This window comes from Mycobacterium nebraskense, from assembly GCF_002102255.1.
GTDB lineage: Bacteria > Actinomycetota > Actinomycetes > Mycobacteriales > Mycobacteriaceae > Mycobacterium > Mycobacterium nebraskense.
Genome location: NZ_LQPH01000148.1, coordinates 55,679 through 113,349 on the forward strand (window position 1 = coordinate 55,679; position 57,671 = coordinate 113,349).

The following is a 57,671-nucleotide window of genomic DNA, read 5'->3' on the forward strand; positions in this document are numbered from 1 at the left end:
CGCCGATGGCACCAAGGCCGGTTTCGACTTGCCGATGCTGCGGGCGGTGCGCTCGGCGGTCACGGTGCCGGTGATCGCCAGCGGCGGCGCCGGCGCGGCCGAACACTTCGCGCCCGCGGTCGCCGCCGGCGCCGATGCGGTGTTGGCGGCCAGCGTCTTTCACTTCCGGGAGCTGACCATCGCCCAGGTGAAGGCGGCCATGGCCGCAGAAGGGATCACCGTGCGATGACGCTGGACCCGCAGATCGCCGCGCGTCTGAAACGCAACGCCGACGGCCTGTTCACGGCCGTCGTGCAGGAGCGCGGCACCGGCGACGTGCTGATGGTTGCCTGGATGGACGATGCGGCGCTGTCCCGCACGCTGGAAACCCGTGAGGCGACGTATTTTTCGCGCTCCCGCGGCCAGCAGTGGGTCAAGGGCGGGACGTCCGGCAACACCCAATACGTGCACTCGGTGCGGCTGGACTGCGACGGCGATGCCGTGCTATTGACGGTCGACCAGGTGGGCGGCGCCTGCCACACCGGCGACCACAGCTGCTTCGACGCCGACGTGTTGCTGCAACCCGAGACTTAGGTTTGATCCGGCCCGGGCGGCCGCCCCGCGCTACTAGATCGCGGCGCGACGCTGACGCTGGGCGGCGGCCAAGAAGTCGACCCAGGACACCACGTCGGAGTGCTCCCTGAGCAGGACCCGTCGCTGGCGTTCCGTCATCCCGCCCCAGACACCCCACTCGACCCGGTTGTCGAGCGCATCGGCGCCGCACTCCAGCAGAACCGGGCAGTGCCGGCAGATTGCTGCGGCTCTTCTCTGGGCAGCGCCGCGAACGAACAATTCGTCTGGATCGCCGGTACGGCAGAGTGCTTTGGCAACCCAGTCAGCGCGATCCTCGGCCTTCGCACTGCGCAGATGGTTGTGGATTGGACTATTGGTGCCACTTTCTGCGGTGGTCCGGGTAGCTAACACCGCTTCCCCCTTTGCTCCGGCCGCGCTGACAGCTCAGCGTTCGGATATGTCCGTTTTGACTTCCCTCCGGCCGAGCCCGTGTAAACCTGAGGCGAATGTTGCGACGGTATGAAACGCCGTCGGACAAACGTAGAGGCTTTCGTCGCAAGCGTCCGAGGACTTTCGGCTCAGGAACGGTGCAGCATCGCCGTCGCACCGACCGGGAAATCGGGACCGAGGTCCGAAGTCGCCGGATCGGGCGCCGTCGATGAGAATGGCGGTCGATGTTGAGACGGGTGTCGTGGACCGCGGTGGTGCCGCTGCTTGCCGTCGGCGTGCTGGTGGTGATCTGGGGCGAGAAGCTGGGACCGGCGCTGGTCGTGCTGGCGGCGGTATTTCTCATCGGCGCCGTGCTTGCCGCGGTGCATCACGCGGAGGTGGTCGCGGCCCGGGTCGGTGAGCCGTTCGGGTCGCTGGTGCTCGCGGCCGCGGTGACGGTGATCGAGGTGGCCCTCATCGTCTCGCTCATGGCGTCGGGGGGCAACGAGGCCGCGACCCTGGCCAGGGACACCGTTTTCGCCGCGGCGATGATCACCACCAACGGCATCGCGGGGTTGTCGCTGCTGCTCGGCTCCCGGCGCTACGGCGTCACGTTGTTCAACGCCGAGGGCAGCGGCGCCGCACTGGCCACGGTCACCACGCTGGCGACGATGAGCCTCGTGCTGCCCGCGTTCACCACCAGCCAAGTGGGCAGGGAGTTCTCCCCGGCGCAGCTGACGTTCGCGGCGGTCGCGTCATTGCTGGTCTACCTGGTCTTCGTCTTCACGCAGACGGTGCGCCACCGCGACTTCTTCCTGCCGGTCGCGCAGAAAGGTCAGAAGAAGCGGCTGTTCGAGGACGAAAGCCATGCCGAGCCGCCGAGCCGCGGCGCGGCGCTGGGCAGCCTGGGGCTGCTGCTGGTCGCCCTCCTCGCGGTGGTGGGGCTGGCCGAGGAGGAATCGCCGGCCGTCGAGAGCGCGGTGACCGCGGCCGGGTTCCCGCAGTCCTTCGTCGGCGTGGTGATCGCCGCCCTGGTGCTGCTGCCGGAGACCCTGGCGGCCGCGCGCGCGGCGCGCCAGGGCCGCATCCAGACCAGCCTGAACCTGGCGTACGGCTCGGCGATGGCCAGCATCGGGCTCACCATCCCGGTGATCGCGCTGGCGTCCATCTGGCTCAAGGGGCCGCTGGTGCTCGGCCTGGGCCCCATTCAGCTGGTGCTGCTGGCGCTGACCGTCGTGATCAGCATGTTGACGGTCGTTCCCGGTCGCGCTACCCGGCTGCAGGGCGAGCTGCATCTGGTGCTGCTCGCCGCGTACGTGTTCCTGGCGATCAGCCCCTGACGCTCAGCGGGCGCGCAGCGTCTCCAACGCCTTGTCGGCGTGGGTGTTCATGTTGAACTCGCTGGAAATGACGTTCAGCACCGTGCGATCGGTGTCGATGACGAAGGTGGTGCGCTTGACCGGCATCAGCTTGCCCAGCAGGCCGCGCTTGACGCCGAACTGCGCGGCGACGGTGCCTTCGGTGTCCGACAGCAGCGGATAGTCGAACTTCTGCATGTCGGCGAACTTGGCCTGCTTGTGCACGGGATCGGCGCTGATGCCGACCCGGTTGGCCCCCACGGCGGCGAATTCCGCGGCCAGGTCCCGGAAGTGGCAGGCCTCCTTGGTGCACCCCGGCGTCATCGCGGCGGGGTAGAAGAACAGCACCACGGGTCCGCCGGAGAGCAGGTCGCTGAGCTTGCGTGGCGTCCCCGCCTGATCGGGAAGTTCGAAGTCCGCGACGGTGTCACCTGGTTTCATGTCGCGAGCGTAACGCCACTGCGAATCTCGAGGCGCAAAAGCGCAGCCACGTCACGCTCGCGACCCCCGGTAACCCATCTGGGAGGATGGTTCGGTGCACGCCCACCTCGCCGCGACGACCTCACGAGAGGACTTCCGCCAGCTCGCAGCCGAGCACCGCGTGGTTCCGGTGACCCGCAAGGTGCTGGCCGACAGCGAGACGCCGCTGTCGGCCTACCGCAAGCTGGCCGCCAACCGCCCCGGCACGTTCCTGCTGGAATCCGCCGAGCACGGCCGATCCTGGTCGCGGTGGTCGTTCATCGGCGCGGGAGCGCCGTCGGCGCTGACCGTCCGCGACGGCGAAGCGGTCTGGCTGGGGGCCGTGCCGCAGGACGCGCCCACCGGCGGCGACCCGCTGCAGGCGCTCCGGGCCACCCTCGAGCTGCTGGCCACCGGGGCGCTGCCCGGACTGCCGCCGCTGTCCGGCGGCATGGTCGGTTTGTTCGCCTACGACATGGTGCGGCGCCTGGAACGCCTGCCCGAACTGGCCGTCGACGACCTGCACCTGCCGGACATGCTGCTGCTGCTGGCCACCGACGTGGCGGCCGTCGACCACCACGAGGGCACCATCACGCTGATCGCCAACGCGGTGAACTGGAACGGCACCGACGAGCGGGTCGACGAGGCCTACGACGACGCGCTGGCCCGCCTGGACGTGATGACCTCGGCGCTCGGCCAGCCGCTGCCGTCCACGGTCGCCACGTTCGACAGGCCCGAGCCGCGGTACCGCTCGCAGCGCACCATCGAGGAGTACGGGAAGATCGTCGACTACCTCGTCGACCAGATCGCCGCCGGCGAGGCCTTCCAGGTCGTCCCCTCCCAGCGCTTCGAGATGGACACCGACGTCGATCCGATCGACGTGTACCGGATGCTGCGGGTCACCAACCCGAGCCCGTATATGTACCTGCTGCATGTCCCGAATGGCACTGGCGGAACTGACTTTTCGGTCGTCGGGTCCAGTCCGGAGGCGCTGGTCACGGTCCACGACGACTGGGCGACCACGCATCCGATCGCCGGGACCCGGTGGCGCGGGCAGACCGACGAAGAGGATCAGCTGCTGGAGAAGGAACTGCTGGCCGACGAGAAGGAGCGTGCCGAGCACCTGATGCTGGTTGACCTGGGCCGCAACGATCTTGGCCGGGTCTGCGCGCCCGGCACCGTGCGCGTCGAGGATTACAGCCACATCGAGCGGTACAGCCACGTCATGCACCTGGTGTCGACGGTGACGGGGATGCTCGCCGAGGGCCGGACCGCGCTGGACGCGGTGACGGCCTGCTTCCCGGCCGGCACGCTGTCGGGTGCCCCGAAGGTGCGGGCCATGGAGCTGATCGAGGAGGTGGAGAAGACGCGCCGCGGCCTCTACGGCGGCGTGGTCGGCTACCTCGACTTCGCCGGCAACGCCGACTTCGCGATCGCCATCCGCACCGCGCTGATGCGCGACGGCACCGCCTATGTGCAGGCCGGCGGCGGGGTGGTGGCCGACTCCAACGGCCCGTACGAGTACACCGAGGCCTCCAACAAGGCGCGCGCGGTGCTCAACGCGATCGCCGCCGCCGAGACCCTGACCCCGCCGGACTCCGGCCGCCATGACTGAGGGCCGGCCGAATCGGCGGGCCCGGCTGGTCGTCGGGGTGGCCCAGGCGCTCCTGGTGCTGTCCGCGGCGGCCTTGTGGGCGGCATCCCGGCTGCCGTGGGTGGTGATCCGGTCGTTCGACGGGCTGGGGCCGCCACGCGAGGTGACGTTGTCCGGCGCATCGTGGTCGACGGCTCTGGTGCCGTTGGCGGTGCTCATGCTGGCGACGGCCGTAGCGGCGATCGCGGTCCGCGGCTGGCCGCTGCGGGCGCTCGCCGGGCTGCTGGCGGTCGCCAGCCTGGCGGTCGGATACCTCGGGGTCAGTCTGTGGGTGCTCCCGGAGGTCGCCGTGCGCGGGGCCGATCTGGCGCACGTCGCGGTCATGTCGCTGGTGGGCAGCGAGCGGCGCTATTGGGGGGCGGGCATCGCGGTGGCCGCGGCGGTGTGCACCCTGATCGCCGCCGTCCTGTTGCTGCGGTCGGCCGGCGATTCCGGGTCGGCCCGGTTGAGCGTGGAAAAGTATGCGGCGCCTGCGACGCGCCGCTCAAATGCGCTACGCGATGACCCCGATGGCGCGATGCTGGAGAAGGCGGAGACGCCGGAAATGTCGGAGCGGATGATCTGGGACGCGCTTGACGAGGGTCGCGACCCGACCGATCGGTCCCGCGAGTCGGACACCGAGGGTCGGTGACGGGCCGCAAGCCGAGGGCCGCTACCCTTCATTCACGTCGTCGCGATCGGCTGTGGTTTGTCAGGTTGGCCGTGGGGTGACGACGGGTGACAGCACGAAGGGAAGCAACAGGCATGAGTCCGGCTACCGTGCTTGACTCCATCCTCGAGGGAGTCCGGGCCGACGTTGCCGCGCGCGAAGCCCTCATCAGCTTGTCCGAAATCAAAGCCGCCGCTGCAGCCGCGCCGCCACCGCGCGACGTGATGGCCGCCCTGCGCGAGCCCGGCATCGGCGTCATCGCCGAAGTCAAGCGCGCCAGTCCGTCGGCGGGATCCCTGGCGACCATTGCCGATCCGGCAAAACTGGCCCGGGCGTACGAGGACGGCGGAGCCCGAGTCATCAGTGTTTTGACCGAGGAGCGGCGCTTTCACGGCTCACTCGACGACCTCGATGCGGTTCGGGCCGCGGTCTCGATACCGGTATTGCGGAAAGACTTTGTCGTGCAGCCGTATCAGATCCACGAAGCCCGCGCGCACGGCGCCGACATGTTGTTGCTCATCGTTGCCGCGCTGGACCAGTCGGCCCTGGTGTCGATGCTGGACCGTACCGAATCGCTGGGCATGACAGCTCTTGTCGAGGTGCACACCGAGCAGGAGGCCGACCGGGCGCTGAAGGCCGGCGCCAATGTGATCGGTGTCAACGCGCGCGATCTCGCGACGCTGGAGGTCGACCGGGATTGCTTCGCGCGCATCGCTCCCGGGTTGCCCAGCAATGTGATCAGGATCGCCGAGTCCGGTGTCCGTGGCACCGGGGATCTGTTGGCGTATGCCGGTGCCGGTGCGGACGCCGTTTTGGTCGGTGAGGGTCTGGTCAAAAGCGGCGACCCGCGTGCCGCGGTCGCCGACCTGGTCACCGCGGGTACCCACCCGTCCTGTCCGAAACCGTCTCGCTAGTCGTCAAGTGATTTGAAGAGCCCCGGCGCTGAAACGTTGAACCTGATGAGCCGTCCCCGCGTAGAGCCTTGGTGATGGTCAACCTGTCCCGCCCGGACCTTCCCCTTCCGAGTGCAGCCGTCGCCGAACCCACCCGCCACGAACCTGATGCGGGTGGCCATTTCGGCGTATACGGCGGCCGCTACGTCGCGGAGGCGTTGATGGCGGTGATCGAAGAGGTCACTGCCGCCTACGAAAAGGAACGCATCAACCCCGATTTCCTGGACACCCTGGACGACCTGCAGGCCAACTACGCCGGCCGGCCCTCACCGCTGTATGAGGCCACCCGGCTGTCCGAGCATGCCGGCTCGGCGCGCATCTTCCTCAAGCGAGAAGACCTGAACCACACCGGTTCTCACAAGATCAACAACGTCCTCGGCCAAGCGTTGCTGGCCAAGAGGATGGGCAAGACCCGGGTCATCGCCGAGACCGGCGCCGGTCAGCACGGCGTGGCCACGGCCACCGCATGCGCATTGTTCGGCCTGGAATGTGTCATCTACATGGGCGCCGTTGACACCGCGCGCCAGGCGCTCAACGTGGCGCGGATGCGACTGCTGGGCGCCGAGGTCGTGTCGGTCCAGAGCGGCTCGAAAACTCTCAAAGACGCCATCAACGAGGCGTTTCGTGATTGGGTGACCAACGCCGACAACACCTATTACTGCTTCGGCACCGCAGCCGGGCCGCATCCCTTCCCGACGATGGTTCGCGATTTTCAGCGAATCATCGGGTTGGAGGCGCGCGTGCAGATCCAGGCCCAGGCGGGCCGGTTGCCCGACGCGGTCGTGGCCTGTGTCGGCGGCGGATCCAACGCCATCGGTATCTTCCACCCGTTCATCGACGATCCGGGAGTGCGCCTGGTCGGCTTCGAGGCGGCCGGCGACGGCGTCGAAACCGGAAGGCACGCCGCGACTTTCGCCGGCGGTTCACCCGGGGCCTTCCAGGGATCGTTCTCTTACCTGCTGCAAGACGAGGACGGCCAGACCATCGAATCCCATTCGATCTCAGCGGGTCTGGATTATCCCGGGGTGGGCCCCGAACACGCATATCTCAAGGAGACCGGGCGTGCCGAATACCGGCCGATCACCGACGCGGAGGCGATGGATGCGTTTGCCCTGCTGTGCCGCACCGAGGGCATCATCCCGGCCATCGAATCGGCGCACGCGGTCGCCGGCGCGGTCAAGCTGGGCCTCGAGTTGGGGCAGGGCGCGATCATCGTGGTGAACCTGTCGGGCCGGGGCGACAAGGACGTCGAGACGGCCGCGAAATGGTTCGGCTTGCTGGGGCCCAGCGAGCGATGACCGTGGAACAAAGGCAAGCCAGCAGGCTCGGGCCGGTCTTCGACGTGTGCCGCAAAGAAAATCGCGCGGCGCTGATTGGCTACCTGCCCACCGGCTACCCCGACGTGCCGGCCTCGGTGGACGGAATGCTCGCCCTGGTCGAATCCGGTTGCGACATCATCGAAGTCGGTGTGCCCTATTCGGATCCCGGCATGGACGGGCCGACCATTGCCCGGGCCACCGAGGTCGCACTGCACGGGGGAGTGCGGGTCCGGGACACTCTTGGCGCGGTCGAGGCGATCAGTGCGGCCGGCGGGCGCGCGGTGGTGATGACCTACTGGAATCCCGTGTTGCGTTATGGGGTCGACGCGTTCGCGCGGGACCTCGCGGCGGCCGGGGGGCACGGGCTGATCACTCCAGACCTCATCCCCGACGAAGCCGGCCTGTGGCTGGCGGCAGCTGAGGAGCATCGGTTGGATCGCATTTTCCTGGTGGCGCCGTCGTCGACGCCGCAACGGTTGGCGATGACGGTCGAGGCATCGCGGGGATTCGTCTACGCTGCCTCCACGATGGGTGTAACCGGGGCGCGTGACGCGGTGTCGCAGGCCGCGCCCGAACTGGTGCAGCGGATAAAGGCGGTGTCGGACATACCCGTCGGCGTCGGCCTGGGCGTGCGGTCGCGGGAGCAGGCTGCCCAGATTGGCAGCTATGCCGACGGTGTCATCGTCGGTTCCGCGCTGGTATCGGCGCTCGGTGACGGTGGGTTGCCGGCGTTGCGGGCGCTGACCGAGGAACTGGCCGCCGGTGTTCGGCAGAGGGCGTCCGCCTGATGACGATGTTGCCGACGTATTTTCCCAGCCCGCCCCAAGGTGTCTGGCACCTCGGGCCGCTGCCCATTCGTGCCTACGCCCTATTCATCATCACCGGCATCGTGGTGGCGCTGCTGATCGGCGACCGGCGCTGGGAGGCCCGCGGCGGGCAGCGCGGTGTCATCTATGACATCGCGTTGTGGGTGGTGCCGTTCGGACTGGTGGGCGGACGGCTTTATCACCTGGCCACCGACTGGCGGACCTATTGGGGGCCGGGTGGCGCCGGGTTCGGTGCGGCGGTTCGGATTTGGGACGGCGGCCTGGGCATCTGGGGCGCGGTAGCCCTCGGCGGCGTCGGCGCTTGGATCGCTTGCCGGCGGCATGGCATTCCCCTGCCTGCCTTCGGCGACGCGATCGCGCCGGGAATCATCCTGGCGCAGGCCATCGGCCGGCTCGGGAACTACTTCAACCAGGAGCTCTACGGCCGGGAGACCACGTTGCCGTGGGGGCTGGAGATCTTCTACCGTCGAGACCCCTCGGGATACATCGACCCCCACTCGCTGGACGGTGTCTCGACGGGGCAGGTGGCACTCGTCGTTCAGCCGACGTTCCTGTACGAATTGATCTGGAACGTCCTGGTTTTCGCCGCATTGATCTACGCGGACCGACGATTCACGTTGGGCCACGGCCGACTGTTTGCGCTGTACGTGGCCAGCTACTGCATCGGGCGCTTCGCCGTCGAGCTGCTGCGCGACGACACCGCCACCCATATCGCGGGCATCCGGATCAACTCGTTCACATCGACTTTCGTGTTCATCGGGGCCGTGGTGTACATCATGGTCGCGCCGAGGGGCCGTGAGGCCCCCGAGAGCCTGCGCGGCACGGACCACGTCGCCGAGGAATCCGCGGAAGCGGAGCCGGTGGACGAGTCACCGACCGTCGCCTCGGCTGAGGCGGCGACTGCGGCGGTCGCGGTGGGCGCCGGGGAAGACGACGACAAGCGCGACGAGTCAGCGGAAACGGACGAGGCTGCCGAAGTCGACGAGTCCGAGACCGCGGAGCCCGAGACGGCCAAAGCGGAGGCCGCGGAGTCCGGCGAAGCCGAGTCCGACGAGGCTGAAGCCGAAGAGCCGGAGGCGGAAGCCGAAGAGCCCGAAGCCGAAGCGCCCGAAACCGGGGAGTCCGAGTCGGCTGAAGCGGAGGCCGCGGAGCCCGACAAAGCCGAATCCGAAGAGGCTGAAGGAGAAGAGCCGGAGGCGGAAGCCGACGAGGCCGAAGCCGACGAGGCCGAAGCCGAAGCCGAAGAGGCCGAAGCGGAAGAGCCCGAAACCGGCGCCGAGGCGGACGACCAACCCGAGCCGGTTGCAGCCCCGGAGGTGGCCGAAAACGCTTCGGCCGCCGAGCCGGAGAAGGAAACCCGTAGTCGGTGGAGGCTGCGGAGGAACCGGCCGTAGGGCCGCTCGGGGCCGGCACGTCTGGCATGCTGAATACGTGACGCAACCCGATTCCGCTGGACATGCGGTGGAACAGTGTCACGGCCCGCGCCGATACGTCGCGGCCGGTACCGCCTTGGTGCTGGGCGGCGCGCTCGGCTATGTCGGGCTGGTTGACCCGCACAACACGAATTCGCTGTATCCCCAATGCCCGTTCAAATGGCTCACCGGCTGGAACTGCCCCTTCTGCGGCGGCTTGCGGATGACGCACGACCTCCTGCACGGAGACCTCGTCGCCGCCGTCAACGACAATGTTTTCCTGCTGGTCGGAATCCCGATGCTGGCCGGATGGCTGCTGATGCGCCGCGGTAGCGGCAAACCGGCGCTGTCGACGCCGGCTTGGCTGACAATGGTGCTCGCCGTCATCGCGTGGACGGTGCTGCGTAACCTTCCCGGCTTCCCACTGCTCCCGGCGATTAACAGTGGGTAGCCGCCCGCATTGCGACACCCCGTTCCGTCGGACCGGGGTGCACCCACGCGACTATGCTGTGTCGGCGTGAGTAGACGCGGAAAGATCGTCTGCACCCTTGGCCCTGCGACGAATTCGGACGAGCTGATTCTGGCGCTGGTCGAGGCCGGAATGGACGTCGCCCGGTTGAACTTCAGTCACGGCGACTACTCCGACCACAAAGCCGCATACGAGCGGGTGCGGGCCGCTTCTGACACCACCGGTCGAGCGGTCGGTGTCCTCGCCGACCTGCAGGGCCCGAAGATTCGGCTGGGCCGTTTCGCCACCGGATCCACGTACTGGGCCGACGGCGAAACCGTATGCATCACCGTCGCAGATTGCGAAGGCACCCACGATCGCGTGTCGACCACCTACAAGAAGCTGTCCACCGACGCGACGGTCGGGGACCGGGTGCTCGTCGACGACGGCAAGGTCGGCCTGGTCGTCGACCGCATCGACGGCGACGATGTCATCTGCACCGTCGAAGAGGGCGGCCCCGTCAGCAACAACAAGGGCATCTCGCTGCCCGGCATGAACGTGTCCGCACCGGCCTTGTCCGAGAAGGACATCGAGGACCTCACCTTCGCGATGGATCTCGGAGTCGACCTGGTCGCGCTGTCATTCGTGCGGTCGCCGTCCGACGTCGAGTTGGTGCACGAGGTGATGGACCGGATCGGCCGGCGGGTGCCGGTGATCGCCAAGCTGGAAAAGCCGGAAGCCGTCGACAATCTGGAAGCGATCGTGCTGGCCTTCGACGCCATCATGGTGGCCCGCGGCGACCTCGGTGTCGAGCTGCCGCTGGAAGAGGTGCCGCTGGTGCAGAAGCGGGCCATCCAGATGGCCCGGGAGAACGCCAAACCCGTCATCGTGGCGACCCAGATGCTCGACTCCATGATCGAGAACTCCCGCCCGACGCGCGCCGAGGCCTCCGACGTCGCCAATGCCGTGCTCGACGGCGCCGACGCGGTGATGCTGTCCGGCGAAACGTCGGTCGGCAAGTACCCGCTGGCGGCCGTCCGGACCATGGCGCGGATCATCTGCGCCGTCGAGGACAATTCCACCGCCGCGCCGCCGCTGACGCATGTGCCGCGCACCAAGCGCGGGGTGATCTCCTATGCCGCCCGCGACATCGGCGAGCGTCTGGATGCCAAGGCGCTGGTCGCCTTCACCCAGTCCGGTGACACCGTCAAGCGGCTGGCGCGCCTGCATACCCCGCTGCCGCTGCTGGCCTTCACCGCGTGGCCCGAAGTCCGCAGCCAACTCGCCATGACCTGGGGCACCGAGACGTTCATCGTGCCGATGATGACGTCGACCGACGGCATGATCCGCCAGGTCGACAAGTCGCTGCTGGAACTCGGTCGCTACAAGCGCGGTGACCTGGTGGTGATCGTGGCCGGCGCGCCACCTGGCACAGTAGGGTCGACCAACCTCATCCACGTGCACCGGATCGGGGAGGACGACGTTTAGCCCGCCTGGCGACGATGCAAGCCGCAGCGCGGCTTGAAGAGGAGGCGGGCAATTGAGCCAAGGAGAGGCCGCGATCAGCACCGATTCCGATTTCAAGGAACTGCTTGCGACCCTCGACCTCAACCGGATCGCCGACGACCGATTTACCGCGTCTCATCCCAGCAAGAACCCGATGCGGACATTCGGCGGCCAGCTCATGGCCCAATCGTTCGTCGCGAGTAGTCGCACGCTGATCCGGGACGGCCTGCCGCCCAGCGCGCTGTCCGTGCACTTCATCAACGGCGGTGACACCGCCAAGGACATCGAATTCCACGTCACCCGGCTGCGTGATGAGCGGCGCTTCGCCAACCGGCGCGTCGACGCCGTGCAGGACGGCATGCTGTTGTCCTCGGCGCTGATCTCGTACATGTCCGGCGGACGCGGCCTCGAACACGGCGTCGATCCGCCGCAGGTGGGCGAGCCCGAGACGCAGCCGGCGATCAGCGAGCTGCTCCGCGGTTACGAGGAGACCGTTCCGCACTTCGTCAACGCCCTGCAGCCGATCGAGTGGCGCTACACCAACGACCCGGCCTGGGTGATGCGCGAGAAGGGCGACCGGCTTCCGCACAATCGGGTGTGGATGAAGGCCGGCGGCAAGATGCCCGACGACCCGGTGCTGCACACCGCGACCATGGTGTACTCCTCGGACACCACGGTGCTGGACTCGGTCATCACCACCCATGGACTCTCGTGGGGTTTCGACCGCATCTTCGCCGCCTCGGCCAACCATTCCGTGTGGTTTCACCGGCAGGTCAACTTCGACGACTGGGTGCTGTATTCGACCTCGTCGCCGGTGGCCGCGGATTCCCGCGGCCTCGGCACCGGACACTTCTTCGATCGCTCCGGGCAAATCCTCGCGACGGTGGTGCAAGAAGGAGTGCTGAAATACTTTCCGCCCGCCCGCCGATAGACAGGGCGGAATACCCGCAGCACATCGCCGCGGATTCGGCCCAGCATGGCCCGGATCGGGCGTAAGTTCGTAGCAGCCGGGTATTCGGTGCAGAGGCGGCAACCAGCCGCCCAGCTGGAACGTCAGCGCATCGGGAGGTGAGTGTGAGCGGGCCCTTGGTCGACGTCTCAGCGAAGGCACGCGCGCGCGAACGCGTGGTTGTCTCCGTCGATTCGCGGGCGGCCCGGTTGATCGGTGCCCTGGCCCTGTTCATCGCCACCTGCTGGCTGGTGGAAATCCTTTACCGCCACCACTACCAGCCGGCGTGGCATTACGCCGACCGATTGGCCTGGTCGCTGACGGTCCTGGTCGCGGTGGCGTGGATTGCGCGCGGCATCTTCTTGGGCCGTCCCGTGACGACCATGCACGCCGCCGCTGCCGCCGTATCCGTGTTGGTGGGCCTGGGGCTGCACGTGCTGTCCTTCGATCTGCTCGGCGACCTGGTGATCGCCGGCTCCGGCATGGTGCTGATGTGGCCGACGTCCTCGCATCCGCGTCCCGAGGATTTGCCCCGGGTCTGGAAATTGATCGAGGCCACCAAGGACGACCCGCTGGCGCCGTTCGCGATGCAGTCCGGCAAGAGTTACCACTTCACCGCCGATGGCAGTGCGGCGCTGGCCTATCGGACGCGCCTGGGCATCGCCGTGGTCGGCGGCGACCCGATCGGCGACGAGACCCGATTCCCCGAGTTGGTCGCCGACTTCGCCGCCATGTGTCACACCCACGGCTGGCGAATCGCGGTGATGGGGTGCGGCAAGCGGCGGCTCGAATTGTGGAACGACGCCGCGGTGCTCGGACAGTCGCTGCGCGCCGTGCCGATCGGGCGCGACGTGGTCGTCGACGTCACCGGTTTCGACATGGTGGGACGCAAGTTCCGCAACCTGCGCCAGGCGGTACAGCGCTCGCACAACTGCGGCATCACCACCGAGATCGTCGCGGAACAGGAACTCAACGATCAGCAACTGGCCGAGCTGACCGACGTGGTCCGGGAGTCGAGCAAGGCGGCCCACACCGAACGCGGATTCCACATGAACCTGGACGGCGTGCTGGAGGGCCGGTTCCCCGGCATTCAGCTGATCATCGCCAGGGACGCCTCGGGCAAGGTGCAGGGATTTCACCGGTACGCGACGGCCGGCGGCGGCAGCGACATCACCCTCGATGTGCCGTGGCGCCGGCGCGGAGCCCCCAACGGCATCGACGAGCGGCTCAGCATCGACATGATTATGGCCGGTAAAGGAAATGGGGGACAACGGCTTTCGCTTGCATTCGCGGCGTTCCCGGAAATCTTCGACGAGAAGGATCGCAGCCGCGCCCAGCGCGTCTTCTATCGGTTGATCCATATCCTCGACCCGTTGATCGCACTCGAGTCGCTGTACAGATATGTGCGCAAGTTCCACGCGCTGGACGAGCGGCGCTACGCACTGGTCTCGATGACTCAGATCGTCACGTTGTTGATCGTGTTGCTCTCGCTGGAGTTCATGCCGCGCCGGCGACACCTTTGAGCGCATCGATGTGCAGTTTGCGACAGCCAATGTCGTTGGCTAAGTGGTGAGTTGCCACCACCACGGTCCGATCGGCGGACAGCAGCCCGGAATTCGGCCCCAACAGGTCGTAGAGAATTGGTTCGGCGTCGGCCGCGTCCAGGTGTTCGGTGGGCTCGTCGAGCAGCACGATTCGGGCGGGTGAGAGCACAACCCGCGCCAGCAGCAGTCGCCTGCGTTGCCCGCCCGAAAGCGCCTGCGCGCCACCGGTCAACATAGTCGACAGGCCGTCGGGCAAACCGGCGAGCCAGGCGCCGAGCCCGACCGCATCCAGCGCGGCCGCCAATTCGTCGTCTCGGCAGTCTCCGCGGGCGACCAGCAAGTTGTCCCGCACGGTGGTGGCGAAGATATGCGCGTCCTCGGCGAAAAAACTGACAGCGCCCCGCAATTCCTCTTCGTCGACGGCGGTCAGGTCGGTGCCATCGAGCGTTACCCGTCCCTCCAACGGGGGCAACAGCCCGGCGAGTGTCATCAACAGCGTGGTCTTGCCGGAACCACTGGCGCCGGTGACGGCCAGCCGGGCACCCGGCGGTAGCTCCAGCGCGATGCGGCTGGACCGGGATCCCTCGGCGTGGCCGGAGCGGATGTCGGCGGACAACACGGCGGTGCCGGCGGGTATCGGCGGGGCCACCGAGGACTGCTCGGGCCGGCGCGGGCGGTCGGTCGTCGTGAGATCGAGCAGCCGCCGCGCGGCGATCCGCGACCGCGTCAGCTGGACCGCGGCCGCCGGCAGCGGGGTCATCGCCTCGAACGCGGACAGCGGCAACAACATCAGGACGGCCAGCGTGGTGGGCGCGACCGACGGTGCCAACCCGATGCCGGCCACCACCGCGCCGAGCACGCTGGCTCCGATCGCGGCGGTGGGCACGGCCTCGGCGATGGCGGCCGGTCTGGCGGCGACGTCGAGGGTGGCGCCCCAGGCGCGTTGGCGGCGTTGCGATTCGGCGATGACGCGGGGAAGCAGGCCGGCGACGCGAAGCTCGGGCGCGTGTTCCAGAGCAATCATCGCCGACGTGTCGCGTTCGGAATGATGCTGCCGGGCAACGCTTTCCTGGCGAGCCGCGGCCTTTGCCGCGAGCCGCGGCGCGACGAAGCCCGCGACCAGCAGGCAGATCGCCAGCACCGCTGCGGCTGGCAGCGAGATGGCCGCGACAACGGCGGTCGCCGCCAGTCCCAGCACCACCGCGACGCCGATCGGCACCACGGCACGCACCAGCACGTTGGCCAGTTCTTCGACGTCGGAGCCCACTCGTGTGACGAGCTCACCGCTGTGCAGACGGACGGCGGCCGCGGCGGGCCCGTGGGCCAGCCGGTGATAGATCCGCGCCCGGGCGGTGCCGGCCGCGCGTAGCGCGGCGTCATGGGTGACCAGCCGCTCGCAGTAGTGCAACACGCCCCGCGAAATCGCGAACGCGCGCACCGCGACGGCCGCGACCGACAGGTCCAGCACCGGCGGCATCTGCCAGGCCCGGGTGATGAGCCACGCCGAGACACCGGCCAGCGCCAGCGCGCTGCCCAGCGACAGCACGCCCAGCGCGATGGCCGCCAAAATGCGGGGGAGCCTCGGGCGCAGCAGCGGCGCGGCCGCCAAGAGGGGATCAGACTGGGGCATAACGCGCTCCAGCGTCGGCGGCCACCTCGACCACCCGGTCACCAATGGCCAGAACCGGTGCGCGGTGCCCGACGACGACCACGGTCGCACCGGACCGGGCGCGCTCCACGATCGCCCGCAACGCGTGTGCCTCGGCGCGGGCGTCCAGGTGCGCGGTTGGCTCGTCGAGCAGCAGCACGGCCGCGGCCGATCCGAGCGCCCGGGCGAGGCCGAGCCGTTGCCGCTGCCCCAGTGACAGGCCGACACCGCCGCGGCCGAGCACGGTGTCCAGCCCGCCGGGCAGGTCGGCCAGCACCGTATCGAAACCCGAAGCCGCACAAGCTGGTTCAAGATTATCCAAGTCACCGAACAGCACCAGGTTGTCCCGGACTGTGCCCGGGACGAGTGCCGGGCGCTGCGGAAGCCAGGACAACTGACGCCACCAGGCGCCCGGCTCGAGATCGGCGACGTCGACTCCGGCCACGGTGACTCGGCCTGACGACGGCACGGTGAGGCCGGTGATTGCCTGCAGCGCCGTGCTCTTGCCGGCGCCATTGCGTCCGGTCAGCACCGTCACCAAGCCCGGTTCGATGAGCGCGGTGAGGTCGCGCGGCGCGTGGCCGTCGCGGCCGGCGACGCTGAGCCTGTCGAGGCGGATCTCCGCCCCCCGGGCGGTGACCGTCCGAGCTTGCGTCTTCGGGGGGCTCGGCTCGCCGATGAGAGCGAAGGCCTTGTCGGCGGCGGTTCTTCCGTCCTGTGCGGCATGGAATTCCACGCCGATCCGGCGTAGCGGCCAGTAGACATCGGGTGCCAGCAACAACACCGTGAGGCCGGTCGCCAGCGTCATCTCTCCGAAAACCAGGCGGAGCCCGATTCCCACGGCGATCAGTGCCACGCCCAGCGTAGCCAGCAGTTCCAGCACCAGCGCCGACAGGAAGGCGATCCGGAGCGTCGCCATCGCCGAGCGGCGGTGCGCGGCAGCGAGTTCGGCGATGCGGCGTTCCGGGCCGCGGCCGCGTCCCAGCGCCCGCAGCGTGGGGATGCCGGCGATGAGATCGAGCAACCGCCCCTGCAGCGTCGTCATGGCGGCCAGGGCCGCCGCCGACCGGTCGGCGGTTGCCAGGCCGATCAGCACCATGAAAACCGGTATGAGCGGCAGGGTGATGGCCACGATCGCCGCCGATTTCAGGTCGTAGACCGCTATGACGGCGACGGTCGCCGGGGTCAGTATCCCGGCGAGCAGCAACGTGGGCAGGTATCCGGTGAAGTAGGGACGCAGGCCGTCGAGACCTCGGGTGACCACCACCGCGGCGGCGTCGCGTTGGGCGGCGAGCTCACCGGGCTGGCGGGCGGTCACCGCCGAGAGCACCTGACCGGACAGATCGGCGATTACCGCGCTGGCGCCGCGTTGACCCAACCGGGCCTGAAGCCAGTGCGCCAGCGTGCGTATGGTCCACAGCGCCACGAGGATTGACAGCGGCCCGAGCCAGGCGCGGAGGCCGTGCGCCGAGTGATCGCTCACGGCGCGGGCGACCACGTTCGCCAGGACGATCGCCGAGCCGATCGCGCAGCCGGAGATCACCACGCCGCAGCAGACCGTCGCGGTCAGGTAGCGGCGCAAGGCGGTCGATGCCCGCCACAATCGCGGGTCCAGGGGGCCTCGCGCTCTTGAGCCGGGCGATGAGTCCGTTTCGCTCAGGACGCACGCCTCGGCAGGCCGATGGACGGCGGTATCCGATCCGCCGAGATCCGTTGCCGGAACACCCAGTACGTCCAGGCCTGATACACCACCGTCAGCGGAGCCATGAATGCGGTCACCCACGTCATGACCCTGAGGGTGTAGGGCGTCGACGAGGCGTTGTAGATCGTCAGGCTCCACTGCTCGTTCAGCGTCGAGGGCACCAGGTTGGGGTACAGCGCGCCAAACAACAGAATCACCACCGCCACAACGACGGTCGCCGTGCACGCGAACGCCCAGCCGTCGGACAGGCGTCGCCACACCAGCAGCACCGCCGCCAGCTGCGCCACCACCGCGACACCGAGCACCAGCCAGGTCCAGTCCTTGCCGTGGGCCAGTTGTGTCCAAACCCCAAAGCCCGCAACCAGTCCGGTCACCGGAAGCGATACCCACACCGCCAGCCGGTGGGCGTCGTCGCGGATAGCGCCGGAAGTCTTCAGCGAGATGAACACCGCGCCGTAAAGCAGAAACAGTCCGGCGGTGGCCAATCCGCCCAGCAGGGTGTAGGCGTTGAGCACGTCGGTGATCGACAGGTGGATTTGGCCGCCGCCGTCAACCGGGAGGCCGCGGACCAGGATGGCGAACGCCACGCCCCACAGGATCGCGGGCAGCCAGGAGCCGGCGGCGATGCCGAAATCGGCCCAGCCCCGCCACTTTGTGTCGTCGACCTTTCCGCGCCACTCGATCGCCACCGCGCGCAGGATCATGCCGAACAGAATGGCCAGCAGCGGTAGATACAGCGTGGAGAACACGGTCGCGTACCAGCCGGGAAACGCGGCGAACATGGCGGCTCCGCCCACGATCAGCCACACTTCGTTGCCGTCCCAGATCGGGCCGATGGTGTTCAGCGCCGTGCGTCGGATGGGTTCGGGCTCGCCGATGCCGACGCGGGCGAGCGGTTCCATCAACATGCCGACGCCGAAGTCGAAGCCCTCCAGAACGAAGAAACCGAGGAACAGCAACCCGATGATGCCGAACCACAACTGCTGCAGTCCCATCGGTCAGCTCCTTTCCTGCTCGTGGGATCGCGGACCTAGTAGGCGAACGAAAGCGGCGCCACCTCGTCGTCGCCGGGTGCCGGCGGGGGAGCCGGCTCGGCGTCGTGTTCCCGCGGCCCTTCGGTGACGTACCGCTTGAGCAGGAAGAACCAGATCACCGCCAGCACGGCGTAGACGAGGGTGAACGTCACCAGGGAAGTGACGACCATGCCGGGCGCGAGGTGCGAGACGGCCTCATGCACGGTGAACCGAACCTGTTGGTCGCCGGTCGGATTCGGCGCGACGATCCAGGGTTGCCGGCCCATCTCGGTGAACACCCACCCAGAGATGTTCGCCAGGAACGGCGTGGGAATGGTCAGCAGCGCCAGCCAGGAAAACCACCGCTGGTTGGGCACCCGGCCACCGCGGGTGAGCCACAGCGCCGCCAGCGCGAACAACACCGGAACGGCCAGGAACCCGATCATCGCGCGGAACGACCAGTAGGTGACGAACAGGTTGGGCCGGTAGTCGTTTGGGCCGAATCGATACTCGAAGTCCCGCTGGATATTCCGCACGCCCTGCAACGTGACGTCGCTGGTCCGGCCCTCAGCGAGGAACGGCAACACGTAGGGGACCTCGATCACCCGGGTGATGCTGTCACAGTTGTTGTGCGTGCCGACGGTGAGAATGGAGAAGTCCGGATCGGTTTGGCTGCTGCACAACGATTCCGCCGAAGCCATCTTCATCGGTTGCTGAACGAACATCAGCTTGCCCTGCTTGTCACCGGTGAAGAAGAGGCCGACGGCCGCGATCAGCACCACCCAGCAGCCCAGGATCGCCGCCGGGCGAAACATGGTGCGGGCATCCGATTCGGCGGCGGGGGTGGCGGTTGCCGGGCGGCGGGAACGGACCAGGAACCACGCGCTGATGGCCGCGACGAACGTCGCAGCGGTCAGCAACGCGCCGCCCACCGTGTGGGTAAACGCCCACCGCGCAGTGTTATTGCCCAGCAGCGCGGTGATGCTGTCCAGCTCGGCACGATGTGTCGCCGGGTTGTAGTGCGCGCCGACCGGATGCTGCATGAACGAGTTCGCCACGATGATGAAGAACGCGGACACGTTGACACCGATCGCGACGATCCAGATGCAGGCCAAGTGGATCAGCTTCGGCAACCGGCCCCAGCCGAAGATCCACAACCCGATGAAGGTGGACTCGAAGAAGAAGGCGAACAACCCTTCCATGGCCAGTGGAGCGCCGAAGATGTCGCCGACGAACCGCGAATACTCAGACCAGTTCATCCCGAACTGAAATTCCTGGACGATCCCGGTTGCCACACCGATGGCGAAGTTGATCAGGAACAACTTGCCGAAGAACTTGGTGAGGCGGTACCACGCGGTGTTGTCCGTGACCACCCATACCGTCTGCATCACGGCGAGCAGCGGCGCCAATCCGATGGTGAGCGGCACGAAGATGAAGTGGTAGACGGTAGTGATACCGAACTGCCACCGCGAAATATCGACGACATTCATCTGTCATCTCCCGAAACTGCGGAGCCGTACGCACGGCTACTACGGAGTGTAGTAGAAGGGTTGGGGCGGCGCTACCGAGAGCCGCCTCAGCCGGTCAGGGTCTTCGAAGCCTTCCGGATGCCGAAGGACGACACGATTTCGAAGATGCCGAGGATCACGAACCAGACCCCGACCACGAGCGCCAGCGTGACAATGGATTCGAGCGGCGACGCGAGGACGACGATGCCGGCGAGCAGACTGATCACGCCGATGAAGATCGCCCATCCACGCCCCGGCAGAAGCGGGTCCTGGATGGCCGAAACCGTCGTGCCGACCCCGCGGAAGATGAATCCGATGCCAATCCATATGGCCAACAACAGGATTGCGTAACCCTGACCGAAATGGCGAAACGCCAACAACGCCAGGATGAGTGATGCGGCGCCGCTGATGAACAACAGGATCCGGCTTCCCGCCGAGACATGCAGGCTGAAAGCGAAGAACACCTGTGCGGCGCCGGTGATCAGCAGATAGACACCGAAAAAGATGGCCGCGACCAGGACGGTTCGTCCGGGCCAGGCCAGGATCAGGACGCCGAGGACCAGCGATAGGAATCCCGATAGCAGAGTGGATTTCCACAGGTGCGGCAACAACCTTGGAACAGGGGCGGATCCAGGTGTAGTTTGCATGGCCGCAGTCTGACACAAACGCCGCCCTGGGTATAGGGCACTTCGGCTACACGTGGGCGGTGCGCGAATCCTCTGCCAGCAGATCGGTGGTTTCCTCGGCCGCCTTGCGCCCGAGCAGATACCAGGTGCGCATGAGCCCTTTGCCTTTGACGTCGATGTGGCCGCGCTCCTGCAGCACGAAGTCGTCCTTGAGGCGCTCGTACATGGCCTCGGGCACCTGAATTCGGCCGACCGAGTCGGTGGATTCCATCCGGGACGCGACATTGACCGCGTCACCCCACACGTCATAGAAGAAGCGCCGGGCACCCACGACACCGGCGACCACCGGTCCGCACGCCATGCCCACCCGCAGGGGGACCGCGTTGCCGTGCGGATCCTTCAGTCCGGCCGCAACATTGGCCATGTCGAGCGCGAAGTCGGCGAGCGCCTGGGCATGGTCGGACCGGGGGCGCGGCACCCCGCTGACCACCATGTAAGAGTCGCCGCTGACTTTGATCTTCTCGAGTCCGTGCTTGTCCAAGAGTGCGTCGAAGGCGCTGTACAACCGGTCGAGGAAGCGCACCAGGTCGGCCGGCGCCGTGCTGCTGGCCCGCTCGGTGAATCCGACGATATCGGCGAACAGGACGGAGGCGACGTCGTACTTGTCGGCGATGACGTTGCGGTCCGGCTCCTTGAGCCGCTCGGCGATGCTGGCCGGCAACATGTTGGCCAGCAGCGCCTCCGAGCGCTCGTACTGCGCCTCCATCACGGCCTCCGCGCGCGCGGTGTCACGCAGGGCGAACCACACCGTCACGACCACCATCACGACGCTGGAAACCGTCGTGACGATGAAACCGGTCGACTGGGCCCAGGCCGGCTGCAGCCCGGTGTCGCGCGGGATCAGGAATTCGACGGCGACGATCAGGCCGGCGGCGACGGCGGCTAGCCCGGACGCCAAAACGATGTGTTCGATGCCCAGGAGCAGCACGACAATGCAGGCGCCCACCAGGAAGAAGAACTGAGCACCCGATCCGGTGCCGACGTCCACGCAGCTGGCGAAGACCGACACGTAGGCCGCGCCCATAAAGGTAAGCGGGGCAACCAGTTCGCCGAATCGCTGCAGCCATGGCACCATCGCAAAGACCATTGCGCCGAGGATGTTGATCGAGCTGACCTGCCACAACCACGTCCCGCCGAGGATCTGCACGAGCACAAAGCTCACGCTGACCATGACGGCCAGCCACGCGGTGATGGTGAGGATCCGGGCCCGGCGCGCGGCGCTGGCCGCGTAGTGCTGATTGCGGTCGCGCGTCTGCGCCCGCACCGCTGCTACGCAGTCCGGGCGACTCGAGGAGCCATCTGACACGGGTGGGGCGCCACACTTCTTAGCCGCCACGTTGAAAGCGTAACCGCTGAGCTCGCGTTTGTCGGCCGCGTTCCGCGATGGATCAGGCTCTCACCGCGCCGGCGGGGAAATCGCTTCATTTCCGATACCGCGGATTGCGCGAAAGTTTGGAAAATTCTTGGAGTGGCTATTTAGCATGTGTTTGATCGGGCTATTTCATGCGTGTTCCTCTGGATTTAGGGGTGCGTTATGGCGGTCTTGCGGAAGCTCGGCCTGGTGTGTCTCTTTGCCTTGAGTACTGCCTTCGCGAGCGGCTGCAGTGCGGGCTGTGGCCAGCCCGAGTGGCTGCTCAAGGTGGCCGGCGATTCGATCGGGAACGACGCCACGGGACTGAATGCCTCTGCCTCGAACCAGGTCTGCATCACCCGATCATTCGGCGACTGAACCGACTGCACCTCTCGGTCGGTGTCCTCGGTGAGGTTCAGCCTGGGTGTGTTGCGAATCGGTTCCGGCGCCGTCGCCGCGTTATCGAAAGAAGTATGAATTCACCATGTATCCGTCGCGCGTTGCTGAATGCAACGCTTTCGTATTATTGCCTGCCTGCAGTGTATTAAATAGGGCGAATTCATACCTTTTGCACGTATCTCGGCGAAATAACAGACTTACGGTTGGCCGAGGCCCCCATAGGGCCGCTACTTCAGTACCGAAAAGCCGTCCAGTGGCTCCTGACCCGTTCGCGGCGTGGCAGCCAGGATGCCGGGCCAGCAACACGCGGATGCCATCGAAGTGAGACGAAAGGCCGGTACGCCCCCAAGGGGCAGCTGTTTGCCACCGTTCAAACGGTGTCTGTGGTGCCCTCGGTGGGATTCGAACCCACACTGGACGGGTTTTGAGTCCGTTTCCTCTGCCAGTTGGGATACGAGGGCTTACTCGGCCTCCTACCTTAGAGGCAGCCACTCACCATAGAGGATTTGGTGTGCTCGCCCCGTCTCACCGCCCCCGAGGTCGCTGGCCTCACGCGTTCACGACACAATGTCCGTCATGACAGGCCCCACGACCGACACCGACGCCGCTGTGCCGCGCCGGGTCCTGATCGCTGAAGACGAAGCGCTCATCCGAATGGACCTCGCCGAGATGCTCCGAGAGGAGGGTTACGAGATTGTCGGGGAGGCCGGCGACGGACAGGAAGCCGTCGAGTTGGCCGAACAACATCAGCCCGACCTGGTGATCATGGACGTGAAGATGCCACGCCGCGACGGGATCGACGCGGCGTCCGAGATCGCCAGCAAGCGCATCGCACCGATCGTGGTGTTGACCGCGTTCAGCCAGCGCGACTTGGTCGAACGGGCCCGTGATGCCGGGGCGATGGCGTACCTGGTGAAGCCGTTCACGATCAGCGACCTGATTCCGGCGATCGAGTTGGCGGTCAGTCGCTTCGCCGAGATCACCGAGCTGGAACGCGAAGTGGCGACGCTGTCCGAGCGGCTGGAGACCCGCAAGCTCGTCGAACGCGCCAAGGGCCTGCTGCAGACCAAACAGGGCATGACCGAGCCCGAGGCGTTCAAGTGGATTCAGCGCGCCGCCATGGACCGGCGGACCACCATGAAGCGCGTCGCCGAAGTCGTCCTGGAAACCCTCGACACACCCGACGAGTAGCGCTCGGCCGTCGAGTGTGAGCTGGCGGCTTTCAGTGTGAGCTCAGGGCGACGACACGCCGAACGGGCCCGCCGTGGTTGCACACTCGGCGCGCGGCTGAGAGTCCTAGCGGGCCACGATCACCGACGAGCCGTGCCCGAACAGGCCTTGGTTGGCGGTGACACCGACCGTGGCGTTCTCCACCTGCCGGCCGGTCGCCTGGCCGCGCAGCTGCCAGGTCAGCTCGCAGACCTGCGCGATGGCCTGCGCGGGGATGGCCTCGCCGAAGCAGGCCAGCCCGCCGGATGGGTTGACCGGGACCTTGCCGCCGATGGTGGTTGCGCCGCTGCGCAACAGCGCCTCGGCCTCACCTCTGGGGCACAGCCCGAGGTGCTCGTACCAGTCGAGCTCCAGCGCGGTGGACAGGTCGTAGACCTCGGCGAGGCTGACATCCTCGGGCCCGATGCCCGCCTCGGCGTAGGCCGCATCGAGGATCTGATCCTTGAACACCCGCTCCGGCGCGGGCACCGCGGCGGTGGAATCCGTTGCGATGTCCGGCAATTCGGGCAGATGCTGCGGGTAGCGGGGGGTGACCGTGCTGACCGCGCGCACCGACGGGACGCCGTCGAGCGAGCCGAGGTGCTTGCGGGCGAACTCGGCGCTGGCCACGATCAGGGCCGCCGCACCGTCGGAGGTGGCGCAGATGTCGAGCTGTCGCAACGGGTCGGCTACCACCGGGCTGGCGAACACGTCGTCGGCCGAGGCTTCCTTGCGGTAGCGGGCATTCGGGTTCTGCAGGCCGTGCCGGGAGTTCTTCACCTTTACTTGTGCGAAGTCGTCGGCCGTCGCGCCATAGAGGTCCATCCGGCGACGCGCCAGCAGCGCGAAATACACGGGGTTCATCGCGCCGATCAAGTGGAACCGCTGCCAATCGGGATCGTTCTTGCGTTCCCCGCCGACGGGAGCGAACGCGCCCTTGGGCGTGGTGTCCGCACCGATGACCAGCGCGACGTCGCAAAAACCGGCCAGGATCTGCGCCCGCGCGCTTTGCAGCGCCTGGGAACCGCTCGCGCAGGCGGCATAGCTCGAGCTGACCGGCACGCCGTTCCAGCCCAGCTTCTGGGCGAATGTCGACCCGGCGATGAAGCCCGGGTAACCGTTGCGGATGGTGTCCGCGCCGGCGACCAACTGGATCTGCCGCCAGTCCAGCCCGGCCTCGGCCAGCGCGGCGCGCGCGGCGACCACCCCGTATTCGGTGAAGTCGCGGCCCCACTTGCCCCAGGGGTGCATTCCGGCGCCCAGGATGTAGAGCGGCTCGGGCGTACGCATCTTCATCGGCGCCGCTCCTCCTCATCGCTACGTTCTGCATCGTCGCCGGCGGATGCGATCCTCCACGCGTGCACGATGCGCTGCACGCCGTCGTCGTCGGTGAACAGCGGCATGGTGGTCAGCTCCATCTTCATGCCGACCTTCAAATTGGCGGCCAGCGTGCCCTCGACCACCTTGCCCAGCACGATGAGCCCCTCGTCGGCCAGCTCGACCGCGGCAATGGCGAACGGCTCGAAGGGATCCGGGGCGGGGTAGGGCGGCGGTGGTGGATACCGGTTCTCGGTGTAGCTCCACAGCGTTCCCCGGGTCGACAAGGCGACGGACTCTAGTCTGTCGCTGGCGCAGCCCGGGTTGGGACAGTTGTTCTCGCGCGGCGGGAAAACGTAGGTGCCGCACTCGGGGCACTTGCTGCCGATCAAGTGGGCGCTGCCGGCTTCGTCGGTGGCGAACCATCCGTCGATCGCGGGTTCTTGGCTGGTGACCTCTGGCACTCGGCCAGACTACCCAGCCCGAATACAAAACTGAAACGTGTTGCAGTTCTGCGGCAGCGCCTAGCTCGTCGGTCGGGGTGCCTAGAGTGATAGCCGTGCCCGTCGCGACCGAGGAACAAACCAAGCCGACACTGATGTTGCTCGACGGCAATTCGCTGGCCTTCCGCGCGTTCTACGCATTGCCCGCCGAGAACTTCAAGACCCGCGGTGGCCTGACCACCAACGCGGTGTACGGCTTCACCGCGATGCTGATCAACCTGTTGCGCGACGAGGCCCCGACGCACATCGCCGCGGCGTTCGACGTGTCCCGGCAGACCTTCCGCTCCGAGCGGTACCCGGAGTACAAGGCCAACCGGTCGTCGACGCCCGACGAGTTTCACGGCCAGATCGGCATCACCAAGGAAGTGCTGAACGCGCTGGGCATCACGGTGCTCGCCGAGGAGGGCTTTGAAGCCGACGACCTCATCGCGACGCTGGCCACCCAGGCCGAAAACCAGGGCTACCGCGTGCTGGTGGTGACCGGGGACCGGGATTCACTGCAGTTGGTCAGCGACGACGTCACCGTCCTCTATCCGCGCAAGGGTGTCAGCGAACTCACGCGGTTCACGCCCGAGGCCGTCGTCGAAAAGTACGGGTTGACGCCCACGCAGTACCCCGACTTCGCCGCCCTGCGTGGCGATCCCAGCGACAACCTGCCCGGCATTCCCGGCGTCGGGGAGAAGACCGCGTCCAAGTGGATCGCCGAATATGGCTCGCTGCAAGGGCTGGTCGACAACGTCGACTCGGTGCGCGGCAAGGTCGGCGACACGCTGCGGGCCAATCTGGCCACCGTGATCCGCAACCGCGAGCTCACCGATCTCGTCAAAGACGTGCCGCTGGCGCAGACCCCGGACACGCTGCGCATGCAGCCGTGGGATCGCGACCACATCCACCGGCTCTTCGACGACCTGGAGTTCCGGGTGTTGCGCGACCGGCTGTTCGACACCCTGGCCGCCGTGGAGCCCGAGGTCGATGCGGGTTTCGACGTGCGCGGTGGCGCGCTGCAGGCCGGTGAGCTGGCCGTGTGGTTGGCCGAGCACAGCTCGGGCAAGCGGTTCGGCCTGGCCGTCGTCGGCACCCACTTGGCCTACGACGCCGACGCCACCGCGCTGGCCATCGTGTCCGCCGACGGTGAGGGCCGCTACATCGACACCTCGGCGCTGGATCCCGACGACGAGGCGGCGCTGGCGTCCTGGCTGGCCGATCCGGGTCCGCCCAAGGCGCTGCACGAAGCCAAGCTGGCGATGCACGACCTCGCCGGCCGGGGGTGGACGCTGGCCGGCGTCACCTCCGATACCGCGCTGGCCGCCTACCTGGTGCGGCCCGGGCAGCGCAGCTTCTCCCTCGAGGACCTGTCGCTGCGCTACCTGCGTAGGGAGCTGCGCGCGGAAACACCTGAACAGCAACAGCTTTCGCTACTCGACGATTCCGACGGGACGGACGATCAGGCGGTGCAGACGCTGATCCTGCGGGCCGTGGCGGTGCTGGATCTGGCCGACGCGCTCGACGAGGAGCTGGCCCGCATCAACTCCACGTCCCTGCTGGGCGGCATGGAGTTGCCGGTGCAGCGGGTGCTGGCCGGGATGGAACACACCGGCATCGCAGTCGATTTGGATCTGCTCGGCGAGCTGCAAAGCGATTTCGCCCACCAGATCCGCGACGCGGCCGAAGCGGCCTACGCGGTGATCGGCAAGCAGATCAACCTGGGCTCGCCCAAACAGTTGCAGACGGTGCTCTTCGACGAGCTGGACATGCCAAAGACCAAGCGCACCAAGACCGGATACACCACCGACGCCGACGCCCTGCAGTCGCTGTTCGACAAGACCGGTCATCCGTTCCTGCAGCACCTGCTCACCCACCGCGACGCCACCCGGCTCAAAGTGACCGTCGATGGATTGCTGAACTCGGTGGCCTCCGACGGGCGCATCCACACGACGTTCAACCAGACCATCGCGGCGACGGGCCGGCTGTCCTCGACCGAGCCGAACCTGCAGAACATTCCGATTCGCACCGAGGCCGGCCGGCGGATCCGCGACGCATTCGTGGTGGGTGACGGCTACAGCGAGCTGATGACCGCCGACTACAGCCAGATCGAGATGCGGATCATGGCGCACCTGTCGCGCGACGAGGGCCTCATCGAGGCCTTCAACACGGGCGAGGACCTGCATTCGTTCGTCGCGTCGCGGGCATTCGGCGTGCCGATCGAAGAGGTCACCGCCGAGCTGCGCCGCCGGGTCAAGGCGATGTCGTACGGGCTGGCCTACGGGCTGAGCGCGTACGGGCTGTCGCAACAGCTGAAGATCTCCACCGAGGAGGCGAAGGAACAGATGGACGCCTACTTCGCCCGGTTCGGCGGGGTGCGCGACTACCTGATGAACATCGTGGAGCAGGCCCGTAAGGACGGATACACCTCGACGGTGCTGGGCCGCCGCCGTTACCTTCCCGAGCTGGACAGCAGTAACCGCCAGGTGCGGGAGGCCGCCGAGCGGGCGGCGCTCAACGCCCCCATCCAGGGCAGCGCCGCCGACATCATCAAGGTGGCGATGATCGAGGTCGACAAGGCGATCAAAGAGGCCGGACTGAAATCCCGCATGCTGCTGCAGGTGCACGACGAACTCTTGTTCGAAATTGCGCCCGGCGAGCGGGACCGGGTCGAGGCGCTGGTACGCGAGAAGATGGGCGGCGCCTATCCGCTCGACGTCCCGCTGGAGGTTTCGGTGGGTTACGGCCGCTCATGGGATGCGGCAGCTCATTGACCGGCGCATTACTCGCCGACGGTGATCTGACGGCGAAGAAATTGGCGCGAAATTCGCGCTGCCGTCACTTTCGTCGCGGGCAAATAGCCGGGGTGGCGCAGGTGGCGCGCCGCCCGGGTTTGGCCAGCGTGTACGCAGTCGAGTAACCTCAATGGGTAAATCCCAGATTTGTCCCTACGACCCAACCTGTCCGGAGCAACCCACCACATGCCGAGTCCCACCGTCACCTCGCCCCAAGTAGCCGTCAACGACATTGGCTCCAGCGAGGATTTTCTTGCCGCAATAGACAAAACGATCAAGTACTTCAACGATGGCGACATCGTCGAGGGGACGATCGTCAAAGTGGACCGGGACGAGGTGCTCCTCGACATCGGCTACAAGACCGAGGGCGTCATCCCCGCCCGCGAGCTCTCCATCAAGCACGATGTCGACCCCAGCGAGGTCGTTTCCGTCGGTGATGAGGTCGAGGCCCTTGTTCTCACCAAGGAGGACAAAGAGGGCCGCCTGATCCTGTCCAAGAAGCGCGCGCAGTACGAGCGCGCCTGGGGCACCATCGAGGCGCTCAAGGAGAAGGACGAGGCCGTCAAGGGCACCGTCATCGAGGTGGTCAAGGGTGGCCTGATCCTCGACATCGGCTTGCGTGGCTTCCTGCCCGCGTCGCTGGTCGAGATGCGTCGGGTCCGCGATCTGCAGCCGTACATCGGCAAGGAGATCGAGGCCAAGATCATCGAGCTGGACAAGAACCGCAACAACGTGGTGCTGTCGCGCCGGGCCTGGCTCGAGCAGACCCAGTCCGAGGTGCGCAGCGAGTTCCTGAACCAGCTGCAGAAGGGCGCCATCCGCAAGGGTGTCGTCTCGTCCATCGTCAACTTCGGCGCGTTCGTCGACCTCGGCGGTGTGGACGGCCTGGTGCACGTCTCCGAGCTGTCCTGGAAGCACATCGACCACCCGTCGGAGGTCGTCCAGGTCGGTGACGAGGTCACCGTCGAGGTGCTCGACGTCGACATGGACCGCGAGCGGGTTTCGTTGTCGCTCAAGGCGACTCAGGAAGACCCGTGGCGGCACTTCGCCCGCACGCACGCCATCGGCCAGATCGTGCCCGGCAAGGTCACCAAGCTGGTGCCGTTCGGCGCGTTCGTCCGCGTCGAGGAGGGCATCGAGGGCCTGGTGCACATCTCCGAGCTGGCCGAGCGCCACGTCGAGGTGCCCGACCAGGTGGTTGCCGTCGGCGACGACGCGATGGTCAAGGTCATCGACATCGACCTGGAACGCCGCCGGATCTCGTTGTCGCTCAAGCAGGCCAACGAGGACTACACCGACGAGTTCGACCCGGCGAAGTACGGCATGGCCGACAGCTACGACGAGCAGGGCAACTACATCTTCCCCGAGGGCTTCGACGCCGAGACCAACGAATGGCTCGAGGGTTTCGACAAGCAGCGCGCCGAGTGGGAGGCCCGCTACGCCGAGGCCGAGCGCCGGCACAAGATGCACACCGCGCAGATGGAGAAGTTCGCCGCTGCCGAGGCGGCCGGGCACGGTGCCGAGCAGTCGTCGGGCAACGGCGGCGCGCGCGAGGAGAAGGCGGCCGGTGGGTCGCTGGCCAGCGACGCCCAATTGGCCGCTTTGCGGGAGAAGCTCGCCGGCAACGCCTGATAGCAGTCACCCATGCTGCGTATCGGGTTGACCGGTGGCATCGGCGCCGGCAAGTCGGCGCTGTCGGCCACCTTCGCGAAATGCGGTGCGGTCATTGTCGACGGCGACGTCATCGCGCGTGAGGTGGTCCAGCCGGGCACCGAGGGACTGGCTTCCCTGGTCGAAGCGTTCGGTGAGGACATCCTGCTTCCCGACGGGTCGCTGGATCGTCCCGCGTTGGCCGCCAAGGCCTTCCGGGATGACGAGGCGCGTCAAAGGCTAAACGGCATCGTTCACCCGCTGGTCGGCAAACGCCGCGCCGAGATCATCGCCTCGGTGCCAGAGGATTCGGTTGTCGTCGAAGACATTCCGCTGCTGGTGGAATCGGGGATGGCGCCGCTGTTCCCGCTGGTGGTCGTGGTGCACGCCGACGTCGAGGTGCGGGTGCGACGGCTGGTCGACCAGCGCGGCATGCCCGAAGAGGACGCCCGCGCCAGGATCGCCGCCCAGGCCAGCGACGAACAGCGCCGTGCCGTCGCCGACATCTGGGTGGACAACTCCGGCAGCCCGGAGGACTTGGTGCAACGGGCCCATGACGTGTGGGACAACCGGATAGTCCCCTTCGCGCACAACCTGAGCCAGCGCCAAGTCGCGCGGGCGGCGGCACGGGTGGTGCCGCCCGATCCGAGCTGGCAGGATCAGGCGCGGCGGATCGTCAACCGGTTGAAGACCGCCTGTGGCCACCGGGCGATTCGCGTGGACCACATCGGTTCTACCGCCGTGCCGGACTTTCCCGCCAAGGACGTCATCGACATGCAGATCACCGTCGAATCTTTGGCGGTCGCCGACGAACTCGCCGAACCCCTGCTGGCCGCCGGCTACCCCCGCATCGGGCGCATCACCTCCGACGTCGCACGGCCCGATGCTCGCAGCGCCGTCGACCGCTACAACCACAGTGACGATACGGCGTTGTGGGACAAGCGGATTCACGCGTCAGCGGATCCGGGTCGCCCGACCAACGTGCACATCCGGGTGGATGGCTGGCCCAATCAGCAGTTCGCCCTGTTGTTCGTCGCCTGGCTGTCGGCCAACCCCGAGGCGCGGGCCGACTACCTGTCCCTCAAGCAGTCAGCCGAAACTCAGGCCGGCGGCGACACCGCGGCCTACGTCGACGCCAAGGAGCCATGGTTCCTGGACGCCTACCGGCGCGCATGGGAGTGGGCCGATTCAACCGGATGGCAGCCCTAAAAGGTTTGGAGTTGCGCCGCACTGCAGCGCACCGCTGTTGGGGTCGGAATTTCCGGGTGCGGGTTTGACGAACTGGTCGGCCTGGGTGAAAACGTTGTCGTCGACGTCGATCTCGCAGTGCACGTTCGCCGAGTATGGGAAATGAAGCACAATCCGTATACCGGCTTGCTGCGGGTCGGGCAGCACCGTGTTGGCCTCGAATGCGTTGCCGGGCATGGACGGAAGGTTCGTGGTGTTCGTCTGCCCGCCGTTGATGATGAAGGTGGCCTGGCTACCGGTTGTCAGCGCGTCGATCCTGGCGCGGTAGGTGATGTTGTGCAGGTCCGCCCGCGCGGTCGCCGGACTCAACTGGGAGCCAACGGCGATCATCGTCACCGCGGTGATCGGCAGCAGCCTGCGGCCGGTGCAGCTCATGGTTGCTGACATTACGCTCAGCGCGATTCCCGCACCACGTCGGCGGCGGCCTTGTCGGTGCGGAGGCCGAGGTAGCGCGGGTGGCGCAGCTTTCCGTCGCGGGTCCACTCGGTGAAACCGATCTGGACCACCAGTTGCGGGCGCGCCCAATGGGCGCCGGCTTCCCGCACCAGACCGCGGGTGAAGGGCGGCGTGCCCTGTGTGATCGCCGACAGCCGCTCGTGCAGGCGGTGCAGCGTTGCTTCGTCGAAGCCCGTGCCCACCTTGCCGGCATAGACCAGGTCGCGGCCGTCGTAGTAGCCCAGCAACAGCGCACCCAACTCGACCCGGCTGCCCCTGGGGCTGGTGTAGCCACCCACCACGAACTCCTGGTCCCGCACGCACCTGAACTTCAACCAATTCTTCGACCGCGCGCCGTCATATCGCGACTCGGCCAGCTTCGCGATCACCCCTTCGTCGCCGCGTTCACAGGCCGCGCGGTAGGCGGCGAGGCCGTCCTCGACCCGGTGCGGGGTGTAGCGCAGCGGGTCGCCGAATTCAATCGCATTGCGTAGCAGCCGCTTACGCCAGATCAGCGGTGCGTCGAGGGTGGACTTGCCGTCGAGGTGCAGCAGGTCGAAGAGGTAGTAGAAGACGCGGACCGGTGATGCGCGGGCCACCGCGGGGTCGGTGATGCCCAGGCGGCCCTGCAGCCGGGCGAAGCTGGTGCGGCGCCCCTCGAACGCCACCACCTCGCCGTCCAGCACGAAGCGTGTGGTGTGCTGCGCGGCAAGCGCGTCGACGAGTTCTGGATACGTCCCGTTGAGCGGCTGGCGATTTCGCGACAACAGCCGCACCCGGTCGCCGTCACGAAACGCCAGGCAGCGCATCCCGTCGAACTTGCGCTCGAAGATCCACCGCGGATCGGAGAACCGCTTGTCGGTCAGGGTGGCCAGCGTGGGGGATCGCCAGTCGGGCACTGGCTCGTCGTGCAGCGCCTCGCGCACCGCCGCGGGCAGACCCGCTACCAGGTCTCGCGCCACGTCAGCTCCATCCCGTGGCCGGCCAGCCAGCGGGAAAGGTCATAGCCGTTGCGGGCCAGCCCCGCTACGGCGTCCACGGCGCGCCGCACCGCCTGCTCGGCAACCTCCGGGGTCAACAAGCCGTGGCGGACGGCATCCAGGAGCTCGTCGACGTCGGTCAGGTCCGCGCCGTCGCCGGTGCGCACCTCGATGTCGAGGTAATGATCTTCGGAACGCCAGACGTCGGGGCCCGGCGTGTATTCGCCCACGTCGAGGTAGTAGTCGTGGTCGCGTTCATAGCCCGGATTGAAGTGAAAGACCGTGGCGCGCAAGCCGAGCGACGGCAGCAGCCACGACTCGAGGTAGTGGAACTGCACGCGGCCGGGAGTGGGCCGGGCTACGTAGAGGCCCCACGGGTGGACGGCATAGTCGTCCACGGCCCGCACGATGCCTTTGGGGTCGGTGTTGGTGCGGGCGATGAGGTCGAACGTCTCGTGCTTCGGCGGATGGATGATGCAACTCTAGCGTCGAAGCCGGATTCTCCAGCGCACGAAACCCGCATAGAACAGTGACAACGCCGCCAGCATGCCCATGTCGAGCAGCCAGACCTTCGGCGTGTGCTGCCAGAACCGGTCCTGGGACAGCAGCGAATTGGGCACCAGGTGCCGCAGGTCGACCGTCGACGCCGCCGCGGCGTACCCCCAGCGGGCGGGCATCCCGAAGGACAGCTGGTCCAGCCCGAGCCGGCCGGTCACGGGAACCATGCCGCCGCAGAGCACCAGCTGTGCCATCACCGTTACCACGAACAGCGGCATGATCTGCTCGCTGGAGCGGACCAGCGACGAGATCGCCAGGCCGAGAATCGCCGAGGCCACACAGGTCGCCGCGACGGTGGCGAACAATTCGACGGTCGCCCCGACGGTCGAATGGCCGAGCAGAACGGCGCCTCGCGTCGGCGCGCTCTTGCCGATCACCACGATCGCGGTGATGATCGCCGATTGCAGGATCGCGAACCCGCAGAACACCGCGGTTTTCGCGAGCAGGTAGGCGGTGGTCGAAAGCCCGACCGCCTGCTCGCGCTGGAAGATGGCGCGTTCGCCGACCAGGTCGCGGATGGTCAGCGCGGTGCCCATGAACGCCGCGGCGGGCATCAGCAGGGCCAGAATTTGCGCCGCTTCGTCGGGCGTGCCGGCGTTCGCGCCGGGCAGATGGAATCCGTTGCCGCCCGGAACGGTCAGGGACAGCGAACCCAGGATGAACGGCAGCAGTGCCAGGAACATGAAGTAGGCGCGGTCGGCGACGACCAGGCGGATCTGCCGTCGGGCGACGGTCGAAATCTGGCGCCGCACACTGGTATGCACCGGTTCGCCGAGCGCGCCCGGCTCGTCCGCCTTGTCCGGCACCAGTTTCTGCGGCCGCTTCGCGGCGTCCCGCTGCTCCAGAAAACGCCGGTTGGCCTCGTCGGGGTCTGCACCTACCTTGGTGAAGATCTTCGCCCAGTTGGTGGTCCCCATCGCTGCACCGATCTGGTCCGGCGGGCCACAGTAGGCCGTCTTGCCGCCCGGGGCCACCAACAGCAGCTGGTCGCAGGTGTCCAGGTAGGACAGCATGTGCGTCACGACGATCACCACACGACCGGCATCGGCCAGCTGCCGAAGCATCGTCATGACCTGGTGGTCGAGCGCCGGGTCGAGGCCGGACGTCGGCTCGTCGAGGATCAACAGCGACGGGCCGGTGAGCAGCTCGAGCGCCACCGAGGCCCGTTTGCGCTGACCGCCGGACAGCTTGCCCACGCGGGTGTCGGCGTGTTTGGTCAGGTCGAGCTCGTCGAGGACCCGCGTGACGATTTTCGCGCGGTCGGATTTGCTGGTGTCGGGCGGTAGCCGTAGTTCGGCGGCGTAGCCCAGCGCCTGGTTGATCGTCAGCTGCCGGTGCACCACGTCGTCCTGCGGGACCATGCCGATGCGACTGCGCAACGACGCGTATTCGGTGTGAATGTCGTGGCCCTCGAACGTAACCGAGCCGGAGCTGGGGGCGGTGTAGCCGGCGATGAGCCTGGCCAGGGTGCTCTTTCCGGCGCCCGACCCGCCGATGACGGCGGTCAGCGTTCCGGGCCGCGCGATGAGGGAGATGTCGTCAAGCAGCTGTTTGCCGTTGTCGACGACGTACCTGACGTTGCGTACCTCCAGCCCGCCGGTGCGCCTGGCGGCGTCGCTGCGTTCGGTCAGGGTGCCGTCGTGGAAAACAAGGTCGACATTGCCGATGGTGACGACGTCGTCGTCGGACAGGATCGCCGTCCCGACCCGGGTGCCGTTGACGAAGGTTCCGTTGATGCTGTTGTCCCGGATTTCGGTGCCAAGCGGCGTCTGCACCAACGTCGCATGCTGGCGTGAGGCCAACACATCGGAGACCACGATGTCGTTCTCCGCGGCGCGGCCGATCGTCATGGTGCCCGGGGTGCCGGCCGCCGCCGACGAGCGCGGTGAGAGCAACTTCACAAAGCGCGTCGCGAGGTTGGACACGTCGGCCGTTTTGGCGTCGACCATGGTGAGTTCGGTGGGCGGCATCGAGCCCGGCTGGGGCGGTATTTCCGCGTGCACGACGGTCCGCTCGTCGGGTGGTGTGCCGCGTAGCGGGATGTTCGACGTCGGCGCCGGCCGCGGCGCCGAGATCGGCTGCCTGTGTGGCGAATTCAACGGTCTGGGCGGCGCGGGTCGCGGCGGTGCGGCGTGGGGGCCGCCCCGGCTTGGATTCCTCACCTGCCTGGGGCGGGGGTTCGTTTGCTCGGGAAGCGCGGACCAAGCCAGTGTCGGCGGCCCGGCCTCCGGACTCGGCCGGATCCGGCCCGGCCGATCGGTGTAGCCCTGCTGCGGTCCGATGGCGAAGGTCAGCCGCGGTCCCTGCGGATTGCCGACGTGAATGCTCTGGCCGTCGTGCACATCGATGACCGGCATCCGGTAGCCGTTGAGATAGGTCCCGTTCAGCGAGCCGTTATCGATTGCCAGCCAACGGCCTTGGTCGAAACGCACGATCAGGTGGGCACGTGAGATCCGTGGATCGGCGATGCGCATGTCGGCCTGCACGTCGCGACCGATGACCACCTCATGGCCGGCCCCGAAGGATCGTTGGGACCCGTCGTGCCGAATTGTCAGGATGGGCGGGGCGGGTCGAGTCACCACTCAAGTATCGGTGCCTCCCGCGGTGCCTCTATTGGGATCAGCTGTGACTTCGCTTTGTTTCCAGCCGACCACTCATAACTGTTTCATAGCTTGCAGAGACGAACCCACTACTGGGATCCGGCATGATCTGAACGTAAGGGGTGCAAGGAGGTTCGTTTCCGGGCGCGCCGGGCACAGGCGAAGCCAGGCCCCAATCGCGACGCGCAGGCCCGCGGTGTTGCGCGCCGTGTCAGGTTGCGGCAAACCGGGGCAGGAACGAGGGGGCGAGGCGATCGATGTACGAACACAAAGGGACCACCCGGCGCATCGGCGCCGGGCGACGGCTGCTGAGTAACCCGCGTCAGGCCCGTGCGGCGCTGCGCGCGGGATTTCACTCGTTGCCCGCCGTGACGATCTCCCACCTGTTCCGTCGCATCCCGCCGGTCAGCTCGACGCCGGTCGCGGAGTCCGAGGCCGACGGGTCGCGCCTGTCGGTAACCAGCGGTGCGCCGTTCGCGGGCTACACCATCCTGCGGCAGTTGGGCGCCGGGGGCATGGCCGAGGTGTATCTGGCCCTGCATCCCCGGTTGCCGCGACGCGACGTGATCAAGGTTCTGGCGGAGGCGGTTACGGCCGATCCCGAGTTTCGCGAAAGGTTCAACCGCGAGGCCGATCTCGCCGCGACGCTGTGGCATCCCCACATCGTCGGCGTCCACGACCGCGGCGAATTCAACGGCCACCTTTGGATTTCCATGGACTACGTCGAGGGCACCGATGCCTCTCGGCTGGTGAAAGAGCACTACCGGGACGGGATGCCGATTCAGGAGGCGTGTGCCATCGTCCAGGCTGTGGCGGGGGCCCTCGACTACGCCCACGACCGCGGCCTGCTGCACCGCGACGTCAAACCGGCCAACATCCTGCTCACCCATCCCGAAGGCGGGGAGCGTCGAATCCTGTTGGCGGACTTCGGTGTCGCGCGGCACCTGGGTGACATCAGCGGGATCACCGAGACCAACGTCGCCGTGGGAACGGTCGCCTACGCCGCGCCGGAACAGTTGACGGGATCCAACATCGACGGGCGGGCGGACCAATATGCCTTGGCCGCAACGGCTTTCCATCTGCTCACCGGCACGCCGCCGTTCCAGCATTCGAATCCGATCGCGGTGATCAGCCAGCACCTGCACGAGGATCCGCCCCGGCTCAGCGATTACCGTCCGGAGCTGGCGCATCTGGACGAGGTCTTCTGCAAGGCACTGGCGAAACAACCCGAGGACAGGTTCGAGCGGTGCCGCGCATTTGCCGCCGCCGTCAGCGGCCGGTCCGACGACGTCGCCGAAGCCGGTCGGCGCGCCCGGCCCCGCACCGCGGCGATGAGCCACCGGTTCTCGTCGCGGACGCGGTGGGCGGTGGGGCTGGTGTGCGCGATGCTCATCGCCGTGGCGGCCACCTGGTCGGTGCTGTACTCCTTTCAGCCGGACACCCCGCCGGCCAACCCGACCCTTGCGTCGAAGCCGTCCGTCCCGGCACCCACCTCCTCCGGAGGGCCGGCGCTCAACGGGACCTACAAACTGGACTACGACCAAAGCAAGCGGACCACCAACGGCGTCGCGATCCGCCACAACGGCCCCGTCACCGGCTGGTGGGCTTTCCGTTCGGTGTGCACGACCAACGGCTGCGCGGCCACCGGGACCCAGCTGGAGGACGCCACCCACCAAGCGACCACCGACGGCGGCCAGACCGACACGTTGCACTTCGTCGGCGGCTATTGGCAGGGCGCCCCTCAGCAGGACCGGCTGGGCTGCACCCAGCCCAACGGCCCGGTCGGGGTCACCCAGCAGGAGACCGTCGCGTGGTCGTTGGCGCCCCAGGCCGACGGCACTTTGCGCGGCACCGTGACCGAGACCGTGCTCAGCAACGAGTGCGGCGCGCAGGGCGCGGTGGTGCGGGTGCCCGTGGTGGCCACCCGGGTAGGCGACGTGCCAGCGGGCGTGAACCTGGGCGATCCCGCCCAGGTGGTCAGCACGTCGACGGCGGCATCGGCCCCGGCGCCGCCCGTGCTCGGTGGGTTGTGTGGCGACGTAGGCAAGCTGGCTTACGACCCGACGAACAGCGAGCAGATCGTCTGCGAGGGCAACAGCTGGGCCAAGGCCCCGATCACCATGGGTGTGCACGCCTCCGGCAGCTCATGCGACCGGCCGGGCACTTCGGTATTCGCCATGACCACCTCGAACGACGGCTATCTGCTGCAGTGCGATCCGGTCACCCGGACGTGGATGCGTCCGGTGGGATAGCGGGGCACGGCTATCAGCATGACGGCAGGCGGAAGTGGCTGGCAGGCAACAACAGACATCACTAAAATCCCGCCCATGCAGGAGTCGCTGCGTGTCAATTCCGCTGCTTTGCATGTGATGGCCACCCGTTGGGGTGCTTCGGCGGGCGAACTGAACGCGTCAGCAGCTCCGGCGGTGCTGGGCTTGGCGTGTCAGGCGAGCACCGCCGCAGTTAATGCCGCCCACACCGAGGTCACCGCTTTCACAGCGTCGCTGTCCGCACAGGTGCGGACCCGCGCCGCTCATGTCGCCGAGGCCAACAACCGGTACAAAGCGAAGGAAGCTGGTTCAGCCAAGGAGCTGGCTGGTGTGGTGCATCCGGAGATCCGTGTGTAGCGATGTCCGCGCTCGCAGGGTTCCCCAACCTGTCGCAGCTGTTGGCCTGGCCCACCGAACATCTGACGGAGGCGGCGGACCACTGGGAGGCTGTCGGCAGCCGCAGCTACGCGCTGGCCAACCGGGTCTGGCGGGATTCCTTGTCGGTCGATTGGCAAGGCGAAGCCGCCGACGCGTTGCGCACTGCGACCCACGCCGACATGCTGGCGACCAGCGGGGTGGCCGACCAACTTGAAGCGGCGGCCAAAATAGCCCGGAGCGGCGCATCAGATTTGTATGGGGCACGTTCACGCGTGCGATACTCGGTCGAGGATGCCCGTGCGGCGGGCTTCGCTGTGGGAGAAGACCTTTCGGTCACTGACCGCTCGAGAGGTGGGTCGGCCGCACTTCGGGCTGCCCGACAAGCTCAGGCGCAAGCGTTCGTCGCCGACATCCGCCAACGCGCCGCCCAGCTGGTCGCGCTCGATCAGCAAGTCGGCGGCAAGGTGACCGCAGCCATGGCTAGTGTTCGCGACACGTTCCCGCCGAACTCTGGCCCCGCCACATCGCCGCAGGAACCGAAAATCCAAGCCGTCGACAACCACACGTTCAAACAAGAGCCCCCACCGCCGGGGCCCCCAGGTAATCCGTTCGCGGGCTGGACAGAGGAGCAAAAGGCCCAAGTAGCTACGGAAATCGCACATGGTCATGCTTTGGAACATTTTCCTGGGAAGGCGCCGCAGGACCTGGCCAGGTGGATCTACGACGCGATGAATGACCCCAATACTCGTGTCGGCACCAGCATCAAGTCCGGCGGATTAGCGCTGCTGCGGGATGGTCAGGTGGTCTTCATCAATCCGCAGGACGGAGACTATGGAACTGCCTTCGCGCCCACGCCGCGTCCCGGTGACTCATGGCGAACACCGACGGAATACTTCGAGCAGAACACCAGGGTGCCCGAGCCGCTACCGCCTCCTACGCCGGGACGGCTGCCCCCCGTTGCTCGAGGGGAGATGGCGCCCGCTACCCCCGGATCAGCGCCCGCACCCGCAGCGCGGCCTGCACCGCTGCCTCCTGCTCCGGTCGAAGCGCCACCGGCGCCGAAGGGGCCGTCCCCGGTAGAGGGCGGCGAAGGATTTGGCGGTGGACCGGCGATACCCTTCGGGCCCAGGTTGGAGCCTCCGCCCCACGCCGGTCATCACCATCCCCCTGTGCTCGGTGATATGGACCCTGACCCGTGGGACCACGGCGAATGACTTTGGACCGAGGGATGAAAGTTCGGTCTGGCGCTGCCTGGAACAGGGATGATCGGGTCGCAGTTATGGACGGATTAACCGCTGAAACCTCTCGCGTCGTTCACAGCCCGGGGGGATACTGCCTTCCCTGCTGCTCGCGGTGCACATTCTCCCAGTACCGATTCTCTTCCTCGATTTCCTCGGTAGTGCGGGTTCTCCCACCTTCCGGAAACAACAACTTCGCACGCGTGCGCCCGCCGATTTTGCGGCGCCGCTGCAGGCCGCGCAACAAAGTCACCGCCTCGGTGTCGGAGAATCCGGTGACCGTCGCAAAATCTTGACCAGCGCCGACCAGGCCGCTGGCCCAGGTGATCTCGGTCAAAAAAAGCACGCGCGCCCAGTCGAGGTTCGTCAGTGGCTCGCCGGCGGTGACGGCACGCTCAAGCCGGAGGGTGAGCGCTCCGAATTCCTCCCACGTTGACAACCCCAGAACTTGATAAGGGAATGGCGCGTCGGCTGCCGACAACGCCCACTGCTCCAGCGCCTGCTGAATGAACTCGCGTTCCCTCTCGGTGAGGTCGACTGCCACCAAATCAGAAGAACTGGTCATCGAATCGATCCTAAGACCAGCCCGGGACACTTGTCGGTGCACGGTTCTACCCTGGTGGCATGGCTTTCGCCACGGAACATCCGGTAGTCGCACATTCGGAATACCGCGCGGTCGACGAGGTCGTGCGCGTCGGCGGCCACTTCGAGGTGGTCAGCCCGCACGCGCCCGCCGGCGACCAGCCGGCCGCCATCAACGAGCTGGAACGCCGCATCAGGGCGGGGGAGCGCGACGTTGTGCTGCTCGGCGCCACCGGAACGGGGAAGTCGGCGACCACCGCCTGGCTTATCGAGCGGCTGCAGCGTCCCACGCTTGTCATGGCGCCGAACAAGACGCTGGCCGCCCAGCTGGCCAATGAATTGCGAGAGATGTTGCCGCACAACGCGGTTGAGTACTTCGTGTCGTACTACGACTATTACCAGCCGGAGGCGTACATCGCGCAGACCGACACCTACATCGAGAAGGACAGCTCGATCAATGACGACGTGGAGCGGCTGCGGCATTCCGCGACGTCCTCCCTGCTGTCGCGGCGCGACGTGGTCGTCGTGGCCTCCGTGTCGTGCATCTACGGCCTGGGTACGCCCCAGTCGTATCTGGACCGCTCCGTGGAACTGAGCGTGGGCACCGAGGTGCCCCGCGACGCGCTGCTGCGGCTGCTCGTCGACGTGCAATACACCCGCAACGACCTGTCCTTCACTCGCGGTTCGTTCCGGGTGCGCGGCGACACCGTCGAGATCATCCCGTCCTATGAAGAGCTGGCGGTGCGCATCGAGTTCTTCGGCGACGAGATCGAGGCGCTGTACTACCTGCACCCGCTCACCGGCGACGTGATCCGCCAGGTCAACTCGCTGCGGATCTTCCCGGCCACCCACTACGTCGCCGGCCCGGAGCGGATGGCCCACGCGATCTCGACGATCGAGGAGGAGCTGGCGCAGCGGCTGGCCGAGCTGGAGGGCCAGGGCAAGCTGCTGGAGGCGCAGCGGCTTCGCATGCGCACCAACTACGACATCGAGATGATGCGCCAGGTCGGCTTCTGCTCGGGCATCGAGAACTACTCACGCCACATCGACGGCCGCGGCCCCGGCTCGCCGCCGGCGACCCTGCTCGACTACTTCCCGGAGGACTTCCTGCTCGTCATCGACGAGTCACACGTCACGGTGCCGCAGATCGGCGGCATGTACGAGGGCGACATGTCCCGCAAACGCAACCTGGTCGAATACGGGTTCCGATTGCCGTCCGCGTGCGATAACCGCCCGCTGACCTGGGAGGAATTCGCCGACCGGATCGGGCAGACCGTGTACCTGTCGGCCACCCCGGGCCCCTACGAACTCAGCCAGGCTGGCGGCGAGTTCGTCGAGCAGGTGATCCGGCCGACCGGCCTGGTGGACCCGAAAGTGGTGGTCAAGCCGACCAAGGGCCAGATCGACGACCTGATCGGCGAGATCCGCAAGCGCACCGATGCCGACGAGCGGGTGCTGGTCACCACGCTGACCAAGAAGATGGCCGAAGACCTCACCGACTACCTGCTGGAAATGGGCATTCGGGTGCGCTATCTGCACTCGGAGGTCGACACGCTGCGCCGCGTGGAACTGCTGCGCCAGCTGCGGCTCGGCGAGTACGACGTGCTCGTCGGCATCAACCTGCTGCGGGAGGGTCTCGACCTCCCCGAGGTGTCGCTGGTGGCGATCCTGGACGCCGACAAGGAAGGCTTCCTGCGCTCGTCGCGCAGCCTGATCCAGACCATCGGTCGCGCCGCCCGCAACGTCTCCGGCGAAGTGCACATGTACGCGGACTCGATCACCGACTCGATGAAGGAGGCGATCGACGAGACCGAACGGCGGCGGGCCAAGCAGGTCGCCTACAACGAGGCCAACGGCATCGACCCGCAGCCGCTGCGTAAGAAGATCGCCGACATCCTCGACCAGGTCTACCGAGAGGCCGACGACACCGAAACGGTGGGGATCGGCGGGTCCGGACGCAACTCCTCCCGCGGCCGGCGCGCCCAAGGCGAGCCGGGTCGCGCCGTCAGCGCCGGCGTGTTCGAGGGCCGCGACACCACCAGCATGCCGCGCGCCGAACTGGCCGACCTGATCAAGGACCTCACCGAACAGATGATGGCCGCCGCGCGTGACTTGCAGTTCGAGCTCGCCGCGCGCTTCCGCGACGAGATCGCCGACCTGAAGAAGGAACTGCGGGGGATGGACGCCGCCGGCCTGAAATGAGTTTGCTGGCAGCGCATCTCAGATTGGCACTCTCAAAACACGCCATACGGTAGAAGGACCCGCGGCGTGCGCGAGGTGCAGCCGGTCGGCTAAATGGCGGTTCACGTCGTCGGCAAAGCGGCAAATCAGCGGGTTGACTTCACCACCTGCGAATAATGGAACTGCCAACGTTCGACAATGCGGAACCCGAGGTAACTCGGGAATCGATAAGCCGGGGCGCGACCGAATGCGGGTCCGGGGGGCAAAGACCGTCCGGATTGATGGTCGGGCAGCGACGTTTCTTTATTGGTAATGGTCCAGATTGCGGGGCATTTATTGATTTTGGCCGTTGTCAGCCACACGGCGACGTGGCCGTCCCACAACGACCCCACCTTCGGCCCGTACGCCCCGCGCTCGACGTCGATCAGCGACCGGAAGGCCGCCGGCCGGGTGGCCAGCAGGGCGCGGATCGGCCCGGGCCGCCACGGCACGGTGTTGTCCACTATCAGGCAGTCACCGGGGGCGGCGTGGGAGCTGATCAAATCGGCGACCTGGCTGTAATCCCAGCCCTCCTTGGCATACGGCCAGCGCTGGACGAACAGGTAATTCGGCAGTGCGGCCAGGGCGCAGACCAGCACCGCACCGGCGATGCGCCACGGTCGGCGGGCGATGGTGACGATGCAAACGGCCAGTACGATGGCCATCGCGGGCGCGGTGAAGATCAGGTAGCGCGGGTAGTAGATCGGTTCGCTGAGGGCCGAATAGATGACCACGAGCGCGGTGGGAATGACCAGCCACGCCACAGAGATGATCAACAGCCGACGCATGTCGCCGGCCGGGGGCCGGACGCCGGCCAGTCGGGCCGCGACCGCCGCCACGATGAGGACGGCGGACAGGATGGCGAACGGAACGCTGTGGTCGAAGTACTGGCGCAGGATGATGTCGAAGGCGTAATGCCAGCTGACCGGGTAAATCCAGTTGACCTGCCAAACCTGCGCGTGGGCGAAAATTATGAACGGCGTCATGGCCGCGACCGCGATCGTCGAGGTGATCGCCCACCAAATGACCGGAGATTTGCGCGCTTTTTCGGGAGCCAACAGCGGCACCATTACGGCGTAAACCGGGACCAACAGGACCATGTTCAGATTGAGCAGAATCGAGAGCATTAACGCCAGCGCATAGCAAACCCACAATCCCGGTTTGTCGCGCCGGACGGCGGCGACCAGCAATACGGTGAGCCAGACCGCCGCAGCGGCCGCGAAGGCATACGGCCGCGCCTCGATGCCCGCCCAGGTGGTGCGCGGCAGGATGGCGAACATGACTCCGGCGCACACCGCGGTCGGCCGTGTCGAGAACCGTCTGGTGAAAACGGTGACGCCCGCGGCCGCGGCGCCGATCGCCAGGGCGCTGGGCGCGCGCGACCAGAATTCGGTCGGCGGAAACAGCGCGAACCAACCGTGCATCACCAGGTAATACAGCCCGTGCACAGCGTCGATGTGGCCTAACAGCCGCCACAGCTCCGCCAAAGTCCGGCTCCCCGCGGCCGATATGGTCGCGCCCTCGTCGAACCACAAGGAGGGTCTACAGGCCCAGGCGCCGCTGACAACGGCCGCGAACACGGCGACCACCCACGGATCGAGCAACCTGCCGGGCGTACGCGGGGGCGCGGGCTCCTCGACTTCATCCGCGACGCGCTGCTCGACGGTGGGCATGGACATGATGCTTGTCACTGTAAAGCTGAATCGCCGGCGCGGGTCACAAATCGCCCCCGCCTATTCGCCCCCGGCGTCCGCATTCCGCGAAAAGCTGCGTTATGCAACGCTTTCCGCCTCGGGCCTGAGCATTTGATTGTTTTGCCATCGGCAATATTGTCCGTTGGCGCAGCGTGGACCCGCAAATTGTCGACACGCCGCGCCACGCGGTGTCGCTAATCTGTTCCCTGCGCAACGGGCAAACGCGATACTGTCTTGGGTTGGCTGACCAACCGAAACTGGGAGGGTAAATGGGCGCCTATCAGACTGTGGTGGTGGGAACCGACGGCTCGGACTCGTCAATGCGTGCGGTGGACAGGGCGGCGCAGATCGCCGGGCCGGACGCCAGGCTGATCGTCGCGTCGGCGTACCTGCCTCAGCATGAGGACACCCGGGCCGCCGACGCCCTGCGCGACGAGAGCTACAAGGTGTCCGGTACTGCGCCGATTTACGCGATCCTGCAGGACGCCAAGGAGCGGGCGCACAAAGCCGGGGCCAAGAACGTCGAAGAGCGCCCGATCGTCGGCGCCCCGGTCGACGCGCTGGTCAAGCTGGCCGAGGACGAAAAGGCCGACCTGCTGGTCGTCGGAAACGTGGGACTGAGCACGATCGCGGGCCGGCTGCTCGGCTCGGTGCCCGCCAACGTCTCACGCCGGGCCAAGGTCGACGTGCTGATCGTCCACACCACGTCCTGACGGCCTTACCAGCCTCGCTCGCGCCATTCGCCCAGGTGAGGGCGCTCGGCGCCGAGCACCGTGTCGTCGCCGTGGCCCGGGTAGATGACGGTGGAGTCGTCGTACACGTCGAACACCCGGGTGGTGACGTCGTCGAGTAGCTGGCTGAAATCGCCCGGCTGCCATGTTTTGCCGACGCCCCCCGGGAACAGGCAGTCACCGGTGAACAGCTGGGTGACCCCGCCCGTCGCGGGCCCGTCGAGGGCGAGCGCGATCGAGCCGGGCGTGTGGCCGCGCAGGTGGATGACCTTGAATTGCAATTCGCCGATCTGAACGGTGTCGCCGCCCGACAGCAAACGGTCCGGTTTGACCGGCAGTGGCTCGGCGTCGATCTCGTTGGCGGCGGTCGGCGCCCCGGTTGCTGCGGCCACGGCCTCCAGCGCCTGCCAGTGGTCGAAGTGCTGATGGCTGGTCACGATCAGCGATACCTTGGGCGCGTTCTGCCGGATCAGATCGACGAGGAGGTCCGCGTCGTTGGCGGCGTCGATCAACAAGGTCTCTCCGGTCGCGGAACATGTCACCAGATACGCGTTGTTGTCCACAGGGCCCACTGACACCTTTACGATCGTGGCGCCGGGTAGGGTCCGGCGGGCCGCGGTACCAGGATCGACGTGTCCGGTGTAGTTGTCGTCCAAGGCAGTCATAGCGGCCACGTTACTGGTCAAACGCTGCTTGTCGGTATGGGCACATAGCATGGAATGCGCCGTGCGCATTACCGGCTGCAGTACGTAAAAGATCCACTGAGAGAGGGCAGCGTGGCTGACCGCCTGATCGTCAAGGGCGCCCGCGAGCACAACCTGCGGGGCGTCGATCTCGACCTGCCGCGTGACGCGTTGATCGTCTTCACCGGGCTGTCGGGATCGGGCAAATCGTCGCTGGCGTTCGACACGATTTTCGCCGAGGGGCAGCGCCGGTACGTGGAGTCGCTGTCCGCCTATGCCCGCCAGTTCCTGGGGCAGATGGACAAGCCGGACGTCGATTTCATCGAGGGCCTGTCCCCGGCGGTGTCCATCGACCAGAAGTCGACCAACCGCAACCCGAGGTCGACCGTCGGGACGATCACCGAGGTGTATGACTACCTGCGGTTGCTCTACGCGCGCGCCGGTACGCCACACTGCCCGGTCTGCGGTGAGCGGATCGCCCGTCAGACGCCCCAGCAAATCGTCGACCAGGTGCTGGTGATGCCGGAAGGTACCCGATTCCTGGTGCTCGCTCCGGTGGTGCGCACCCGCAAGGGTGAGTTCGCCGACCTGTTCGAGAAGCTGAACGCCCAGGGCTACAGCCGGGTGCGGGTCGACGGTGTGGTGCACCCGCTGACCGATCCGCCCAAGCTGAAGAAGCAGGAAAAGCACGACATCGAGGTGGTGGTGGATCGCCTCACCGTCAAGGCCTCCGCCAAGCAGCGGCTCACCGATTCGGTGGAAACGGCGCTGAACCTGGCCGACGGCATCGTGGTGCTGGAGTTCGTCGATCACGAGCACGACGCGCACAACCGGGAGCAGCGCTTTTCCGAGAAGCTCGCGTGCCCCAACGGGCACCCGCTGGCGGTCGACGACCTGGAGCCGCGTTCGTTCTCGTTCAACTCGCCCTACGGCGCGTGCCCCGAGTGCACCGGCCTGGGCATCCGCAAGGAGGTCGACCCCGACCTGGTGGTGCCCGATCCGGAGCGCACGCTGGCCGAGGGTGCGGTGGCGCCATGGTCGACGGGCCACACCGCGGAGTACTTCACGCGGATGATGGCCGGGCTCGGCGACGAGATGGGTTTCGACGTCGACACGCCCTGGCGCAAGCTGCCGGCCAAGGCGCGCAAGGCGATTCTCGAGGGCTCCGACTACCAGGTGCATGTGCGCTACCGCAACCGCTACGGCCGAACCCGTTCGTACTACGCCGATTTCGAGGGCGTGCTGGCGTTCCTGCAGCGCAAGATGGCCCAGACCGAATCCGAGCAGATGAAGGAACGCTACGAGGGCTTCATGCGTGACGTGCCCTGCCCGGAGTGCGAGGGCACCCGGCTCAAGCCGGAGATCCTGGCCGTGACCCTGGCCGCGGGCGGTAGGGGCGCGAAGTCCATCGCCGAGGTGTCCGAGCTGTCGATCTCGGACTGCTCGGACTTCCTGAACGCGCTCACCCTGGGGCCCCGCGAGCAGGCGATCGCCGGGCAGGTGCTCAAGGAAATCCAGTCGCGGCTCGGCTTCCTGCTCGACGTGGGGCTGGATTACCTGTCGTTGTCGCGCGCGGCGGCCACGCTGTCCGGCGGTGAGGCGCAACGCATCCGGCTGGCCACCCAGATCGGGTCCGGCCTGGTGGGCGTGCTGTACGTGCTCGACGAGCCGTCGATCGGGCTGCATCAGCGCGACAATCGTCGCCTCATCGAAACCCTCACGCGGCTAAGGGATTTGGGCAACACTCTGATCGTCGTCGAACACGACGAGGACACCATCGCCCACGCCGATTGGATCGTCGACATCGGTCCCCGGGCCGGTGAGCACGGCGGCGAGATCGTGCACAGCGGGACCTACAGCGAGCTGCTGGCCAACAAGGACTCGATCACCGGCGCCTTCTTGTCGGGCAAGGAATCCATCGCGATGCCCGCGATGCGGCGCACCGTCAACCGCAAGCGTCAGCTCACCGTCGTCGGCGCCCGTGAGCACAACCTGCGTGGCATCGACGTCTCGTTCCCGCTCGGCGTGCTCACCTCGGTGACCGGCGTGTCCGGCTCCGGCAAGTCGACGCTGGTCAACGACATCCTGGCCACCGTGCTGGCCAACCGGCTCAACGGCGCCCGGCTGGTGCCGGGCCGGCACACCCGGGTGACGGGTCTGGACCACCTGGACAAGCTGGTGCGGGTCGACCAATCGCCGATCGGTCGCACCCCGCGGTCCAACCCGGCCACCTACACCGGCGTGTTCGACAAGATTCGCACGCTGTTCGCGGCCACCACGGAAGCCAAAGTCCGTGGCTACCAACCGGGCCGGTTCTCGTTCAACGTCAAGGGTGGCCGCTGCGAGGCGTGCACGGGCGATGGCACCATCAAGATCGAGATGAACTTCCTGCCCGACGTGTATGTGCCGTGCGAGGTCTGCCATGGTGCGCGCTACAACCGCGAAACCCTGGAAGTGCACTACAAGGGCAAGACCATCTCCGAAGTGCTGGACATGTCGATCGAGGAGGCGGCGGAGTTCTTCGAGCCGATCACCGGCATTCACCGCTACCTGCGCACGCTCGTCGACGTCGGCCTGGGCTACGTCCGGCTGGGCCAGCCCGCCCCGACGTTATCCGGTGGCGAGGCGCAGCGCGTCAAGCTGGCCGCCGAACTGCAGAAGCGCTCGACGGGGCGGACCGTCTACATCCTCGACGAGCCCACCACCGGCCTGCATTTCGACGACATCCGCAAGCTGCTGTCCGTGATCAACGGGCTGGTGGACAAGGGCAACACGGTCATCGTCATCGAGCACAACCTCGACGTCATCAAGACGTCGGACTGGATCGTCGACATGGGGCCCGAGGGTGGCGCCGAGGGCGGAACGATTGTCGCCGAGGGCACGCCAGAGGACATCGCCGCGGTGCCGGAGAGCTACACGGGGAAGTTCCTCGCCGAGGTCATCGGCCGCGCCGCGCCGCCGCAGCGGTCGAACCGGCGGCGCAAAGTCACCGCCTGAGGACTCGTCGCGACACTTAAACGTCGCACACGACACGCCGAAAAACGTCGCCATCGCTTACGTTTCGCGGTCATCGGGCCGCATCGATTCACGGATCCGCGCCAACCGCTCGGCGGCCGTGCGCTCGCGCTCCTCGTACTGCTCCTCGACCGACCGGCCCTCCGCCGACTCGGCATCGAGCTCCGCGGCGCCCTGCGCCGTCGCGTACCGGCTCTCGATCTTCTCGCGGACGGATTCGAAGGTCGGCACGCCGGAGCTGTCGTACCCGGGATCGGGCGGGGTTGGTTCGTCGGGCATATCGCCACGCTACTGATTTCGTTCGAAGTAGCGCACCATCTGCTCCCAGTACACCAGCGTCAACGCCATCTGCACGGCGACAGCGGCCGCCGCCGGCAGTAGGCGATGGCGGTGGGCGGCGACGACCGCGCCCAGCGCGGCCACCGACGTCAGCGCGCTGACCACCATGGCCGCATCCCGGGGGCGACGGCTGATCCACAACTCTTCGCCCAGCATCGCCCGGGTCGACCACGCCCGCTCGTGTGCCGGCTTGCCGAAAACGACGGGGTTGACGGCCAGCCACAGCGCAATCCACGCCGCATGGCTCCAGCGCCGCGTCCACGGCGGCACCAGGATCAGCGGGGTACTCGCCCAGCGGGTCCAGGCACTCCACGGATTGCAGTGCCGCGCAATGATCGCACGCTGAATCTGCGCGACGGACAGCACCGGCGGCTATCGCCGGGCGGGGGAATGGTCGGCCGGGACGACGACCGGGGTGGCAGGCGCGGATGGGGCGGCGCCGGGCAACGCGGTCCGCGGGATGCCCGGCGTGCCCAGCCGCCCGGCCAGCCACGGCAGGGCGGCGGCGAAGACCCGGTCCGCGAATGGCCAATCGTGCTTGCCGGGCTGCGCCAGCACCGCGCAGTCGATCCCGTTGGCACGCCCGAGCGAACACAGCGAATAGGCGGCCGCCGTCTGGTTGCCGGGGTCGACGGCCGCCTCCCGGCTGGCCAGACGGATCGCGCCGCTGTCGGTCATCACCGGGTCGTGGCGCGGCGCCGGCGGACCCTCCGAGGAAATCGCGAACCAGCCGGCCACGTCGCTGTACGGCCCGTGCCGGCTGATCACCGTGCTCGGGTCGAATGCCGCCCACGCGTCGGCGTTCCCGCCGAAGAGCCGGGCGATGGTTTGGGCCTTGTTTCCGGCGTTGGGGAAGAAGTCGCCGGCGACGTCGACGAACGCGCTGAACATGTCGGGGTGCATGACGGTCAGGTCCACGGCGCAGGTCCCGCCCATCGACCAACCGGCGATGCCCCAGCTGGACCGGTCGTGGCTGACGCCGAACTTGGAAACCATGTACGGCACAACGTCTTTGGTCAGATGGTCGGCGGCATTTCCGCGGACGCCGTTGACGCATTCGGTGTCGTTGTTGAAGGCCCCGCCGGAGTCGACGAACACCAACACCGGCGCTTTGCCGTCGTGAGCGGCCGCGAAGTCGTCGATCGTCTTGACCGCGTTGCCCGCGCGGGTCCAGTCCGCGGGGGTGTTGAACTGGCCCCCGATCATCATGACCGTCGGCAGCGCCGGCGGCGGGCTGCTGGTGAACCATTCGGGCGGCAGGTAAACCAGCTCACCTCGATGCTTGAAATGCGATGCGTCGGAGGGGATCACCACCGGAACCACGCTGCCGTGCGGCGGTCGCGCCCGTTTGGCGGCCATCGCGGTGACGGTGGCCGGGTCGGTCTGATCGGGCAGGGGACCGGAGGTGAGCTGGTTCCAGGCCGCCTGCACGGTCGGGAAGTAGCCGACCCACAGGTTGAGCACCAGCGCGGCGCACAGCGCGCACAACGGCACGGCCACCAGCCCGGCGCCGCGCTGCCAGCGGCGTGCGCCTTGCCACCCCAGGATCAGCACCGCCACCGCCATGCCGGTCAACGTGATCCAGAGCCACAGCGCGGCCGGCGCGGGCTCGTCGGACAGGCCGCGGTCGACGATGTACCAGTGCGTCAGGTAGGCCGCGGCAGCACCGGCCAGCGCAGCCGCCGGCAACCACACCGTCCGCCAACGGCGCGACCGCCAGCCGACGGCCAGCGTCAGCACCACCGCGGTCACCACCTGGACCGTGATGGGCACCCAGCCGTGCATCAGCGACGTGTGACTACTTGCCAGCAACTGCGTCGCGGTGTTGGTCGTGGACGCGGTCACGGGATTCATTGTGATCCATTGTTAACCGGCCTGGAACATATTCACCGAATGTTCGCTCTGGGCCGCGTGCGTGTCGGGAGGCCGGCTAGTGCGGCTTGGCCAGCGGAAATGGCAGGGTCTCGCGGATGCTGAGGCCGGTTATGAGCATGACGAGCCGATCGACGCCCATGCCGAGCCCGCCGGTGGGCGGCATCGCGTACTCCATGGCTTGCAGGAAGTCCTCGTCGAGCTCCATAGCCTCGGGGTCGCCGCCGGCGGCCAGCAGCGACTGCTCCTGCAGGCGGCGACGCTGCTCCACCGGGTCGGTGAGCTCGCTGTAGGCGGTCCCCAGCTCGATCCCCCACGCCACCAGGTCCCACCGCTCGGCGACACCGCGCCGGCTGCGGTGCGGCCGGGTCAACGGCGAGACGGAGGTCGGGAAGTCGATGTAGAAGGTCGGCCGCTCGGTCCGGTCCTCGACGAGGTGCTCGTAAAGCTCCAACACCACTGCGCCGGCGTCCCACTGCGCCCGATACGGAATGTGGGCGGCGTCGGAGAGTTTGCGCAAAACGGACAAGGGGGTGTCGGGATCGATGTGTTCCCCGAGCGCTTCGGACACCGCGTGGTGCACGGTCTTCACCGGCCAATCCCCGGAGATGTCGAGCGGTTCGAGGCGGCCGTCGGCACCTGAGTAGGCGGGGCCGTGCCGGGGCCGCAGCACCGTCTGCTCCCCGTTGGCGGCCTGAGCGGCGTTTTGAATGAGCTCCCGGCAGCCGTCGATCCAGACCGTGTAGTCGGCGTGCGCCTGGTAGGCCTCCAGCAGCGTGAACTCCGGGTTGTGGCTGAAGTCCACTCCCTCGTTACGGAAAGCCCGGCCCAGCTCGAACACCCGCTCCACGCCGCCGACGCACAACCGCTTGAGGTACAGCTCCGGCGCGATCCGCAGAAACAGGTCCATGTCGTAGGTGTTGATGTGGGTGACGAACGGCCGGGCCGTGGCTCCGCCGTGGATCTGCTGCAGGATCGGCGTCTCGACCTCGATGAATCCCTTGGCGAACAACGTTTCCCGGATGGAGCGCAGGACGCTGCTGCGGGCCGTGACCAGCTCGCGGGACTCGGGATTGACCGCCAGGTCGACGTAGCGGGTCCGCACCCGCGCCTCCGGGTCGGTCAGCCCCTTCCACTTGTTCGGCAGCGGCCGCAGGCACTTACCGATCATCCGCCAGTCGCGCACGATCAAGGAGCGGGTTCCGTTCTTGGAAAAGCCCATGTGCCCGGTCATCTCGACCAGGTCGCCAAGATCGATGGCCGCGGTGAAATCCGCGGTGCCGCTGTGCTCCAAGCGTGAATTGTCCAGCAGCACTTGCAATTCGCCCGACCAGTCCCGAAGCTGGGCGAACAGCACTCCGCCGTAGTCGCGTATCCGCAGTATCCGGCCCGACACCGAGACGGTTTCCTGGTCGTCGGCTTCCAATGCCCGGGATACGGTGTGGCTGGGCGGAGACCCCACCGGGTAGGCGTCAATGCCGTTGCGCCGCAGTACCTTGAGTTTGGCCAGGCGCACCCGCACCTGCTCAGGTAGGCGGGCTATCGACTCCTCCAGTTCCGCATCGTCGCGTCGTTGCTCCAATTCACTGACGTCGGGCGCCGAGCCGTCGTGATGCAGCAGGCCCGACTCCGCCAGCCTGGCCGGCACGGCGGGGTGGTGGCCAGTGTGCACCCTGTCGCGCCGGGTGAACGGCAGCACCAGGAAGCCCTCCGCGATCACCGAGGCGACGCCGACCCGGGGGATCAGGCGCGCGTCTTCGTAGCAGGCGTAGCGCGGAACCCATTCGGGTTGGTATTTCATGTTCGAGCGGTACAGCGTCTCCAGCTGCCACCACCGCGAGAAGAACAGCAGCAGCCCTCGCCACAACCGGGCGACCGGGCCGGCGCCGAGCTGTGCGCCCTGTTCGAACGCCGAGCGGAACATCGCGAAGTTCAGCGAAATACGGCTGATGCCAAGGGTTTCAGCGGTCAGGGCGAGCTCGCTGACCATGAGCTCGATGGTGCCGTTGGGGGATTGCGGGGAGCGGCGCATCAAGTCCAGCGAGACGCCGGTGGTTCCCCAAGGGACCAGCGACAGCATCGCCACGACGGTGCCGTCGCGGTCCAGCGCTTCGACCAGCAGGCAATCGCCATCCGCCGGGTCGCCGAGCCGGCCCAGCGCCATGGAAAAGCCGCGCTCGGTCTGGGTGTCGCGCCAGGCGTCGGCGCGGGTGATGGTCTGGGCCATCTCCTCGGCCGCGATGTCGCGGTGCCGCCGGATGCGCAGGGTGAGTCCGGCCCGGCGTGCTCGGGTCACGGCTTGGCGCACTCCGCGCATGTCGGGACCGGACAGCCGGAAATCGCCGGTCCGCAGGATCGCCTCGTCGCCCAACTCGAGGGCGTTGAGACCGGCTTCCCGATATACCCGCGCGCCCTGCGTGCTGGCGCCCATCACGCCCGGCGCCCAGCCGTAGCTTTGGCACAGTCCCAGCCAGGCATCGATGGCCTGCGGCCATGCCCGCGGGTCGCCGATCGGGTCGCCGCTGGCCAGGCAGACGCCGACTTCGACGCGGTAGGTGATGGCGGCGCGGCCGCTCGGCGCGAACACCACCGACTTGTCGCGGCGGGTCGCGAAGTAGCCCAACGAATCGTTCTTGCCCCACAACTCGAGAAGCCCGCGGATGGCCGACTCGTCCTCACCGGTCAGCGCGTTTTCGGCGTGCTGGGATTGGAAGAGCACGATGGTCGCCATGATCAGCGCCAGCGCGCCGAACAGCCCGAAGATCGCGTTGAGGAACACGTGCGGCTTGCCGGTGAACAGGTCCGGATCGGCCAGGGCGAATCCGACCACCCGGTTGGCCACGTAGGGCAGGCGGTCCTGGCGCGCCAGCGTCCCGGGCCACAACTCCACCATGCCCCAGGACACCAGGATTCCGATCACGTCCCCGGCGACCAGCACCGCGGCCGCTTTGACCAGTGCGCCCTTGCGGACCTTGGCCCAGAACTCCCGGTAGGCCAAAACCAGCAGGACGATCGCGACGATGTGCACCGCGAACCCGAGGTTCTCGCCGAAGGTCTCCGCCGCTGTGTTGTCGCCCGCGGCGATGTCGGCGGCGTTCAGCCCGGCGGCAAGGATCATCTGGCCGAGCAACACCAGCCAGGCGATCCGTTTCCGCGCGGTCAGGGCCGCCGCCAGCAACGCGAGCACGAACGACCACGCGATGCTGGTGTCGGGGAAGTTGAACAGGTAGTCGTTGATGAACTCGCGGGGGACCTTGATCAGCCACCGGATCGCCGGGGACACACTGGCCAGCAACGACACCGTGGCGATGACGCCCACGATCCAACCGGCCGCCGCCGGTACCCAGCGATACCGGGAATGCGACCGACCGCGAGGTCCCGAACGGGGCCCCAAACGAGATGAAGCGAGTGTCACAGACCGCGAGGATATGCCCTCAATCCGTGAAAAGCTTGGCGAAGCGCGAATAGTGACTGGCAATAGATTGGCCGGGTTCTGGAAGCGTGCCGGTGCGTGCCGGACGGGGGTCGGGGGCGAAGTGCGGAAAGCGGCCCCGTGGCTGCTAAACTAGCGTCCGCGACCATCCCGGCGAAGGCCAGGAACAGTAAGTGGAGTCCCACTCCCACCGCGGGCCACGAAATTACTTCAAGGCTTGGCGGTCCGGTCACAGACATCGCGCATGTCTGTTCCGCGGGCAACGCGGGCGGCTTGACCAGTTGCAAGCCGTGATCGGTCGGCATTGGGCCCTGCTATTGCAGGGCTTTTCTGCTGGTGGTGTGGTGTTTCCGCCGCTGAATCCGAAACGGACCCAGGCCCTGGCCGTGATTGCAGGACATTTATAAGCCCAACAAGGGAGGCCCCATCAGCACTGAGACCCGCGTCAACGAGCGCATCCGCGTACCTGAAGTCAGATTGATCGGCCCAGGGGGAGAGCAGGTAGGCATAGTGCGCATCGAAGACGCACTTCGCGTCGCTGCGGACGCCGATCTCGACCTTGTCGAAGTCGCCCCGAACGCCAGACCCCCGGTCTGCAAGATCATGGACTACGGCAAGTTCAAATACGAGGCGGCGCAAAAGGCGCGCGAATCCCGCCGGAACCAGCAGCAGACCGTCGTCAAAGAGCAAAAGCTTCGGCCGAAGATCGACGATCACGATTACGAGACCAAGAAGGGCCACGTAATCCGCTTCCTGGAGGCGGGTTCCAAGGTGAAGGTCACCATCATGTTCCGCGGACGTGAGCAGTCGCGGCCCGAGTTGGGCTACCGCTTGCTGCAGCGGCTGGGCGCGGACGTCGCCGAATACGGCTTCGTCGAAACATCCGCCAAGCAGGACGGCCGCAACATGACGATGGTGCTCGCCCCGCACCGTGGCGCGAAGACTCGTGCCAGGGCGCGGCACCCCGAAGGACCCGGGGACGGCGCGGCGCCGGACGCCGATGCGGCCGACACCAACCCTTCACCCAACTGAACCGACCCGAGAACTGAAGAACTAGAGGAAACATGCCCAAGGCCAAGACCCACAGCGGGGCTTCGAAGCGGTTCCGGCGCACCGGAACCGGCAAGATCGTCCGCCAGAAAGCCAATCGTCGCCACCTGTTAGAGCACAAGTCGTCCACCCGGACTCGTCGTCTGGAAGGTCGCACCACGGTGTCGGCCAACGACACCAAGCGCATCAACAAGCTGCTGAACGGCTGACCATCGCGCCGGGGCCAGTGGGTGCCGGCACCCAACCATTTACTTTGAACGAGAGTAGGAACATCCCATGGCACGCGTGAAGCGGGCGGTCAACGCCCACAAGAAGAGGCGCAGCATCCTCAAGGCCTCGAAGGGCTATCGCGGCCAGCGATCGCGGCTCTACCGCAAAGCGAAAGAGCAGCAACTGCATTCGCTGAACTACGCCTACCGCGACCGCCGCGCGCGCAAGGGCGAGTTCCGGAAACTGTGGATCTCGCGGATCAACGCGGCCGCCCGCGCCAACGACATCACCTACAACCGGCTGATCCAGGGTCTGAAGGCCGCCGGTGTGGAAGTGGACCGCAAGAACCTCGCCGACATCGCGATCACCGATCCCGCCGCGTTCACCGCGCTGGTTGACGTCGCCCGGGCCGCGCTGCCCGAGGACGTCAATGCTCCCTCGGATTCGGGAGAGGCCGCCTAGCCCGGCTTCCGATGTGCAGGTGCTGACCGAACGTTCGGCCCGGGTCGCTGCGGCGGTCAAACTGCATCGCCACGTCGGCCGCCGGCGGGCGGGGCGGTTCCTCGCCGAAGGACCCAACCTGGTCGAGGCGGCGGCCGCCCGCGGTCTGGTCCGCGATGTCTTCGTCACCGAAGCCGCCGCGCAACGGTACGCGTCTTTGCTTGGCGCGCAGCATTATCCGGTCCATCTGGTCACCGAGCGGGCCGCAAAGGCGCTGTCCGACACCGTCACCCCCGCCGGACTGGTGGCCGTCTGCGAAATGCCGGCGACCCGGCTGGCGGACGTGCTGGCCGGTTCGCCCCGGCTGATCGCGGTCACCGTCGGGATCAGCGAGCCGGGCAATGCCGGCACGGTCATTCGCATCGCCGACGCCATGGGAGCACAGGGCGTGATCCTCGGCGGGCACAGCGTCGACCCGTACAACGGCAAGTGTCTGCGCGCCTCGGCGGGCAGCATCTTTTCGATCCCGGTCGTCGCCACGCACGACACCCCCGCCGCGCTGGCTGCGCTGCACGACGCGGGGCTGCAGGTGCTGGCCACCACGGTGGATGGCGAAACGCGCCTCGACGAGGCCGCGGACCTGCTCGGCAGGCCGACGGCGTGGTTGTTCGGGCCCGAATCACAGGGTCTGCCAAGCGAAGTCGCGGGGGTGGCCGATCACCGGATGCGCATCCCGATGTCCGGCGGTGCCGAGAGCCTGAACGTGGCCTCCGCCGCGGCCATCTGTCTCTACCAGAGCGCGCAGGCGCTGGGCATGCTCAAGCGGCCCTGACGCGCCCCCGGGCGGGCCGCAGACCCGCCAGCGACAGCGTCCCGTGCACCAGCGAGCCGGCGCGCTCCATGAGCGCTTTCGCGGGGTCGAGGGCCGAGCGTGGCCGCGGCGGGAAGTAATGCATGGGCAGCCCGCGGCGGTCGCGGGGCGGTGCCATGAACGTCGGCGCCTCCACCAGCGGCGCGTTGCTGGGCAGCCGCCCCTCGGCGCGGCGGTAGGCGGCCAGCGCGCGCGGGTGCAGCCGGATCTCGTCGGGAACCGCCAGGAAGGCCAGTTCGACCAGCTTGCCGAACAGGCGCAGCAGCACCTCGTCGCCCGGTGTCCAGCGCATGCCCGCCTTCTCGCGAACCGCGGGCTCGAACAGGCCCGCCGCGATCCAGCGCTGGCCGGCGACCAGCGGCTTGAACATCTGGTCCCAGATCGGCGTGGGCATCAACACGAATTTCGGTTTAGGGATCCGGATCTGGAAGATGTCCAGCGTCGCCTGGTTGATTTCCAGTTCGTCGCGGCAGACCCGGTCCCAGTACTCCTGGAACTCCTCCCAGGAGGCGGGCACCGGGCGCATGCTCATCCCGTACATCCGGTACCACCGCACGTGCTCCTCGAACAGCTGCCGCTTCTCGGCCTCCGTCAAGCCCCCGCAGAAGTAATCGGCGACCTTGATCACCAGCATGAAGAAGGTGGCGTGCGCCCAGTAGAAGGTTTCGGGATTCAGCGCGTGATAGCGGCGGCCCGAAGCGTCGACGCCCTTGATGGTGTGGTGGTAGCTCTTGATCTGCCGCCCGGTCTGGGCCGCGCGGTCACCGTCGTAGACGACGCCCATGATCGGGTACACCGAGCGGGCCACCCGCTGCAGGGGCTCGCGCAGCAGGATCGAATGCTCCTCGACGCCCGCGCCCAGCTCCGGGTACATGTTCTGGATCGCGCCGATCCACACGCCCATCATTCCTGTGCGCAGATCACCAAAGTACTTCCAGGTCAGGGAATCTGGTCCGAGCGGATCCTCGGATCTCGTTGGAATGGCAGTCATCTCGGCCTCC

49 protein-coding genes, 1 tRNA gene and 1 pseudogene (1 of these 51 cut by a window edge) are annotated in these 57,671 nt (G+C 67.2%); 28 read left to right on the plus strand and 23 right to left on the minus strand.

The features are described 5' to 3' along the window. Together hisF and hisI are read left to right on the plus strand one after the other, a co-directional pair. Window positions 1–229: the end of an imidazole glycerol phosphate synthase subunit HisF gene (gene hisF, locus AWC17_RS20670; RefSeq protein ID WP_047322952.1), read on the plus strand. It extends 557 nt beyond the left edge of the window; only the last 229 of its 786 coding nucleotides appear in the window; its start codon lies beyond the left edge, outside the window; the stop codon is at window positions 227–229. Further along, window positions 226–573 carry a phosphoribosyl-AMP cyclohydrolase gene (hisI, locus tag AWC17_RS20675; RefSeq protein ID WP_046187017.1) on the plus strand — a complete coding sequence of 116 codons (348 nt, stop codon included), beginning with the start codon at window positions 226–228 and terminating at the stop codon, window positions 571–573. Before hisF ends, hisI begins: the two co-directional genes overlap by 4 nt. Window positions 574–606: 33 nt before the next feature. Here hisI and AWC17_RS20680 read toward each other — a convergent pair whose 3' ends face one another. After that, the gene (locus AWC17_RS20680) at window positions 607–963 is read right to left on the minus strand and encodes a WhiB family transcriptional regulator (protein ID WP_046187016.1); all 357 of its coding nucleotides are present in this window, start codon (window positions 961–963) and stop codon (window positions 607–609) included. A 263-nt stretch (window positions 964–1,226) separates the two neighbouring features. Here AWC17_RS20680 and AWC17_RS20685 point away from each other — a divergent pair, with 263 nt between their 5' ends. After that, entirely contained in the window at window positions 1,227–2,321 is a 1,095-nt protein-coding gene (locus AWC17_RS20685; protein WP_046187015.1) for a calcium:cation antiporter, read from the plus strand. 3 nt (window positions 2,322–2,324) lie between these two features. On the opposite strand, the gene AWC17_RS20690 is transcribed toward AWC17_RS20685, so the two are convergent. After that, on the minus strand, window positions 2,325–2,780 hold the full coding sequence (locus tag AWC17_RS20690) for a peroxiredoxin (protein ID WP_046187014.1): 456 nt from the start codon (window positions 2,778–2,780) through the stop codon (window positions 2,325–2,327). A gap of 94 nt (window positions 2,781–2,874) precedes the next feature. Here AWC17_RS20690 and AWC17_RS20695 point away from each other — a divergent pair, with 94 nt between their 5' ends. The 10 genes from AWC17_RS20695 (at window position 2,875) to AWC17_RS20740 (ending at window position 14,038) form a co-directional block, all read left to right on the plus strand. Beyond that, window positions 2,875–4,413 (plus strand): anthranilate synthase component I, encoded by a 1,539-nt coding sequence (locus AWC17_RS20695; protein WP_047322948.1) that lies wholly within the window; start codon window positions 2,875–2,877, stop codon window positions 4,411–4,413. Then, window positions 4,406–5,083: a TIGR02234 family membrane protein gene (locus tag AWC17_RS20700; RefSeq protein WP_046185019.1), complete on the plus strand. Its 678-nt coding sequence runs from the start codon at window positions 4,406–4,408 to the stop codon at window positions 5,081–5,083. Before AWC17_RS20695 ends, AWC17_RS20700 begins: the two co-directional genes overlap by 8 nt. A 113-nt stretch (window positions 5,084–5,196) precedes the next feature. Next, window positions 5,197–6,015, plus strand: coding sequence for an indole-3-glycerol phosphate synthase TrpC (gene trpC / locus AWC17_RS20705; protein WP_046185020.1), 819 nt, complete (start codon window positions 5,197–5,199; stop codon window positions 6,013–6,015). Window positions 6,016–6,089: 74 nt separating this feature from the next. Next, window positions 6,090–7,352 (plus strand): tryptophan synthase subunit beta, encoded by a 1,263-nt coding sequence (gene trpB / locus AWC17_RS20710; protein WP_046185021.1) that lies wholly within the window; start codon window positions 6,090–6,092, stop codon window positions 7,350–7,352. Next, window positions 7,349–8,161: a tryptophan synthase subunit alpha gene (gene trpA, locus AWC17_RS20715; protein WP_046185022.1), complete on the plus strand. Its 813-nt coding sequence runs from the start codon at window positions 7,349–7,351 to the stop codon at window positions 8,159–8,161. The genes trpB and trpA overlap by 4 nt, the downstream gene beginning before the upstream one ends. Continuing rightward, window positions 8,161–9,594: a prolipoprotein diacylglyceryl transferase gene (locus AWC17_RS20720; RefSeq protein WP_046185023.1), complete on the plus strand. Its 1,434-nt coding sequence runs from the start codon at window positions 8,161–8,163 to the stop codon at window positions 9,592–9,594. The genes trpA and AWC17_RS20720 overlap by 1 nt, the downstream gene beginning before the upstream one ends. Window positions 9,595–9,631: 37 nt before the next feature. Further along, the gene (locus AWC17_RS20725; RefSeq protein WP_046185024.1) at window positions 9,632–10,063 is read left to right on the plus strand and encodes a DUF2752 domain-containing protein; all 432 of its coding nucleotides are present in this window, start codon (window positions 9,632–9,634) and stop codon (window positions 10,061–10,063) included. Between the two features lie 66 nt (window positions 10,064–10,129). Next, on the plus strand, window positions 10,130–11,548 hold the full coding sequence (gene pyk, locus AWC17_RS20730; RefSeq protein ID WP_046185025.1) for a pyruvate kinase: 1,419 nt from the start codon (window positions 10,130–10,132) through the stop codon (window positions 11,546–11,548). A gap of 73 nt (window positions 11,549–11,621) precedes the next feature. After that, complete coding sequence (locus AWC17_RS20735; RefSeq protein ID WP_141224706.1) at window positions 11,622–12,497, plus strand: acyl-CoA thioesterase II; 876 nt, start codon at window positions 11,622–11,624, stop codon at window positions 12,495–12,497. Between the two features lie 143 nt (window positions 12,498–12,640). Continuing rightward, entirely contained in the window at window positions 12,641–14,038 is a 1,398-nt protein-coding gene (locus AWC17_RS20740) for a bifunctional lysylphosphatidylglycerol flippase/synthetase MprF (RefSeq protein WP_046185028.1), read from the plus strand. Here the strand turns inward: AWC17_RS20740 and cydC are convergent. From cydC to AWC17_RS20770, 6 genes and pseudogenes are all read right to left on the minus strand, one after another. Continuing rightward, a pseudogene (gene cydC / locus AWC17_RS20745) lies at window positions 13,972–15,689 on the minus strand (thiol reductant ABC exporter subunit CydC). The gene AWC17_RS20740 and the pseudogene cydC sit on opposite strands and share 67 nt — an antisense overlap. Further along, on the minus strand, window positions 15,676–17,289 hold the full coding sequence (gene cydD, locus AWC17_RS20750) for a thiol reductant ABC exporter subunit CydD (protein WP_047322942.1): 1,614 nt from the start codon (window positions 17,287–17,289) through the stop codon (window positions 15,676–15,678). The pseudogene cydC and the gene cydD overlap by 14 nt, the downstream one beginning before the upstream one ends. Before the next feature lie 74 nt (window positions 17,290–17,363). Further along, window positions 17,364–18,404, minus strand: coding sequence for a cytochrome d ubiquinol oxidase subunit II (gene cydB / locus AWC17_RS20755; protein WP_046182912.1), 1,041 nt, complete (start codon window positions 18,402–18,404; stop codon window positions 17,364–17,366). Between the two features lie 35 nt (window positions 18,405–18,439). Beyond that, window positions 18,440–19,912 (minus strand): cytochrome ubiquinol oxidase subunit I, encoded by a 1,473-nt coding sequence (locus tag AWC17_RS20760; RefSeq protein ID WP_046182913.1) that lies wholly within the window; start codon window positions 19,910–19,912, stop codon window positions 18,440–18,442. Window positions 19,913–19,998: 86 nt separating this feature from the next. Beyond that, window positions 19,999–20,595 (minus strand): HdeD family acid-resistance protein, encoded by a 597-nt coding sequence (locus tag AWC17_RS20765; protein ID WP_141224700.1) that lies wholly within the window; start codon window positions 20,593–20,595, stop codon window positions 19,999–20,001. Window positions 20,596–20,623: 28 nt separating this feature from the next. Continuing rightward, window positions 20,624–21,952, minus strand: a complete 1,329-nt coding sequence (locus tag AWC17_RS20770) for an adenylate/guanylate cyclase domain-containing protein (RefSeq protein ID WP_046182915.1) — start codon at window positions 21,950–21,952, stop codon at window positions 20,624–20,626. Between the two features lie 198 nt (window positions 21,953–22,150). Between AWC17_RS20770 and AWC17_RS20775 the strand changes: the two genes are divergently transcribed. Continuing rightward, window positions 22,151–22,345, plus strand: coding sequence for a hypothetical protein (locus AWC17_RS20775; protein WP_046182916.1), 195 nt, complete (start codon window positions 22,151–22,153; stop codon window positions 22,343–22,345). Window positions 22,346–22,750: 405 nt separating this feature from the next. Here the strand turns inward: AWC17_RS20775 and AWC17_RS20780 are convergent. Further along, window positions 22,751–22,827, minus strand: a tRNA-Leu gene (locus AWC17_RS20780). 115 nt (window positions 22,828–22,942) lie between these two features. Between AWC17_RS20780 and AWC17_RS20785 the strand changes: the two genes are divergently transcribed. Then, window positions 22,943–23,557, plus strand: a complete 615-nt coding sequence (locus tag AWC17_RS20785) for an ANTAR domain-containing response regulator (RefSeq protein WP_141224701.1) — start codon at window positions 22,943–22,945, stop codon at window positions 23,555–23,557. A 105-nt stretch (window positions 23,558–23,662) separates the two neighbouring features. Here AWC17_RS20785 and AWC17_RS20790 read toward each other — a convergent pair whose 3' ends face one another. Beyond that, complete coding sequence (locus AWC17_RS20790) at window positions 23,663–24,871, minus strand: lipid-transfer protein (protein WP_167385609.1); 1,209 nt, start codon at window positions 24,869–24,871, stop codon at window positions 23,663–23,665. Next, window positions 24,868–25,356 carry a Zn-ribbon domain-containing OB-fold protein gene (locus AWC17_RS20795; RefSeq protein WP_046182918.1) on the minus strand — a complete coding sequence of 163 codons (489 nt, stop codon included), beginning with the start codon at window positions 25,354–25,356 and terminating at the stop codon, window positions 24,868–24,870. Before AWC17_RS20795 ends, AWC17_RS20790 begins: the two co-directional genes overlap by 4 nt. A 134-nt stretch (window positions 25,357–25,490) precedes the next feature. Here AWC17_RS20795 and polA point away from each other — a divergent pair, with 134 nt between their 5' ends. The 3 genes from polA to coaE all read left to right on the plus strand — a co-directional run bounded on the left by polA (window position 25,491) and on the right by coaE (window position 31,031). Next, entirely contained in the window at window positions 25,491–28,151 is a 2,661-nt protein-coding gene (polA, locus tag AWC17_RS20800) for a DNA polymerase I (RefSeq protein ID WP_197083373.1), read from the plus strand. A 207-nt stretch (window positions 28,152–28,358) separates the two neighbouring features. Then, window positions 28,359–29,804 carry a 30S ribosomal protein S1 gene (gene rpsA / locus AWC17_RS20805; protein ID WP_046182920.1) on the plus strand — a complete coding sequence of 482 codons (1,446 nt, stop codon included), beginning with the start codon at window positions 28,359–28,361 and terminating at the stop codon, window positions 29,802–29,804. 12 nt (window positions 29,805–29,816) lie between these two features. Continuing rightward, a complete protein-coding gene (gene coaE, locus AWC17_RS20810; RefSeq protein ID WP_046182921.1) occupies window positions 29,817–31,031 on the plus strand; it encodes a dephospho-CoA kinase in 1,215 nt (404 codons plus the stop codon). Here the strand turns inward: coaE and AWC17_RS20815 are convergent. From AWC17_RS20815 to AWC17_RS20830, 4 genes are all read right to left on the minus strand, one after another. Beyond that, the gene (locus tag AWC17_RS20815) at window positions 31,011–31,445 is read right to left on the minus strand and encodes a hypothetical protein (protein ID WP_046182922.1); all 435 of its coding nucleotides are present in this window, start codon (window positions 31,443–31,445) and stop codon (window positions 31,011–31,013) included. The two genes, coaE and AWC17_RS20815, sit on opposite strands and share 21 nt — an antisense overlap. A 17-nt stretch (window positions 31,446–31,462) precedes the next feature. Next, a complete protein-coding gene (gene ligD, locus AWC17_RS20820) occupies window positions 31,463–32,467 on the minus strand; it encodes a non-homologous end-joining DNA ligase (RefSeq protein ID WP_082122922.1) in 1,005 nt (334 codons plus the stop codon). Beyond that, window positions 32,449–32,892 carry a ribonuclease FAU-1 family protein gene (locus AWC17_RS20825; RefSeq protein ID WP_046182923.1) on the minus strand — a complete coding sequence of 148 codons (444 nt, stop codon included), beginning with the start codon at window positions 32,890–32,892 and terminating at the stop codon, window positions 32,449–32,451. Before AWC17_RS20825 ends, ligD begins: the two co-directional genes overlap by 19 nt. A 75-nt stretch (window positions 32,893–32,967) precedes the next feature. Continuing rightward, window positions 32,968–35,625: an ATP-binding cassette domain-containing protein gene (locus AWC17_RS20830; protein WP_082122923.1), complete on the minus strand. Its 2,658-nt coding sequence runs from the start codon at window positions 35,623–35,625 to the stop codon at window positions 32,968–32,970. A gap of 275 nt (window positions 35,626–35,900) precedes the next feature. Between AWC17_RS20830 and AWC17_RS20835 the strand changes: the two genes are divergently transcribed. The 3 genes from AWC17_RS20835 (at window position 35,901) to AWC17_RS33110 (ending at window position 39,505) form a co-directional block, all read left to right on the plus strand. Continuing rightward, window positions 35,901–37,895, plus strand: a complete 1,995-nt coding sequence (locus AWC17_RS20835; protein WP_046182925.1) for a serine/threonine-protein kinase — start codon at window positions 35,901–35,903, stop codon at window positions 37,893–37,895. 75 nt (window positions 37,896–37,970) lie between these two features. Then, window positions 37,971–38,270, plus strand: coding sequence for a hypothetical protein (locus AWC17_RS33105; protein WP_197083371.1), 300 nt, complete (start codon window positions 37,971–37,973; stop codon window positions 38,268–38,270). 2 nt (window positions 38,271–38,272) lie between these two features. Beyond that, on the plus strand, window positions 38,273–39,505 hold the full coding sequence (locus tag AWC17_RS33110; protein WP_197083372.1) for a hypothetical protein: 1,233 nt from the start codon (window positions 38,273–38,275) through the stop codon (window positions 39,503–39,505). A gap of 100 nt (window positions 39,506–39,605) precedes the next feature. Here AWC17_RS33110 and AWC17_RS20850 read toward each other — a convergent pair whose 3' ends face one another. Beyond that, window positions 39,606–40,073, minus strand: a complete 468-nt coding sequence (locus AWC17_RS20850) for a hypothetical protein (protein ID WP_231588397.1) — start codon at window positions 40,071–40,073, stop codon at window positions 39,606–39,608. Window positions 40,074–40,153: 80 nt separating this feature from the next. On the opposite strand from AWC17_RS20850, the gene uvrB reads away from it, so the two are divergent. Then, complete coding sequence (gene uvrB / locus AWC17_RS20855) at window positions 40,154–42,313, plus strand: excinuclease ABC subunit UvrB (RefSeq protein ID WP_085165055.1); 2,160 nt, start codon at window positions 40,154–40,156, stop codon at window positions 42,311–42,313. 125 nt (window positions 42,314–42,438) lie between these two features. Here uvrB and AWC17_RS20860 read toward each other — a convergent pair whose 3' ends face one another. Further along, a complete protein-coding gene (locus AWC17_RS20860) occupies window positions 42,439–44,010 on the minus strand; it encodes a mannosyltransferase (RefSeq protein WP_046184514.1) in 1,572 nt (523 codons plus the stop codon). 284 nt (window positions 44,011–44,294) lie between these two features. On the opposite strand from AWC17_RS20860, the gene AWC17_RS20870 reads away from it, so the two are divergent. Further along, the gene (locus AWC17_RS20870) at window positions 44,295–44,738 is read left to right on the plus strand and encodes a universal stress protein (protein ID WP_046184513.1); all 444 of its coding nucleotides are present in this window, start codon (window positions 44,295–44,297) and stop codon (window positions 44,736–44,738) included. Window positions 44,739–44,743: 5 nt separating this feature from the next. On the opposite strand, the gene AWC17_RS20875 is transcribed toward AWC17_RS20870, so the two are convergent. Continuing rightward, the gene (locus AWC17_RS20875) at window positions 44,744–45,421 is read right to left on the minus strand and encodes an MBL fold metallo-hydrolase (protein ID WP_046184512.1); all 678 of its coding nucleotides are present in this window, start codon (window positions 45,419–45,421) and stop codon (window positions 44,744–44,746) included. 111 nt (window positions 45,422–45,532) lie between these two features. Between AWC17_RS20875 and uvrA the strand changes: the two genes are divergently transcribed. Then, on the plus strand, window positions 45,533–48,436 hold the full coding sequence (gene uvrA, locus AWC17_RS20880) for an excinuclease ABC subunit UvrA (RefSeq protein ID WP_046184518.1): 2,904 nt from the start codon (window positions 45,533–45,535) through the stop codon (window positions 48,434–48,436). Window positions 48,437–48,493: 57 nt separating this feature from the next. On the opposite strand, the gene AWC17_RS20885 is transcribed toward uvrA, so the two are convergent. The 4 genes from AWC17_RS20885 to lysX all read right to left on the minus strand — a co-directional run bounded on the left by AWC17_RS20885 (window position 48,494) and on the right by lysX (window position 54,059). Next, window positions 48,494–48,733, minus strand: coding sequence for a PspA/IM30 family protein (locus tag AWC17_RS20885; RefSeq protein ID WP_046184511.1), 240 nt, complete (start codon window positions 48,731–48,733; stop codon window positions 48,494–48,496). Window positions 48,734–48,742: 9 nt separating this feature from the next. After that, window positions 48,743–49,159 carry a DUF6653 family protein gene (locus AWC17_RS20890; protein ID WP_331458589.1) on the minus strand — a complete coding sequence of 139 codons (417 nt, stop codon included), beginning with the start codon at window positions 49,157–49,159 and terminating at the stop codon, window positions 48,743–48,745. A gap of 6 nt (window positions 49,160–49,165) precedes the next feature. Then, window positions 49,166–50,647 (minus strand): alpha/beta hydrolase, encoded by a 1,482-nt coding sequence (locus AWC17_RS20895; protein ID WP_197083431.1) that lies wholly within the window; start codon window positions 50,645–50,647, stop codon window positions 49,166–49,168. A 76-nt stretch (window positions 50,648–50,723) separates the two neighbouring features. Further along, window positions 50,724–54,059: a bifunctional lysylphosphatidylglycerol synthetase/lysine--tRNA ligase LysX gene (gene lysX, locus AWC17_RS20900; RefSeq protein WP_082123049.1), complete on the minus strand. Its 3,336-nt coding sequence runs from the start codon at window positions 54,057–54,059 to the stop codon at window positions 50,724–50,726. A 465-nt stretch (window positions 54,060–54,524) separates the two neighbouring features. Here lysX and infC point away from each other — a divergent pair, with 465 nt between their 5' ends. From infC to AWC17_RS20920, 4 genes are all read left to right on the plus strand, one after another. Next, entirely contained in the window at window positions 54,525–55,130 is a 606-nt protein-coding gene (gene infC / locus AWC17_RS20905; protein WP_082123051.1) for a translation initiation factor IF-3, read from the plus strand. A gap of 32 nt (window positions 55,131–55,162) precedes the next feature. Then, entirely contained in the window at window positions 55,163–55,357 is a 195-nt protein-coding gene (rpmI, locus tag AWC17_RS20910) for a 50S ribosomal protein L35 (RefSeq protein ID WP_046184508.1), read from the plus strand. 67 nt (window positions 55,358–55,424) lie between these two features. Continuing rightward, a complete protein-coding gene (gene rplT / locus AWC17_RS20915; RefSeq protein WP_046184507.1) occupies window positions 55,425–55,820 on the plus strand; it encodes a 50S ribosomal protein L20 in 396 nt (131 codons plus the stop codon). Between the two features lie 19 nt (window positions 55,821–55,839). Beyond that, the gene (locus AWC17_RS20920) at window positions 55,840–56,631 is read left to right on the plus strand and encodes a TrmH family RNA methyltransferase (RefSeq protein ID WP_141224704.1); all 792 of its coding nucleotides are present in this window, start codon (window positions 55,840–55,842) and stop codon (window positions 56,629–56,631) included. Here the strand turns inward: AWC17_RS20920 and AWC17_RS20925 are convergent. Continuing rightward, window positions 56,618–57,661: an oxygenase MpaB family protein gene (locus tag AWC17_RS20925; RefSeq protein WP_047323504.1), complete on the minus strand. Its 1,044-nt coding sequence runs from the start codon at window positions 57,659–57,661 to the stop codon at window positions 56,618–56,620. The two genes, AWC17_RS20920 and AWC17_RS20925, sit on opposite strands and share 14 nt — an antisense overlap. Window positions 57,662–57,671: the final 10 nt, after the last annotated feature.

Bases quoted from the DNA above. Each gene is read 5' to 3' on its own strand.
- AWC17_RS20760 (WP_046182913.1), bottom strand. From the start codon at position 19,912: ATGAATGTCGTCGATATTTCGCGGTGGCAGTTCGGTATCACTACCGTC.
- AWC17_RS20875 (WP_046184512.1), bottom strand. From the start codon at position 45,421: ATGACTGCCTTGGACGACAACTACACCGGACACGTCGATCCTGGTACC.
- polA (WP_197083373.1), top strand. From the start codon at position 25,491: ATGTTGCTCGACGGCAATTCGCTGGCCTTCCGCGCGTTCTACGCATTG.
- cydB (WP_046182912.1), bottom strand. From the start codon at position 18,404: ATGGGACTGCAGCAGTTGTGGTTCGGCATCATCGGGTTGCTGTTCCTC.
- AWC17_RS20885 (WP_046184511.1), bottom strand. From the start codon at position 48,733: ATGCCCGACGAACCAACCCCGCCCGATCCCGGGTACGACAGCTCCGGC.
- AWC17_RS20925 (WP_047323504.1), bottom strand. From the start codon at position 57,661: ATGACTGCCATTCCAACGAGATCCGAGGATCCGCTCGGACCAGATTCC.
- rpsA (WP_046182920.1), top strand. From the start codon at position 28,359: ATGCCGAGTCCCACCGTCACCTCGCCCCAAGTAGCCGTCAACGACATT.
- AWC17_RS20700 (WP_046185019.1), top strand. From the start codon at position 4,406: ATGACTGAGGGCCGGCCGAATCGGCGGGCCCGGCTGGTCGTCGGGGTG.
- AWC17_RS20895 (WP_197083431.1), bottom strand. From the start codon at position 50,647: ATGAATCCCGTGACCGCGTCCACGACCAACACCGCGACGCAGTTGCTG.
- rplT (WP_046184507.1), top strand. From the start codon at position 55,425: ATGGCACGCGTGAAGCGGGCGGTCAACGCCCACAAGAAGAGGCGCAGC.
- AWC17_RS33110 (WP_197083372.1), top strand. From the start codon at position 38,273: ATGTCCGCGCTCGCAGGGTTCCCCAACCTGTCGCAGCTGTTGGCCTGG.
- AWC17_RS20870 (WP_046184513.1), top strand. From the start codon at position 44,295: ATGGGCGCCTATCAGACTGTGGTGGTGGGAACCGACGGCTCGGACTCG.
- AWC17_RS20685 (WP_046187015.1), top strand. From the start codon at position 1,227: ATGTTGAGACGGGTGTCGTGGACCGCGGTGGTGCCGCTGCTTGCCGTC.
- AWC17_RS20835 (WP_046182925.1), top strand. From the start codon at position 35,901: ATGTACGAACACAAAGGGACCACCCGGCGCATCGGCGCCGGGCGACGG.
- uvrB (WP_085165055.1), top strand. From the start codon at position 40,154: ATGGCTTTCGCCACGGAACATCCGGTAGTCGCACATTCGGAATACCGC.
- trpB (WP_046185021.1), top strand. From the start codon at position 6,090: ATGGTCAACCTGTCCCGCCCGGACCTTCCCCTTCCGAGTGCAGCCGTC.
- AWC17_RS20790 (WP_167385609.1), bottom strand. From the start codon at position 24,871: ATGAAGATGCGTACGCCCGAGCCGCTCTACATCCTGGGCGCCGGAATG.
- AWC17_RS20775 (WP_046182916.1), top strand. From the start codon at position 22,151: ATGGCGGTCTTGCGGAAGCTCGGCCTGGTGTGTCTCTTTGCCTTGAGT.
- rpmI (WP_046184508.1), top strand. From the start codon at position 55,163: ATGCCCAAGGCCAAGACCCACAGCGGGGCTTCGAAGCGGTTCCGGCGC.
- AWC17_RS20690 (WP_046187014.1), bottom strand. From the start codon at position 2,780: ATGAAACCAGGTGACACCGTCGCGGACTTCGAACTTCCCGATCAGGCG.
- hisI (WP_046187017.1), top strand. From the start codon at position 226: ATGACGCTGGACCCGCAGATCGCCGCGCGTCTGAAACGCAACGCCGAC.
- AWC17_RS20785 (WP_141224701.1), top strand. From the start codon at position 22,943: ATGACAGGCCCCACGACCGACACCGACGCCGCTGTGCCGCGCCGGGTC.
- AWC17_RS20720 (WP_046185023.1), top strand. From the start codon at position 8,161: ATGACGATGTTGCCGACGTATTTTCCCAGCCCGCCCCAAGGTGTCTGG.
- AWC17_RS20815 (WP_046182922.1), bottom strand. From the start codon at position 31,445: ATGAGCTGCACCGGCCGCAGGCTGCTGCCGATCACCGCGGTGACGATG.
- trpA (WP_046185022.1), top strand. From the start codon at position 7,349: ATGACCGTGGAACAAAGGCAAGCCAGCAGGCTCGGGCCGGTCTTCGAC.
- AWC17_RS20860 (WP_046184514.1), bottom strand. From the start codon at position 44,010: ATGTCCATGCCCACCGTCGAGCAGCGCGTCGCGGATGAAGTCGAGGAG.
- trpC (WP_046185020.1), top strand. From the start codon at position 5,197: ATGAGTCCGGCTACCGTGCTTGACTCCATCCTCGAGGGAGTCCGGGCC.
- AWC17_RS33105 (WP_197083371.1), top strand. From the start codon at position 37,971: ATGCAGGAGTCGCTGCGTGTCAATTCCGCTGCTTTGCATGTGATGGCC.
- coaE (WP_046182921.1), top strand. From the start codon at position 29,817: ATGCTGCGTATCGGGTTGACCGGTGGCATCGGCGCCGGCAAGTCGGCG.